The sequence below is a fragment of the Streptomyces sp. NPDC043908 genome, assembly GCF_056435525.1.
This window is the reverse complement of the sequence record NZ_JBWKEI010000013.1, coordinates 92,807-150,477: the sequence shown is the minus strand read 5'-3', so window position 1 is coordinate 150,477 and position 57,671 is coordinate 92,807. Positions and strand designations below refer to the sequence as shown.

General features: G+C 73.8%; 39 protein-coding genes and 2 pseudogenes (2 of these 41 running past the window's edge). 27 read left to right on the top strand and 14 right to left on the bottom strand.

Annotation, left to right across the window (positions count from 1 at the left end):
* Together guaB and AC069K_RS26815 are read left to right on the top strand one after the other, a co-directional pair.
* Window positions 1-1,034 carry the 3' portion of an IMP dehydrogenase gene (guaB, locus tag AC069K_RS26820; RefSeq protein ID WP_358833559.1) on the top strand. Its footprint begins 472 nt before the window's first position, so the window shows 1,034 of its 1,506 coding nt (coding positions 473-1,506); its start codon lies beyond the left edge, outside the window; it ends in the stop codon at window positions 1,032-1,034.
* A gap of 132 nt (window positions 1,035-1,166) precedes the next feature.
* Window positions 1,167-2,291, top strand: coding sequence for a GuaB3 family IMP dehydrogenase-related protein (locus AC069K_RS26815; protein ID WP_358833560.1), 1,125 nt, complete (start codon window positions 1,167-1,169; stop codon window positions 2,289-2,291).
* Between the two features lie 99 nt (window positions 2,292-2,390).
* On the opposite strand, the gene AC069K_RS26810 is transcribed toward AC069K_RS26815, so the two are convergent.
* Both AC069K_RS26810 and AC069K_RS26805 read right to left on the bottom strand, forming a co-directional pair.
* Entirely contained in the window at window positions 2,391-2,882 is a 492-nt protein-coding gene (locus tag AC069K_RS26810) for a hypothetical protein (protein ID WP_478620664.1), read from the bottom strand.
* A 108-nt stretch (window positions 2,883-2,990) separates the two neighbouring features.
* The gene (locus AC069K_RS26805; protein WP_478620661.1) at window positions 2,991-4,235 is read right to left on the bottom strand and encodes a nucleotide sugar dehydrogenase; all 1,245 of its coding nucleotides are present in this window, start codon (window positions 4,233-4,235) and stop codon (window positions 2,991-2,993) included.
* A gap of 220 nt (window positions 4,236-4,455) precedes the next feature.
* Here AC069K_RS26805 and AC069K_RS26800 point away from each other — a divergent pair, with 220 nt between their 5' ends.
* A complete protein-coding gene (locus tag AC069K_RS26800) occupies window positions 4,456-6,162 on the top strand; it encodes a glycerol-3-phosphate dehydrogenase/oxidase (RefSeq protein WP_358833562.1) in 1,707 nt (568 codons plus the stop codon).
* Here AC069K_RS26800 and AC069K_RS26795 read toward each other — a convergent pair.
* On the bottom strand, window positions 6,159-7,220 hold the full coding sequence (locus tag AC069K_RS26795; RefSeq protein WP_478620658.1) for a serine hydrolase domain-containing protein: 1,062 nt from the start codon (window positions 7,218-7,220) through the stop codon (window positions 6,159-6,161). The two genes, AC069K_RS26800 and AC069K_RS26795, sit on opposite strands and share 4 nt — an antisense overlap.
* Before the next feature lie 248 nt (window positions 7,221-7,468).
* Between AC069K_RS26795 and AC069K_RS26790 the strand changes: the two genes are divergently transcribed.
* The 6 genes from AC069K_RS26790 (at window position 7,469) to AC069K_RS26765 (ending at window position 19,944) form a co-directional block, all read left to right on the top strand.
* A complete protein-coding gene (locus AC069K_RS26790) occupies window positions 7,469-9,463 on the top strand; it encodes a serine/threonine-protein kinase (protein ID WP_478620655.1) in 1,995 nt (664 codons plus the stop codon).
* Window positions 9,464-9,569: 106 nt separating this feature from the next.
* Window positions 9,570-12,770, top strand: coding sequence for a protein kinase (locus AC069K_RS26785; protein ID WP_478620652.1), 3,201 nt, complete (start codon window positions 9,570-9,572; stop codon window positions 12,768-12,770).
* Between the two features lie 178 nt (window positions 12,771-12,948).
* Entirely contained in the window at window positions 12,949-14,532 is a 1,584-nt protein-coding gene (locus AC069K_RS26780; RefSeq protein WP_358835331.1) for a serine/threonine-protein kinase, read from the top strand.
* A gap of 145 nt (window positions 14,533-14,677) precedes the next feature.
* A complete protein-coding gene (locus tag AC069K_RS26775; RefSeq protein ID WP_478620650.1) occupies window positions 14,678-16,252 on the top strand; it encodes a serine/threonine-protein kinase in 1,575 nt (524 codons plus the stop codon).
* 185 nt (window positions 16,253-16,437) lie between these two features.
* Window positions 16,438-18,054 (top strand): succinic semialdehyde dehydrogenase, encoded by a 1,617-nt coding sequence (locus tag AC069K_RS26770; RefSeq protein ID WP_365105599.1) that lies wholly within the window; start codon window positions 16,438-16,440, stop codon window positions 18,052-18,054.
* A gap of 45 nt (window positions 18,055-18,099) precedes the next feature.
* Window positions 18,100-19,944, top strand: a complete 1,845-nt coding sequence (locus AC069K_RS26765; protein ID WP_478620646.1) for a GMC oxidoreductase — start codon at window positions 18,100-18,102, stop codon at window positions 19,942-19,944.
* An 802-nt stretch (window positions 19,945-20,746) separates the two neighbouring features.
* Here the strand turns inward: AC069K_RS26765 and AC069K_RS26760 are convergent.
* On the bottom strand, window positions 20,747-21,034 hold the full coding sequence (locus AC069K_RS26760) for a chorismate mutase (RefSeq protein ID WP_358835326.1): 288 nt from the start codon (window positions 21,032-21,034) through the stop codon (window positions 20,747-20,749).
* A gap of 313 nt (window positions 21,035-21,347) precedes the next feature.
* Between AC069K_RS26760 and guaA the strand changes: the two genes are divergently transcribed.
* From guaA to AC069K_RS26740, 4 genes are all read left to right on the top strand, one after another.
* Window positions 21,348-22,946, top strand: a complete 1,599-nt coding sequence (gene guaA / locus AC069K_RS26755; RefSeq protein WP_358835325.1) for a glutamine-hydrolyzing GMP synthase — start codon at window positions 21,348-21,350, stop codon at window positions 22,944-22,946.
* Window positions 22,947-23,063: 117 nt separating this feature from the next.
* Window positions 23,064-23,867 carry a class II aldolase/adducin family protein gene (locus AC069K_RS26750; protein WP_365103737.1) on the top strand — a complete coding sequence of 268 codons (804 nt, stop codon included), beginning with the start codon at window positions 23,064-23,066 and terminating at the stop codon, window positions 23,865-23,867.
* A 120-nt stretch (window positions 23,868-23,987) separates the two neighbouring features.
* Entirely contained in the window at window positions 23,988-25,232 is a 1,245-nt protein-coding gene (locus AC069K_RS26745; protein ID WP_478620643.1) for a hypothetical protein, read from the top strand.
* A gap of 107 nt (window positions 25,233-25,339) precedes the next feature.
* Window positions 25,340-25,870 carry a DoxX family protein gene (locus tag AC069K_RS26740; protein WP_478620640.1) on the top strand — a complete coding sequence of 177 codons (531 nt, stop codon included), beginning with the start codon at window positions 25,340-25,342 and terminating at the stop codon, window positions 25,868-25,870.
* Here AC069K_RS26740 and AC069K_RS26735 read toward each other — a convergent pair.
* Together AC069K_RS26735 and AC069K_RS26730 are read right to left on the bottom strand one after the other, a co-directional pair.
* Window positions 25,774-26,040, bottom strand: coding sequence for a hypothetical protein (locus AC069K_RS26735; RefSeq protein ID WP_478620637.1), 267 nt, complete (start codon window positions 26,038-26,040; stop codon window positions 25,774-25,776). The genes AC069K_RS26740 and AC069K_RS26735 overlap by 97 nt on opposite strands.
* Complete coding sequence (locus tag AC069K_RS26730) at window positions 26,027-27,382, bottom strand: PspC domain-containing protein (RefSeq protein WP_478620635.1); 1,356 nt, start codon at window positions 27,380-27,382, stop codon at window positions 26,027-26,029. Before AC069K_RS26730 ends, AC069K_RS26735 begins: the two co-directional genes overlap by 14 nt.
* A gap of 287 nt (window positions 27,383-27,669) precedes the next feature.
* On the opposite strand from AC069K_RS26730, the gene AC069K_RS26725 reads away from it, so the two are divergent.
* The 3 genes from AC069K_RS26725 (at window position 27,670) to AC069K_RS26715 (ending at window position 30,969) form a co-directional block, all read left to right on the top strand.
* Complete coding sequence (locus AC069K_RS26725; protein WP_358833024.1) at window positions 27,670-28,950, top strand: PspC domain-containing protein; 1,281 nt, start codon at window positions 27,670-27,672, stop codon at window positions 28,948-28,950.
* Window positions 28,947-29,648 (top strand): response regulator transcription factor, encoded by a 702-nt coding sequence (locus AC069K_RS26720; RefSeq protein WP_365103751.1) that lies wholly within the window; start codon window positions 28,947-28,949, stop codon window positions 29,646-29,648. The genes AC069K_RS26725 and AC069K_RS26720 overlap by 4 nt, the downstream gene beginning before the upstream one ends.
* A 184-nt stretch (window positions 29,649-29,832) precedes the next feature.
* Complete coding sequence (locus AC069K_RS26715) at window positions 29,833-30,969, top strand: alpha/beta hydrolase (RefSeq protein WP_365103753.1); 1,137 nt, start codon at window positions 29,833-29,835, stop codon at window positions 30,967-30,969.
* Here the strand turns inward: AC069K_RS26715 and AC069K_RS26710 are convergent.
* Complete coding sequence (locus AC069K_RS26710; RefSeq protein ID WP_478620630.1) at window positions 30,933-32,012, bottom strand: C40 family peptidase; 1,080 nt, start codon at window positions 32,010-32,012, stop codon at window positions 30,933-30,935. The two genes, AC069K_RS26715 and AC069K_RS26710, sit on opposite strands and share 37 nt — an antisense overlap.
* A gap of 326 nt (window positions 32,013-32,338) precedes the next feature.
* Here AC069K_RS26710 and AC069K_RS26705 point away from each other — a divergent pair, with 326 nt between their 5' ends.
* Complete coding sequence (locus tag AC069K_RS26705) at window positions 32,339-32,692, top strand: hypothetical protein (protein WP_365103759.1); 354 nt, start codon at window positions 32,339-32,341, stop codon at window positions 32,690-32,692.
* A gap of 37 nt (window positions 32,693-32,729) precedes the next feature.
* Here AC069K_RS26705 and AC069K_RS26700 read toward each other — a convergent pair whose 3' ends face one another.
* Window positions 32,730-33,893 (bottom strand): C40 family peptidase, encoded by a 1,164-nt coding sequence (locus AC069K_RS26700; protein WP_478620628.1) that lies wholly within the window; start codon window positions 33,891-33,893, stop codon window positions 32,730-32,732.
* A gap of 219 nt (window positions 33,894-34,112) precedes the next feature.
* On the opposite strand from AC069K_RS26700, the gene pcrA reads away from it, so the two are divergent.
* Complete coding sequence (pcrA, locus tag AC069K_RS26695) at window positions 34,113-36,578, top strand: DNA helicase PcrA (RefSeq protein ID WP_478620625.1); 2,466 nt, start codon at window positions 34,113-34,115, stop codon at window positions 36,576-36,578.
* A gap of 99 nt (window positions 36,579-36,677) precedes the next feature.
* Here the strand turns inward: pcrA and AC069K_RS26690 are convergent, their stop codons facing one another.
* Window positions 36,678-38,138, bottom strand: a complete 1,461-nt coding sequence (locus tag AC069K_RS26690) for a M23 family metallopeptidase (protein ID WP_478620622.1) — start codon at window positions 38,136-38,138, stop codon at window positions 36,678-36,680.
* A 253-nt stretch (window positions 38,139-38,391) separates the two neighbouring features.
* A complete protein-coding gene (locus AC069K_RS26685) occupies window positions 38,392-39,255 on the bottom strand; it encodes an esterase/lipase family protein (RefSeq protein ID WP_478620619.1) in 864 nt (287 codons plus the stop codon).
* 353 nt (window positions 39,256-39,608) lie between these two features.
* Here AC069K_RS26685 and AC069K_RS26680 point away from each other — a divergent pair, with 353 nt between their 5' ends.
* A complete protein-coding gene (locus tag AC069K_RS26680; protein WP_365103770.1) occupies window positions 39,609-40,022 on the top strand; it encodes a coenzyme B12-dependent isobutyryl CoA mutase small subunit in 414 nt (137 codons plus the stop codon).
* A 522-nt stretch (window positions 40,023-40,544) separates the two neighbouring features.
* Here AC069K_RS26680 and AC069K_RS26675 read toward each other — a convergent pair.
* Together AC069K_RS26675 and AC069K_RS26670 are read right to left on the bottom strand one after the other, a co-directional pair.
* Window positions 40,545-42,140 (bottom strand): DUF5691 domain-containing protein, encoded by a 1,596-nt coding sequence (locus AC069K_RS26675; RefSeq protein WP_478620751.1) that lies wholly within the window; start codon window positions 42,138-42,140, stop codon window positions 40,545-40,547.
* A 1,200-nt stretch (window positions 42,141-43,340) separates the two neighbouring features.
* Window positions 43,341-43,595, bottom strand: a pseudogene (locus tag AC069K_RS26670) (SWIM zinc finger family protein); the annotation flags it as partial.
* A 151-nt stretch (window positions 43,596-43,746) separates the two neighbouring features.
* Between AC069K_RS26670 and AC069K_RS26665 the strand changes: the two are divergent.
* The 5 genes from AC069K_RS26665 to sucD all read left to right on the top strand — a co-directional run bounded on the left by AC069K_RS26665 (window position 43,747) and on the right by sucD (window position 50,917).
* Window positions 43,747-44,883, top strand: a complete 1,137-nt coding sequence (locus AC069K_RS26665; protein WP_478620615.1) for an ATP-binding protein — start codon at window positions 43,747-43,749, stop codon at window positions 44,881-44,883.
* Window positions 44,880-47,414, top strand: a complete 2,535-nt coding sequence (locus tag AC069K_RS26660) for a DUF5682 family protein (protein WP_478620612.1) — start codon at window positions 44,880-44,882, stop codon at window positions 47,412-47,414. The genes AC069K_RS26665 and AC069K_RS26660 overlap by 4 nt, the downstream gene beginning before the upstream one ends.
* A gap of 71 nt (window positions 47,415-47,485) precedes the next feature.
* Window positions 47,486-48,601 (top strand): vWA domain-containing protein, encoded by a 1,116-nt coding sequence (locus tag AC069K_RS26655; protein WP_478620749.1) that lies wholly within the window; start codon window positions 47,486-47,488, stop codon window positions 48,599-48,601.
* A 205-nt stretch (window positions 48,602-48,806) separates the two neighbouring features.
* Window positions 48,807-49,985, top strand: a complete 1,179-nt coding sequence (gene sucC / locus AC069K_RS26650; protein WP_365103784.1) for an ADP-forming succinate--CoA ligase subunit beta — start codon at window positions 48,807-48,809, stop codon at window positions 49,983-49,985.
* A 47-nt stretch (window positions 49,986-50,032) separates the two neighbouring features.
* On the top strand, window positions 50,033-50,917 hold the full coding sequence (gene sucD / locus AC069K_RS26645) for a succinate--CoA ligase subunit alpha (protein ID WP_365103786.1): 885 nt from the start codon (window positions 50,033-50,035) through the stop codon (window positions 50,915-50,917).
* Between the two features lie 141 nt (window positions 50,918-51,058).
* Here sucD and AC069K_RS26640 read toward each other — a convergent pair whose 3' ends face one another.
* Entirely contained in the window at window positions 51,059-52,429 is a 1,371-nt protein-coding gene (locus tag AC069K_RS26640) for a SigE family RNA polymerase sigma factor (RefSeq protein ID WP_478620609.1), read from the bottom strand.
* Window positions 52,430-52,830: 401 nt separating this feature from the next.
* Between AC069K_RS26640 and AC069K_RS26635 the strand changes: the two genes are divergently transcribed.
* Window positions 52,831-54,585: a cell division protein PerM gene (locus AC069K_RS26635; RefSeq protein ID WP_478620606.1), complete on the top strand. Its 1,755-nt coding sequence runs from the start codon at window positions 52,831-52,833 to the stop codon at window positions 54,583-54,585.
* An 883-nt stretch (window positions 54,586-55,468) separates the two neighbouring features.
* On the opposite strand, the pseudogene AC069K_RS26630 reads toward AC069K_RS26635, so the two are convergent.
* Window positions 55,469-56,179, bottom strand: a pseudogene (locus AC069K_RS26630) (hypothetical protein); the annotation flags it as partial.
* 779 nt (window positions 56,180-56,958) lie between these two features.
* Here AC069K_RS26630 and purN point away from each other — a divergent pair.
* Window positions 56,959-57,594 (top strand): phosphoribosylglycinamide formyltransferase, encoded by a 636-nt coding sequence (gene purN, locus AC069K_RS26625; RefSeq protein ID WP_478620603.1) that lies wholly within the window; start codon window positions 56,959-56,961, stop codon window positions 57,592-57,594.
* Window positions 57,591-57,671, top strand: the 5' end (the start) of a protein-coding gene (gene purH, locus AC069K_RS26620; RefSeq protein WP_358833043.1) for a bifunctional phosphoribosylaminoimidazolecarboxamide formyltransferase/IMP cyclohydrolase. 1,476 nt of this gene lie beyond the right edge of the window; only the first 81 of its 1,557 coding nucleotides appear in the window; it begins with the start codon at window positions 57,591-57,593; its stop codon lies off the right edge, out of view. Before purN ends, purH begins: the two co-directional genes overlap by 4 nt.

Below are 57,671 nucleotides of genomic sequence, written 5' to 3'. Positions count from 1 at the left end.
GCGAGGTCATGACCCCGATGCCGCTGGTCACCGGCAAGGTCGGCATCTCCGGCGTGGACGCGATGGAGCTGCTGCGCCGCCACAAGATCGAGAAGCTGCCGCTGGTCGACGACGCGGGCATCCTCAAGGGCCTGATCACGGTCAAGGACTTCGTGAAGGCCGAGAAGTACCCGAACGCGGCCAAGGACAAGGACGGCCGGCTGATCGTCGGCGCCGCCGTCGGCGTGGCGGGCGACGCCTACGAGCGCGCCCAGGCGCTGATCGAGGTGGGCGTCGACTTCATCGTCGTCGACACCGCCCACGGCCACTCCCGGCTGGTCGGCGACATGGTCGCCAAGATCAAGTCGAACGCGGGGGGCGCCGACGTCATCGGCGGCAACATCGCCACCCGCGACGGCGCCCAGGCGCTGATCGACGCGGGCGTCGACGGCATCAAGGTCGGCGTCGGCCCCGGCTCCATCTGCACCACCCGCGTCGTCGCCGGTATCGGCGTCCCGCAGGTCACCGCGATCTACGAGGCCTCCCTCGCCGCCAAGGCCGCGGGCGTCCCGGTCATCGGCGACGGCGGCCTGCAGTACTCGGGCGACATCGCCAAGGCCCTGGTCGCGGGCGCCGACACGGTGATGCTCGGCTCGCTCCTCGCGGGCTGCGAGGAGTCCCCGGGCGAGCTGCTGTTCATCAACGGCAAGCAGTTCAAGTCGTACCGCGGCATGGGTTCGCTCGGCGCGATGCAGTCCCGCGGCGACCGCAAGTCCTTCTCCAAGGACCGCTACTTCCAGGAGGGCGTCGCCTCCGACGAGAAGCTGGTCCCCGAGGGCATCGAGGGCCAGGTGCCCTACCGCGGCCCGCTCTCCGCGGTCGTCCACCAGCTGGTCGGCGGCCTGCGCCAGTCGATGTTCTACGTCGGCGGCCGGACCGTCCCGGAGCTCCAGGCGAACGGCCGGTTCGTCCGGATCACCTCGGCGGGCCTCAAGGAGAGCCACCCGCACGACATCCAGATGACGGTCGAGGCACCGAACTACACCAAGCGCTGACCACGCCCACGCGCGCGTGGACCGAGTGAGGGGCGGACCCGGATTTCCCGGGTCCGCCCCTCGCCCGTATGTCGGTGACACACATGTCGGGGATACTGGTCCGGCAGACGTAGAGGGAAAGGCCCACACAACGTGACTGAGATCGAGATCGGGCGCGGCAAGCGCGGCCGCAGGGCGTACGCGTTCGACGACATCGCCATCGTCCCGAGCCGGCGCACCCGGGACCCGAAGGAGGTCTCGATCGCCTGGCAGATCGACGCCTACCGGTTCGAGCTGCCCTTCCTGGCCGCCCCGATGGACTCCGTCGTGTCGCCGCAGACCGCGATCCGCATCGGTGAGCTCGGCGGACTGGGCGTGCTGAACCTCGAAGGCCTGTGGACCCGGTACGAGGACCCGCAGCCGCTGCTCGACGAGATCGACCAGATGGACGAGGACGCGGCCACCCGCCGCCTCCAGGAGATCTACGCGGCCCCGATCAAGGAAGAGCTGATCGGGCAGCGCATCAAGGAGGTGCGCGACTCCGGTGTGGTCACCGCGGCCGCGCTCTCGCCGCAGCGCACCGCCCAGTTCTCCAAGGCCGTGGTGGACGCGGGTGTCGACATCTTCGTCATCCGCGGCACGACCGTCTCGGCGGAGCACGTCTCGGGCGCGGCCGAGCCGCTCAACCTCAAGCAGTTCATCTACGAGCTGGACGTCCCGGTGATCGTCGGCGGCTGCGCCACGTACACCGCGGCCCTGCACCTGATGCGCACCGGCGCGGCCGGCGTCCTGGTGGGCTTCGGCGGCGGCGCCGCGCACACCACGCGCAACGTGCTGGGCATCCAGGTCCCGATGGCCACCGCCGTCGCCGACGTGGCCGCGGCCCGCCGCGACTACATGGACGAGTCCGGCGGCCGGTACGTGCACGTGATCGCGGACGGCGGTGTCGGCTGGTCCGGCGACCTGCCCAAGGCGATCGCCTGCGGCGCCGACGCGGTGATGATCGGCTCCCCGCTGGCCCGTGCCACGGACGCGCCCGGCAGGGGCCACCACTGGGGCATGGAGGCCGTCCACGAGGACGTGCCGCGCGGCAAGCTGGTCGACCTGGGCATCGTGGGCACCACCGAGGAGATCCTCACCGGTCCCTCGCACATCCCGGACGGCTCGATGAACTTCTTCGGCGCCCTGCGCCGCTCGATGGCCACCACCGGCTACAGCGAGCTCAAGGAGTTCCAGCGCGTCGAGGTGACGGTGGCGGACGCGCAGCACAAGCGCTGACGACCCGTACGCGCGCGTGGGCCCCGGTCCGCGTGCGTCCTACGGACGCGTGAGGGCCCGGACCGTTCGACGGTCCGGGCCCTCACGCGTGTACGGGGGTCAGGCGCCGGCCTTCTTGGAGCCGGAGAACGCGGCGACGGCGGCGATCGCGAAGAACAGGAACGTCATCGGGTCGGCGTCGGCCTTCCAGGCGTCGTTCACCAGGCCGAGGTGCTGGAACAGCAGCTCCGAGGCGCTGACGGGCAGCTGCTTGGCGCCGAGTACGGCCTCGCCGACCAGCTGGCCCGCGTAGACCGCGCCGAGGGCGAGGACCGCGCTGAGCACCGGCAGGGCGGGGTTGCGTCCGCCGACCTTGCCCGAGGCCCAGCCGATCAGGAAACCGACACCTACGGCCGCGTAGCCGATCTCGTGCTCGGTGGCGCCGACCAGCGCGCCGTAGGCACCCGCGGCGACGACGGCGACGACGACCGCCGTCACCAGCCCCCCGGCGAAGTTGTCACGGACCGGCGCGGGCGGCGGCGCCGGGACGAAGCCCGGAAACTCCTGCTGGGGCTGCTGGGGCTGCTGGGGCGGTGGAACGGACTGACTCATCTTCGGATCCCCCCGAGGTAAGTGAAAGCACGAGCCCGTGAATGCGCACGGCTGTGCGATCGGGCGACCCGAAGAGTAGCAACCGCCCAGGGCCCGGGGGATCACGTTTCAGAGTCGGTGGGCGGCGCCCCCGGGGGTGACCCCGCGCGTGTCGAGCAGCAGTTGCGCCTTGACCGAGAGCCCTTGCAGGTCGTACGTGCGGTGCTGCTGGAGCAGCACGGTGAGGTCGGCGTGGGCGGCCGCCTCGTAGAGGGAGTCGGCGCGCGGCACGGGCTGGTCGCGCACGCGCCAGTCCGGGACGTACGGGTCGTGGTAGCTCACCGCCGCGCCGAGGTCGATGAGCCGCCCCGCGATCTCGGCGGCGGGGGAGCCCTCCAGATCGGCGAGGTCGGGCTTGTACGTGACGCCGAGCAGCAGGACGCGCGCGCCCCGGGCGGACTTGCCGTGCTCGTTCAGGAGCGTGGTGGAGCGCTGGATGACGTACTGCGGCATCCGGGCGTTGATCTCCCGGGCCAGGCCCACCATCCGCAGTCCCGTGTAGGGCAGCGGGGTCGGGTCGAGCGGCACGCCGTGGCCGCCGACGCCGGGGCCGGGGCGGAAGGGCTGGAAGCCGAACGGCTTGGTCTCGGCGCACCGGATCACGTCCCACAGGTCCACGCCCATGTCGTGGCAGAGCACCGCCATCTCGTTGACGAGCGCGATGTTGACCTGGCGGTAGTTGGTCTCCAGGAGCTTGGCCATCTCGGCCTCGCGGGTGCCGCGCGCCCGTACCACCTTGTCGGTGAGCCGGCTGTAGAACGCGGCGGCGGACTCGGTGCACGCGGGGGTGAGACCGCCGATGACCTTGGGGGTGGTGGTGAAGGTGTGGGTGCGGTTGCCGGGGTCGAGGCGGCTGGGCGAGTAGGCGAGGTGGAAGTCGCGCCCGGCCCGCAGCCCCGAGCCCGCTTCGAGCAGCGGGCGCAGGAAGTCCTCGGTGGTGCCGGGATAGGCGGCGGACTCCAGGATCACCGTGGTGTGCGGGCGCAGCCGGGCCGCCAGGGTGCGGGCCGCGTCGGCGACGGCGGTGAGGTCGGGGGTGCGGTCGGCGCCGGGCGGGGTGGGGGCGCAGATCACCGCGGTACGGACCCGGCCGAGCTCGGCCGGGTCGGCGGAGGCACGGAAGCCCCCCGAGAGCATCCGGCGCAGCTCGGCGGCGGTCAGGGAGCCGTCGACCGGGGCGCGCCCGGCGCGCAGCTCGGCGAGCACATGGGGGTCGGTGTCATGGCCGACGGTCTCGATGCCCGCGGCGGCGGCGGCCTGTGCGAGGGGCAGGCCGAGGTGGCCGAGTCCGATGACAGCGAGGTCTGCGGGCATGCCGGTGACCGTCCTTCCCATAACCGGAGGGGACATGGCGCGCAAGCCCTGTGGACAGAATGAGCGTTACGCAATGTCAGACTAAGAGTAAATATGACCGTTATGCCGTATTGCCGGGCCCGGGTTGTCCGAGTGTTGTCCACAGGCGGTGGCCGATGTCGGTGGTCGCGTCCAGAATCGGGTGTGTGAGCCAGACCACCCCGATCAACGGGAGGCACCCGTGAGGACAGCGACACTGGGACCGGTGCAGCGCGCCGAAGCGCTCGCCGCCATGGCCGAGCGCGAGCTCGACGTGCTGGTCGTCGGCGGCGGGGTGGTCGGCGCGGGCACCGCGCTGGACGCCGTGACCCGAGGGCTCTCGACCGGCCTCGTCGAGGCGCGGGACTGGGCCTCGGGCACCTCCAGCCGGTCGAGCAAGCTGATCCACGGCGGGCTGCGCTATCTGGAGATGCTGGACTTCACTCTGGTGCGCGAGGCCCTGAAGGAGCGCGGGCTGCTCCTGGAGCGCCTCGCCCCGCACCTGGTCAAACCGGTGCCGTTCCTCTACCCGCTCCAGCACAAGGGCTGGGAGCGGTGGTACGCGGGCTCGGGCGTGGCGTTGTACGACGCGATGTCGGTGTCGTCCGGCCACGGCCGGGGCCTGCCGGTCCACCGCCACCTCTCCCGCCGCAGCGCCCTGCGGGTCGCGCCCTGCCTGAAGCGGGAAGCGCTGGTCGGGGCCCTTCAGTACTACGACGCCCAGATGGACGACGCGCGCTTCGTGGCGACACTGGTGCGCACCGCGGCGAGTTACGGGGCGCACACCGCCAACCGGGCCCGGGTGACCGGCTTCCTGCGCGAGGGCGAGCGCGTGGTCGGGGCGCGGGTGCGCGACGTGGAGGGCGGCGGGGAGTACGAGGTCCGCGCCAAACAGATCGTGAACGCGACGGGGGTGTGGACGGACGACACCCAGGCGATGGTCGGCGAGCGCGGGCAGTTCCACGTCCGGGCCTCCAAGGGCATCCATCTGGTGGTGCCCAAGGACCGCATCCACTCCACCAGCGGCCTCATCCTGCGCACCGAGAAGTCGGTGCTCTTCGTGATCCCCTGGGGGCGCCACTGGATCGTCGGCACCACCGACACCGACTGGGACCTGGACAAGGCCCACCCCGCGGCCTCCAGCGCGGACATCGACTACCTCCTGGAACACGTCAACTCCGTCCTCGCGGTCCCCCTGACCCGGGACGACGTCCAGGGGGTCTACGCGGGCCTGCGCCCCCTGCTCGCCGGGGAGTCGGACGCCACCAGCAAGCTCTCCCGCGAGCACACGGTGGCGCACCCGGTGCCGGGTCTCGTGGTCATCGCCGGCGGCAAGTACACGACGTACCGGGTCATGGCGAAGGACGCGGTGGACGAGGCGGTGCACGGCCTGGACCAGCGGGTCGCGGCCTGCGTCACCGAGGACGTGCCCCTGCTGGGCGCGGAGGGCTACCGCGCGCTGTGGAACGCCCGCGCGAGGACCGCCGCGCGCACCGGTCTGCACGTGGTCCGGGTGGAGCACCTGCTGAACCGGTACGGATCACTGGCCGAGGACCTCATCGAGCTGATCGTGGCCGACCCGTCGCTGGGCGAGCCGCTCGGCGCGGCGGAGGACTATCTGCGCGCCGAGATCGTCTACGCCGCGTCCCACGAGGGCGCCCGCCATCTCGACGACGTCCTGACGCGGCGCACCCGGATCTCCATCGAGACCTTCGACCGGGGTACGAGGTCGGCCCGGGAGTGCGCGGAGCTGATGGCGCCGGTCCTCGGCTGGGACGCCAAGCAGATCGAGAAGGAGGTGGAGCACTACGAGAAGCGGGTGGAGGCGGAGCGCGAGTCGCAGCGCCAGCCGGACGACCTGACGGCCGACGCGGCGCGGCTGGGCGCGCCGGACATCGTGCCGCTCTAGGGCCGGCCCGCCGGGCAGAACTCGGAGTCGAGGAGCGACAGTTCGAGGGAGGGGTTGAGAGTGATGTCCGTGTTGATGCGGAATACAGTGGTGTGGCGGCCGTCGGCGGTGACCGCCGCGCGGACCGAACTGCCGGATATACGCCCGTTGTGGCCCCAGACGGTGAGGCCGCAGGAGAGCCGCTCGGGGTAGACGCCGAGGCCGTAGACGCCGTGGGTGGCGGCGGTGTCGAGCAGTTCGCGCCGCTGGGGCGCGGGCAGCAGGACGCCGCCGAGCAGGGCCGCGTAGAAGCGGCTCAGATCGGCGAGCGTCGATATGAGTTCACCGGCGGCCCCGGCCGGGCGCGGGTCGAGGTCGGTGACGTCGTGGCCGCCGGGGGAGTAGGCGCGGCTGTGCGGGGAGGGGAGCGTGGTGCGGGCGCCCGGGAACGAGGTGCCGGTGAGATGGAGGGGGGCGATGATGCGGCGCTCGGCCTCGGCGGCGTAGGTATGACCGGTGACCTGCTGAACGACCATGCCGAGAACGACGTAGTTGGTGTTGGAGTAGGCGTAAATGCCCAGCGGCCCGGGGAAGTGCGTGAGCGCGGTGTGAACGGCTTGTGAGGGGGTGAGGGGAACCGGAGCGGCACCGTCGGCCGTGTAGGGGAACAGACCGCTGGTATGGGAGAGCAAGGAGCGCAGGGTGAGGTGGCGGCCGTTGTTTCCATGGCCGCGTATCAGGCCCGGCAGATGCTGTTCCACCGTGTCGTCGAGGTGCAGCCTGCCCTCGGCGGCCAGCTGGAGTACCACCGTGGCGACGAAGGACTTGGTCACGCTGCCCGCCCGGAAACGGTCGTCGCGGCCGAGCCCGGACCCGGCCGTGCCGAAGCGGGAGTGCTCGCCGTCGTCGGTGAGGAGGGCCGCCGCGGGGGTACCCGTATCGGTGACCAGCCGTGCCAGCGCCGTGGCCTGCGGGTCTTTCAGACCGGTTCGGTCCGGTTCGGTCGGTGGGTCGGTCATGCCCAGGCCGCAGAGCACCAGGGCCAGTGGCATGGCGAGCAGCGCCCGGAGTCTTGGCACGGTGGTGGTCCCCCTTCCCCGGACATCTTGGCGGACGGCGGACCCGGGACAATCATTGGTCCCGACGTGAGAGACAATGGACGCTCTGCCAGGGCGGGTGCCGCTCCCCCGGGGGCCAACCCCCGGACCCCCGGCAGCAGAAGCAGGTCGGAGCGGTGAACCGGGCCGCCTCACGAGGCAAGTTGCGGGGAGCCGTCGGCCGGGACGCGGTCGGTGCGGGCGCGGATCAGGGATCGCAGAGGGGACGCATGTCGGAGGCGGAGCAGTCGCGGGAGCCCCAGCGGGACGAGCGGAAGGAGTCCGGCGCCAAAGCCGAGGGCCGACTCCTGGCCGAGCGGTACCGGCTCGGGGATGTGCTCGGCCGTGGTGGCATGGGCACGGTCTGGCGGGCCGTCGACGAGACGCTCGGCCGTACCGTCGCCGTCAAGGAGCTGCGCTTCCCCAGCAGCATCGACGAGGAGGAGAAGCGCCGGCTGATCACGCGCACCCTGCGTGAGGCCAAGGCGATCGCCCGGATCCGCAACACCAGCGCGGTGACGGTCTACGACGTCGTGGACGAGGACGACCGGCCGTGGATCGTCATGGAGCTGGTCGAGGGCAAGTCGCTCGCCGAAGCGGTGCGCGAGGACGGGGTGCTGACGCCCCGCCGGGCCGCCGAGGTCGGGCTCGCCATCCTCGACGTGCTGCGCTCCGCGCACCGGCAGGGCATCCTGCACCGGGACGTGAAGCCGTCGAACGTGCTGATCGCCGAGGACGGCCGGGTCGTGCTCACCGACTTCGGCATCGCCCAGGTCGAGGGCGACCCGTCCATCACCTCGACGGGCATGCTCGTCGGCGCGCCCTCGTACATCTCGCCGGAGCGCGCCCGCGGCCACAAGCCCGGCCCGGCCGCCGACCTGTGGTCGCTGGGCGGCCTGCTCTACGCGTGCGTGGAGGGCGTCCCGCCGTACGACAAGGGCTCCGCCATCGCCACGCTGACCGCGGTGATGACCGAGCCGGTGGACCCGCCGGCGAACGCGGGTCCGCTCCTGGAGAAGGTCATCTACGGCCTGCTCGCCAAGGACCCCGAGCAGCGGCTCGACAACGAGGCGGCGCGCGCGCTGCTCACCGAGGTGCTGCACGCGCCCGAGCAGGCCGTGCGGGCGCCGGAGCCGGTCTCGTCCGAGGTGACCCGGGTCGTCGCGCTGCCGCCCGTGCCCGGCGAGCCCAAGGGCGACGCGGGCGCCAAGGCGAAGGAGGTGGCCGACGCGGCCGCCGACCGGATGCGCGGCGCCTTCAAGTCCGTACGGAACGCGGCGGTGGCGGCGCAGACCACGGCCAAGGAGAAGGCCAAGGACAGAACGGCGGGCAGGCCGGCCGCCCAGCCGGTCGCCGCCGGGTCGGTGCCCGTGGCGCCGTCGGCGCCGCCCGGGCCGCCCGCGCCGGTGCGGGCCCCGCTCACCGACGTCGTCCCGCGCCGCACCCTGGTGATCATCGCGGTGGTCGCGGCGCTGGCCGTGCTCGGGACGGTGCTCGCGGTCGCGTTCAGCGGCGGCGGTGACGACAAGGACAAGGGCAAGAGCGGCAGCAAGGCCTCCAGCGGCGCCACCGCGGGAAGCACGAGCGGCGGCAAGACCGGCGGCGCCCAGGGCACGGGTCAGGGCAACGGTCAGCAGCAGGGCCAGGGCCAGACCCAGACGCAGGGCCAGACGCAGGGACAGGGTCAGGGCCAGAGCGGCGGCAAGTCGCCCGCGGCGTCCACGTCCCCGGGGTCCGGGGGCAGCGGCGGCGGCGCGTCCGCCGGGCTGCCCAGCGGCTACACCATGGTCACCGACGGCGACTTCCACTTCTCCATGGCCATGCCCTCGGGCTTCCACCGCGTCGGCATAGCCGGGGACAACTCCGGCGGGATATACGCGGCGGGCGGCGGCTTCCCCCGCGTCCAGGTCGACTTCAACGCCAAGCCGACCGACGACGCCCGCCGGGCCTGGCTGGAGCTGGCCGGCGCGGTCGCCGGGAGCAGCAGCAACTACCACCTGCTCGGCATCCAGAAGGTCGACTACAAGGGATACCCGACGGTCGCCGACTGGCAGTTCGAGCGGGACCAGGGCGGCGAGCGGGTCCGGATACTCAACCGCGGCTTCAAGGTCGACGGCTCGCACGGCTACGCGATCATGGTGACCTGCAAGACGGCCGAGTGGGACGGCGACGCGTGCGTGACGCTGCGCAAGACGGCGTTCGACACGTTCAGCCCCAAGGACTGAGCAGGCCACGTATCGTGAGAGCCCGCGAACCGTACGCAGCCACAATGGGCCGGTAAACGACCGGAATTGACGGGTTCCGGGGAGCAGCACGCTGTGGGGAGGCGATGTGGACGACTACGCGGGTCGGGTGCTCGCCGACCGCTATCGGCTGCCGCTGCCCTCCTCCGACGAGTACGAGCCGTTGGAGACCCGGGCTTTTGACACCTATAGCGGGCAGGACGTGCTGGTGCGGCAGGTGCCGTTGCCGGAGGTCGTGGACGCCGAGGTGCAGGGCGCGGACGGGCGGTACGGGGACGGGCGGTACGGCGCCGGAGCGGCGCGACGGCCTGCCAACCCCGCGCTGCGGCGGGCGATCGAGGCGGCCCAGGCGGCCGCGCAGATCCCCGATCACCCCCGGCTCGACCAGGTCTTCGACGTCTTCGCGGAGGACGGCTCGCTGTGGATCGTCAGCGAGTTCGTCATGGCCCGGCCGCTGGCCGCGCTCCTCGCCGAGCAGCCGATGGCGCCGTACCGGGCGGCGGAGGTCGCCTCCGACGTGCTGACGGCGCTGCGCGTGCTGCACGCGCACGGCTGGACGCACCGCAACATCACCGAGCGCACCGTGCTGATATGCGACGACGGCCGCGTGATGCTGACCGGACTGGCGGTCGGCGCGGCGGAGGAGGCGCTGTGCGGCTATGTGGTGGTGCCGCCGCCGCTCGGTGAGCAGAGCGACGACTTCGGCGCGCCGGGGGCGTCGTCCGACTCCGCGGGTGCCGCGTGGGGGGACGCGCGGGACTCCCGGGACGACGGGGGCGACCCGGACGACGCGGACGCCCCGCACCGGCCGTACCTGGCGGGCACCCCGGACGCGCCGAACCCGCCGTACTCCGCGGGAGCCGACTACTCCCCGTACTCCGCGACCGGCCCGGACGACGGCGGTCCCGACACGTCCGGCGAGCCCGACCCCTACAGCGACACCCGCGGCGATGCCTACGACGATCCTTACAGCGGCGCTCACGGCGACCCCCACCGCGACGCCTACGGCGATCCTTACAGCGACACCCACGGTGACCCCCACAGCGACCTCTACGGGGATCCGTACGACGACCAGGCCCCCGAGGCCCCCCGGCCTCCCCACCCCGCCTCCCTGCCCTCCACCAGGGCCCCCGCGCTTCCCGCCGGGTGGTCCCCGGCGGGGTCCGGCGCGGACGAGGGCGGCGGGAGCCAGGGCGGGCGGCCGGGACCGGAGGACGGGCCCGCGGCCCGTTCCGGCGGGGCCTCCGGGAGTGGGCGGGCCGGGGCCGTCGCGGCGTACCGGGCCGGGACGCGGGCCACCGCGCGCGTGGGCGACGACGGGGCCGCGCTGCCCGTGCCGCGCTCCGAGCTCACCCAGCCCGAGCTCACCCGCGCCGAGCTCTCCCGCGCCGAGTCGGCCGGGTCGTGGCATGACCTCGCAGACCAGGGTGTGTACGACCCGGTGAGCGGGACGCGGGTGCCGCGTACGCCCGTGGCGGGCGCGTCCTCGGCGGCCAGCCCGTACGCCGTGGAGGAGGGCCCGGACTCGGGTCGCACCCGGCGGGCGTACGACCCGGTGACCGGGCGCTGGGTCCCGCGCCCCGCGCAGCCCGGCACGGCGGACGCGCCCCCCGAGACGGCCGGGCGCCCCACGCCGCGCGACCCCGCCCACCCCGCGGGCCCGCACACCGGGACCCCGCACCCCCAGCTCCCGCGCCTGGAAGTGCCGCACGCGCAGACCGGCGAGCCCCAGCGGCCCGACCGCACGCCCGCGCCCCGGACCGGTGCCCGGGCCCGGCCCCCCGCCACCACCGGCCCCCGGCCCTCCACCGGCCCCCGCCCCGCGCTTCCGCACGCCGTCGGCGCCGGGGCCGAGGCGCTGCGGGCCGACGCCCAGCGGCAGACGCACGTCACCGCGCCCGTGCCCGCCCGGGAGGGCGGCTGGGAGGCGGCCGTCCCGCAGCGCCACGGCGCGGGCTACCGGGGCCCCGCCACCCGGCTCGACGGCGAGCGGGCGCGCCAGACGCGGATCGCCCTCGTCGGGGCCGTCACCGAGCGGTGGGCGCCCGAGCAGGCCGGGCCGGTGCACGAGAACTGGCGCCTCGCGCCGCCGATCGGTCCCGCCACCGACCTGTGGGCGCTGGGCGCGCTGCTCTTCCGGGCCGTGCAGGGGCACGCGCCGTATCCGGAGGAGAGCGCCGTCGAGCTGGTGCAGATGGTGTGCGGCGAGCCGCCCGCGTTCGCGGAGGAGTGCGGTCCGCTGCGGCCGGTCGTGGAGTCGCTGCTGCGCCAGGACCCCACCGAGCGGCCCGACTTCGAGGAGCTGCGCGGCTGGCTGCGCTCGATCGTGCGCTCCGCGCCCGAGCCGGACGCGGGCACCCAGGTCGTCCCGCTGCCCCCGGCCGACGCGACCCGGCTGCCGATCGTGCGCCGCCGCGGCGAGCTCGTCCGGCGCCGCAGGGGCGCCTTCGGCGAGCACGGCCGCCATCGCCAGCAGCGCCGCGCGCAACCTCGCAGGGCCGAGCGGCGCCCCGCCGCGGAGGTCCTGGAGGAGCCGCGCCGGCCCCGGTCCCGTCCGCCCAAGTCGTCCCCGGCCGCGACCCGTACGCGCGGGCCCCGGTCGCTCGGCCGGATCCTCGTGCTGCTCATCCTGTTGTTCCTGGCGGCGGCCCTCGCGTACGCCGTGTTCTTCATGCCGGAGTCCGGGGCGAAGGGCGAGAAGGACAACACCGGCGCCCCGCCCGCCGGTACGGCCACGAGCGCGCCCCCGAGCACCCCCGCGCCCAGCGACCCGCCCCGCAGCGGCACGCCCTCCACGCCGAGGACGCAGACCACCGAGCCCGGCGCGCGTCCGCCCGCCAAGGGCTATGTGCTGCGCACCGACCCCGAGGGGTTCCGGACCGCGGTCGATCCCTCCTTCCAGCGGCGGCCCATCAACGACGCCGGACAAGTCCGTTATGTCGGCGGTGACTTCACGCTGCTCGTGGTGCCCGGCCGGGACGCGGTCAAGGACGCGGGCGCGGACCCGCTGGCGTACCAGCGCGACAAGGAGCGCGAACTCCAGCCGTTCCGGGACTCGGCCTGGGCCACCGCCACGGGGCTGCGCCGCGTCGACATCGGCCAGAAGGTCACCGCCGAGGGGCAGTTCACCTGGCGCGACAGCACGGGCCGCACGGTTTACGTCCGCAACCAGGTAATGATCATCAATGGCCGATACCACCTGGTCGTGGTCATCGGTCCGGAACCGCAGCGGGACAAGGTGAGCGAGATCTATACGCAGGCCACGGCCGCCTACAGCGCCACTCGTTGAGGCTTCACCAGTTGCCTCAGACACATACCTCTTGGTAGGTGGCTCACAAGGTGCCCCCGAGGTTCCCTGGCCGGAATCCGCTCCGTAACCTTGCCCCTTAAGAACCGGCCGGGCGGGGGACGTGGAACAGAACCAGAGCAAGAGCGGCAAGGGCGCGGAAGCGGTGGCGAAAGGGCTGCTGCTGGCCGGGCGCTACCGCCTGGGCGACACCATCGGCCGCGGCGGCATGGGCAAGGTCTGGCGCGCCCACGACGAGGTCCTGCACCGCACGGTCGCCGTCAAGGAGCTGACCGCCGCGCTGTACGTGGCGGAGGCCGACCGGGTCGTGCTGCACGCGCGGACGCAGAAGGAGGCGCGGGCCGCCGCCCGCATCACCCACCCCGGCGTGGTCACCGTCCACGACGTGCTCGACCACGACAACCGCCCCTGGATCGTGATGCAGTACGTCGACGGGCCCTCGCTCGCCGACGCGGTGAAGGCCTCCGAGACCGGGCGGATCGACGCGCGCGAGGCCGCCCGCATCGGACTGCACGTCCTGGGCGCCCTGCGCGCCGCGCACGCCGCGGGCGTGCTCCACCGCGACGTCAAGCCCGGCAACGTCCTGCTCGCCCGCGACTCGCGCGTCCTGCTCACCGACTTCGGGATCGCCGCCATCGAGGGCGACTCCACGATCACCCGGACCGGTGAACTGGTCGGTTCCATCGACTATCTGGCGCCCGAGCGGGTACGAGGAGGGCAGCCCGGTCCCGCCTCCGACCTGTGGTCCCTCGGCGCCACGCTCTACACGGCGGTCCAGGGCGGATCGCCCTTCCGCCGCTCCTCGCCCATCTCCACCATGCAGGCGGTGGTGAACGAGGAGCCGGAGCCCGCCACCCACGCCGGCGCGCTCGCACCGGTGATCACCGCCCTGCTGCGCAAGGACCCCGACGACCGCCCCTCGGCCGAGGAGGCCGAGCGGATGTTCCTGGAGGCGATGGAGGGGCGCGAGCCCAAGGCCGCGCACGAGTACGTGCCGACCCGTCAGGTCTCCGAGTCGGAGCTGCGGGCCGCCACCGCCCCGCCGGGCACCTCCGGCACGGTCCGCGCGCCCGTCCCCGAGGCGATCGCGCCCCTGCCCGCGCCCGCCCGCCCCGTCCGCAGGCGCGGGCGGACGGTCGCCCTGGTGGTCGCGCTCGCGGCCGTCCTCGGCGGCGCGGCCGGGCTCGCCGCCCTGAAGTACCGCGACAGCGGCGACGACTCGGCGGCGACGACCACCGAGCCGACCGGCACCGGGACGGGCAAGTCCGGCAAGGCCGACGCCTCCGTGCCGCAGGGCTGGAAGCGGGTGAAGGACCCGGCCGGCTTCGCCCTGTTCGTGCCCGAGGGCTGGCGGCGCCGGATGGACGGCAAGGAGGTCGACTACACGCCGGACAACGGCCGTCACTACATACGTGTCAGCGTCGGCAAGCCCGACTTCGAGAACCCGTACATGCACCAGCTGAACCTGGAGAAGGCGCTGGAGAAGCGGCTGCCCAAGTACCAGCGGGTGACCCTGCACTCCAACACCTTCCGGGACCAGGTGAACTCCTCGCTCTGGGAGTTCACCTACGTGGAGAAGAAGGGCTTCCCGGGCAAGCGGCACGCCATCGACCAGATGTACTTCGCCGACGGCGGCGCCGCCGAGTACGCGATCTACATGTCGGGCCCGGAGTCCGACTGGCCGACCACCCGCGAGCAGTTCGACACGGTGCTGCGCGGCTGGCAGCCGCCGCCGCTGAACTGAGCGCCCTAGGCGCCGCGCGCCCCTCGCGCGCGCCCCCGCAGGTCCCGTGTGCCGCCCGGTCGATTCCGTCTCGTGACCTCACGCCCCGCCCGGGCGCGCCCCCGTGCGGCATGATGGCCACAGGACCAGGGAACGAGGGGAAGCGGTGCCCGCAGCAGCCAGTGAACCGCGTGGCGGCGCGGCCGGTGACCGTCTCATCGCCGGACGCTACCGGCCGGCGGCCCGGCTCGGCCGGGGCGGCATGGGCACCGTGTGGCGCGCCACCGACGAACTCCTGGGCCGCCAGGTCGCCGTCAAGGAACTGCACCCCGACGGCGGCGCCCCCGCCACCGCCGCGCTCCGCGAGGCGCGCGCCGTGGCGCAGTTCAAGCACCCGCACGTCATCGGCGTCCACGACGTCGTCGAGCAGGACGGCCGCTCGTACATCGTGATGGAGCTGGTCGAGGGCGGCTCGCTCGCCGACCGGCTGCGCGGCAGCGGCCCCGTGGACGCCCCCGAGGCGGCCCGGATCGGCATCGCGCTGCTCGGCGCGCTGAGCGCCGCGCACCGCCAGGGCGTGCTCCACCGCGACCTCAAGCCCGCCAACGTCCTGCTGGAGGAGGGCACCGGCCGGGTCGTGCTCACCGACTTCGGTATCGCGCAGCTGCCGGGGTCCACCACGATCAGCGAGGACGGCGCCTTCGTCGGCTCGCCCGAGTACACCTCTCCGGAGCGGATGCAGGGCGCCGCCGCCGGGCCCGAGTCCGACCTGTGGTCGCTGGGCGCGCTGCTGTGCGCCGCCCTGAGCGGCGAGTCCCCCTTCCACCGCGACTCCCTGGGCGGGGTACTGCACGCGGTGGTCACCGACGAGATCCGTCCGCCCCTGGCCGCCGCCCCGCTGCTGCCGGTCGTCCGCGGGCTCCTGGAGCGCGACCCGGCGCGCAGGCTCACCGCGGACGAGGCGCACGAGATGCTGCGCGCGTACGTGTCGAGCGGCGCCACCCCCGTCGCGCCCCGGCAGTACACGCCGACCGAGCGGGTCGCCGTGGTCGAGCCGGCCCGCCGGTCCAGGACCCGGGCCGCGCTGATCGCGGCCGCCGCGGTCGTGGTGCTCGGCGGTGCCGGCGCGGGCGCGGCGGCCCTGCTGAGCGGCGGCGACGAGGGCGGTGGGCAGGCCAGGGCGGCGGCGGGCGGAACGGCGACGGTCACCGGGCACGCGTCCGCCGCGGCCGAGCCGGGCCCGCCCGGCCCCACGGTGACGGTCACCCGCGCCGGCGAGCCGTCCCCGCTCGGGACCGCGCCCGCCGGGTACCGCCACGTCCGCGACCCGGACGGCTTCGGCCTGACGGTCCCGGCGGGGTACGTCCGTACCACCGACGACCGGCGCGTCTTCTACGTGTCGCCGGACGGGGCCTTCCGGCTGGGCATCCGCCTCCAGCAGTCCGTCTCCGGCGGCCCGCTCGGCGTGATGCGCCACTCGCACGCCAACGGGCCCGACACCAACCCCGGTTACCGGGGCGGCAAGGTCGTCTCCACCACCCACCAGGGCCACGACGCGGCGCTGTGGGAGTTCAGCTGGAACGGCTTCAGCGCGGCCGAGGGGCCCCGGCACACCTACGACGAGTGCTGGGACGAGAACGGGACGATGTACGACGTGTGGGTCTCGGCCCCCGTCAGCCGCCTCGACGAGGCCAAGCGGCACTTCGACACCGCGCTCGACTCCTTCACGCCCTCGGCCTGACCGCCCACCCGCCGGGCCGCCCACCCGGAAGCCGCCCCGGGCTCCTCGGCGTTCGGGGCCGGCTCCGCAGGTACAACGCGCTGATCAGCGCATATGTCGCCAGTGGTCGCTGGCGCGGTGGTGAGGGTTCCGAAATCTGTTACCGGCGGGTACCCAAACCGCCGTGCCCGGCATACGCTCCCCCCATGACGGACTCGCAGGCCACGCCCACCCGCACCCGTACGAACCCGGTCGCCGCCGCCCCGGCGGGCGCCCGCACCGCCGCCGACGTGGTCACCCCGGAGGTGGTCGCCAAGCTCGTCCGGGGAGTGGCGGGCTCCGGCCGGACGGCCAATCACACACCGTTCACCGGCGAGAAGCTGGCGGACCTGCCCGAGTCCACGCCCGACGACGTCGCCGGAGCCTTCGCGCGCGCCCGCGCCGCCCAGCCCGCCTGGGCGGCGACCCCGGCCCGCGAGCGTGCCGCCGTGCTGCTGCGCTTCCACGACCTGGTCCTCGCCCGGCAGGCCGAGGTCCTCGACCTCATCCAGCTGGAGACCGGCAAGGCCCGTCTGCACGCGCACGAGGAGGTGCAGGCCGTCGCCGTGGCCGCGCGCCACTACGGCCGCAAGGCGCCCGCGTATCTGCGCCCCAGGCGCCACACCGGTGTGGTCCCGACGCTCACCAAGGTCACCGAACTGCGCCAGCCGCGCGGGGTGGTGGGGCAGATCGCGCCCTGGAACTACCCGTTCGAGCTGTCCGTCGGCGACGCGCTGCCCGCCTTCGTCTCCGGCAACGCCGTGGTGATGAAGCCCGACACCGAGACCGCGCTCACCGCCCTGTGGGCCCGTGACCTGCTGATCGAGGCGGGGCTTCCCGCCGAGGTGTTCCAGGTGGTCCTCGGCGAGGGCCCGGTCGTCGGCCCCGAGGTCGTCCGCCACGCCGACTACGTCTCCTTCACCGGCTCCACCCGCACCGGCCGCGAGGTCGCCCAGGGCGCCGCGGCCCGGCTGGTCGGCGTCTCGCTGGAGCTGGGCGGCAAGAACGCGATGCTGGTGCTGCGAGACGCCGACGTGGAGAAGGCCGCCGCGGGCGCCGTCCGCGCCTGCTTCTCCTCGGCGGGCCAGCTCTGCATCTCCATCGAGCGACTGTACGTCCACGAGTCGGTCGCGGACGCCTTCGTCGAGCGGTTCGCCGCCCGGACGAAGGCGATGCGGCTCGGCAACTCCCTCGCGTACGGCGCCGACATGGGCTCCCTGGTCGGCGAGCGCCAGCTGGAGACCGTGACCCGGCACGTCGAGGAGGCCGTCGCCAAGGGCGCGAGGCTCGTCGCGGGCGGCGTCGCCCGCCCCGACATCGGCCCGCTCTTCTACGAGCCGACCATCCTCGAAGGCGTCGAGGCCCCGATGGCCGTCTGCACCGAGGAGACCTTCGGCCCGGTCGTCTCCGTCTACCGGTTCACCGACGAGGACGAGGTGATCGAGACCGCGAACGCCACCCCGTACGGCCTCAACTCCTCCGTCTGGACGAAGGACTCCAGGCGCGGCCACGAGGTCGCCGCACGGCTGCGCACCGGCACGGTCAACATCAACGAGGGGTACGCCCCGGCCTACGGCAGCGTCCAGTCCCCGATGGGCGGCATGAAGGACTCCGGTCTCGGGCGGCGCCACGGCTCCGAGGGCATCCTCAAGTACACCGAGGCCCAGACCGTCGCCCAGCAGCGCCTCCTGCCGCTCGCGCCCTCCTTCGGGATGGACGACGAGAAGTACGCCGCGTTCATGACGCGCAGCCTGAAGGCGATGAAGGCCCTGCGCCTGCGCTGACCCCCGTCCCGCCCCCGCCCTTTCTGTTTCGTACGAGGAGAGCCGATGCCCCAGGAGACGCGCGCCCGGAACCAGGAACTCCAGCCGGAGGAGGAGGGGGCGTACGACTACGACGTCCTGGTCGTCGGCTCCGGCTTCGGCGGCTCGGTGACGGCCCTGCGGCTGACCGAGAAGGGCTACCGGGTCGGCGTCCTGGAGGCGGGCCGGCGCTTCACGCCCGGCACGCTGCCGAAGAACTCCTGGGACATCAAGAACTACCTGTGGGCGCCGAAGCTGGGGATGTACGGCATCCAGCGCATCCATCTGCTCGGCAACGTGATGGTGCTGGCCGGCGCGGGCGTCGGGGGCGGCTCGCTCAACTACGCCAACACCCTCTACGTACCGCCGAAGCAGTTCTTCGAGGACCCGCAGTGGAAGGACATCACCGACTGGCAGGAGGAGCTGACCCCGTACTACGAGCAGGCCAAGCGCATGCTCGGGGTCCGGCTCAACCCGACGATGACCCCCTCCGACGTCCACCTCAAGGCGGCGGCGCAGCGGATGGGCGTGGGCGACACCTTCCACATGGCGCCGGTCGGGGTCTTCTTCGGCGACGGACAGGACGCGGACGGCGCCGCCAAGGCGCGGCCGGGGGAGCAGGTCGCCGACCCGTACTTCGGCGGGGCGGGCCCGGCGCGCAAGGCCTGCGTCGAGTGCGGCGAGTGCATGACGGGCTGCCGCCACGGCGCCAAGAACACCCTCAACGAGAACTACCTCCACCTCGCCGAGAAGGCGGGCGCGGTCGTCCACCCCATGACGACGGTCGTCTCGGTCACCGACGACTCGCAGGGCGGCTACGCGGTCGCCACGCTCCCCACGGACAACCGCAGGAAGGGCACGGGCCGCCTCTTCACGGCCCGCCGGGTGGTGATCGCGGCGGGCACCTACGGCACCCAGACCCTGCTGCACCGCATGCGCGCGGGCGGCCAGCTGCCGTACCTCTCGCGGCGGCTCGGCGAGCTGACCCGCACCAACTCCGAGGCGCTGGTCGGGGCGCAGACCGACAACCGCCGCTACCGCAAGGCGCACGGCGCCGCGCGGGCCGACTTCACCCGCGGCGTCGCCATCACCTCCTCGGTCCACCCCGACGAGAACACCCACATCGAGCCGGTCCGCTACGGCCGGGGCTCCAACGCGATGGGCGGGCTGTCCATCCTCCAGGTGCCGTACGCGGAGGGCTCCTCGCGCGCGCTGGGCTGGCTGGCCAACGCGGTGAAGCACCCCACGCTCCTCGCCCGCTCGCTGAGCAACCGCCGCTGGTCGGAGCGGACCATCATCGGCCTCGTGATGCAGTCCCTGGACAACTCGCTCACCACGTATCTGAAGCCGGACGGCGTCGGCAAGGGCCTGCTCACGGCCCGCCAGGGGCACGGCGCGCCGAACCCGAAGCAGATCAGGGCGGCCTCCGAGGCGGCCACCGCGATCGCCGCCGAGATCAACGGCTTCGCCGGCTCGAACGTCGGGGAGCTGATGGGCACCCCGCTGACCGCGCACTTCCTGGGCGGCTGCCCGATCGGGGCGTCGGCCGAGGAGGGCGTGATCGACCCGTACCACCGGCTCTACGGGCACCCGGGCATCTCGGTGGTCGACGGCGCCGCGGTCTCGGCGAACCTGGGCGTCAACCCGTCCCTGACGATCACGGCCCAGGCCGAGCGGGCGATGTCGCTGTGGCCGAACAAGGGCGAGGCCGATCCGCGCCCGGCGCAGGGGCGGCCGTACGTACGGGTCGCGGCGGTGGCGCCGAAGGCCCCGGCGGTCCCGCAGGACGCGTTCGGAGCGCTGCGGCTGCCGTTCCTGGGGATGCCGACGGTACCGGCGAAGGCGGAGTCCGCGGCGGACAGCGGGGCCTGAGCAGCGGCGGGAGGCGGTCCCGTGAAAAAACGAGGAGCGCTGCACCCCCCTCCGAGTGCAGCGCTCCCCGCTCGTCCGTGGGCCGCTCGCCGAGCAGGCGGGGCCGTTGGTTCCGCATAAATGACCCGCCAATCCTGTCAATGGTTGTCCCAGGACTCACAGAATTCTTATGTGCTCCCTGTCACACCGCCGTCACAGGCGTCGCAGTCGTCCGCCCGGCCGCCGGAAGGGCGGGGCGCCGGGCAGCCGGGCCCGCCGTGCAGCCGGGCAGAGCGAAGGGCCCCGCATCGGGCCATCCGTCCTGGGGATGGCTCCGCGGGGCCCTCGGCCGTCAGCACCGGCGTCAGGGCGGCGTCGGTGCCGGGGGGACGGCGCCGGGGGGCAGCGCCGCTGGGGGACGTGATCTGGGGAGAGCGTGCGGGAGGGGCTGCGGGCCGCCGCAGCCGTTCGGACCGGATGCGGCCGACCCCGGGCGTCCCCGGGGCCGACCGCTTCTTGAAGGGGTGACCGGGCTGCTGTCCCCTGCCGACCGGTCACGCGCGCTGGGGCGAGGTCCCACGACGTGCCGACGGCACGTCACACGCCCCAGCGGAGCCACGCGTGGATTCTTCGGGCCCGCCCCTGGCTGGCACGGACACCCTGACCAACGAAGCCGGGCACCGGCCGGTCACGGCGCCGGACGGGTGAGCTGCGCCGGACCCGGACCCGGACCCGTACAGACAGACCGGCGGAGAGACAGACAGACGGACAGACAGACGGACAGGCAGATGGACAGCGGGCCGGGCCCGGACACGTACCGGCCTCAGATGCGGCCCCGGCACAGCTCCAGCATCGTCATCGCCAGCGCCGTGCCCGGCTTGCCCAGGGCGTCGCGGTAGTGGGCGAGGACCTCCATCTCGCGGTTCAGGTTCACCCGGCGACCGCCCGAGGCGATCCGGGACTCCTGGATGACGGCCGAGACCGCCATGCGTTCCTGGATCAGGCCGATGATGCGGTCGTCGAGCGCGTCGATGCGCTCACGGGCGCCGGTGATCACGGTGGCGGCCTCGTCGGTGCGGGCGCCGGTCTTCTCGGCGGGGGTGACGGACATGGGGGCTCCTCGGGGTTCCGGTGCCCCGGGGCGACACGGTCCGCGAACGCCAGAGCGCCCCGGGCCTTGTCGGCCCGGGGCGCTCTGGGAAGTGTCTGGTCGGTTGCTCAAGCAGCAGAGCCGACGAACCCACAGCAGCCGGACGGGCCGGTGCCATAGGTAAAGACGAAGGTCTGGTGCTCGCGCATGGCGACAGTATGGACCGACGGCCCCGGGCCGGGCCAATCCCGGTTCGGATGGTGAGACGAAAGGTCCCGCGCCGCTGCCCGGTAGAATCGAATACAGACCCCCTCCCACCGCCGGAAGGCCGCCAGTGTCATCAGCGTCCCCAGCTGCCGCGCCCGCATCCAACCCGGACGTAGTCCTCGTTGTCGACTTCGGCGCCCAGTACGCCCAGCTCATCGCCCGCCGCGTCCGTGAGGCCCGGGTCTACAGCGAGATCGTGCCCAGCACGATGCCCGTCGCCGAGATGCTGGCCAAGAACCCGAAGGCGATCATCCTCTCGGGCGGCCCGTCCTCCGTCTACGCGGAAGGCGCCCCCGTCCTGGAGCGCGAGATCTTCGAGGCCGGCGTCCCGGTCTTCGGCATGTGCTACGGCTTCCAGCTGATGGCGACGACGCTCGGCGGCACGGTCGACGACAACGGCGCGCGCGAGTACGGCCGCACGCCCCTGCACGTCACCCAGGCCGGTTCCACGCTCTTCGAGGGCACGCCCACCGAGCAGCCGGTGTGGATGTCGCACGGCGACGCCTGCTCGGCCGCGCCCGAGGGCTTCACCGTCACCGCGTCCACGGACGTCGTGCCGGTCGCCGCCTTCGAGAACGACGAGAAGAAGCTGTACGGCGTGCAGTACCACCCCGAGGTGATGCACTCCACCTACGGCCAGCAGGTCCTGGAGCACTTCCTCTACCGGGGCGCGGGCATCGAGCCCACCTGGACCACGCACAACGTCGTGGAGGAGCAGGTCGCCCTCATCCGCGAGCAGGTCGGCACCAAGCGCGCCATCTGCGGCCTGTCCGGCGGCGTGGACTCCGCGGTCGCCGCGGCCCTCGTCCAGAAGGCCATCGGCTCCCAGCTGACCTGCGTGTACGTCGACCACGGTCTGATGCGCAAGGGCGAGACCGAGCAGGTCGAGAAGGACTTCGTGGCCGCCACCGGCGTCCAGCTGAAGGTCGTCGACGCGCAGGAGCGGTTCCTCACCGCGCTGGCGGGCGTCTCCGACCCGGAGACCAAGCGGAAGATCATCGGCCGCGAGTTCATCCGCGTCTTCGAGCAGGCCCAGGCCGAGATCGTGGCCGAGGGCGCGGCGGACGGCGAAGAGGTCGCCTTCCTCGTCCAGGGCACCCTGTACCCGGACGTGGTCGAGTCCGGCGGCGGCACCGGCACCGCCAACATCAAGTCGCACCACAACGTGGGCGGGCTCCCGGAGGACCTGGAGTTCCAGCTCGTCGAGCCGCTGCGCAAGCTGTTCAAGGACGAGGTCCGGATGGTCGGCCAGGAGCTCGGCCTGCCGGAGGAGATCGTCCAGCGCCAGCCGTTCCCCGGCCCCGGCCTCGGTATCCGCATCGTCGGCGAGGTCACCAAGGACCGTCTGGACCTGCTGCGCGAGGCCGACGCCATCGCCCGCGAGGAGCTGACGGCGGCGGGTCTCGACCGCGAGATCTGGCAGTGCCCGGTCGTGCTGCTCGCGGACGTCCGCAGCGTCGGCGTCCAGGGCGACGGCCGCACCTACGGCCACCCGATCGTGCTGCGCCCGGTCTCCTCCGAGGACGCCATGACCGCGGACTGGACGCGGATGCCGTACGACGTGCTGGCGAGGATCTCGACGCGTATCACCAACGAGGTGGCCGACGTCAACCGCGTCGTCCTCGACGTGACGAGCAAGCCGCCGGGCACGATCGAGTGGGAGTAGCACTCCCGAGTGACGGAGAAGCGGCGCCGCCGTCCCGGATCCCGGGGCGGCGGCGCCGTCGTATCCGCTCCCGCACGACTCTGTTCACCTGCGAGAACGCGCGGTAACTTCCCCGCCATGACCGACTTCCCGCAGCGGCCCGCCCCCGCCCCCGTGCCCGTGGACCGGCTCCACTTCACCCTGCCGTCCGTCCACCCCACCGCCGCCGAGGAGCGCCGGCACCGCCGGGAGCGGCTGGCCGGGGCCCTGCGGCTGCTGGCGCGGGCCGGCTGCGAGGAGGGGGTCTCGGGGCACATATCGGCGCGCGACCCGGAGTTCGAGGACTGCTACTGGGTGAACCCGTTCGGGGTGCCGTTCGCCCGGGTCACCGCGGGCGAGCTGGTGATGGTCAACGGGGAGGGCCAGGTCGTCGAGGGACGCCACCACGTCAACCAGGCGGCGTTCGCGGTCCACGCCCAGGTGCACCGGGCCCGGCCCGATGTGGTGGCGGTGGCCCACACCCATTCGGTGCACGGGCGCGCGCTGGCGGCGCTGGGCGAGCTGATCGAGCCGTACACCCAGGAGGCGTGCGCCTTCTTCGAGGACCACGCCCTCTTCGACGCCTATACGGGAGTGGTCGTCGACGCCGAGGAGGGGCGCCGGATCGCGGCCGCGCTCGGCGCGTACAAGGCGGTGATCCTGCGCAACCACGGGCTGCTGACCGTGGGCGATTCGGTGGACGCGGCGGCCTGGTGGTTCCTTTCGATGGAGCGCTGCGCCGAGGTGCAGCTGCTGGCGCGGGCCGCCGGCAAGCCCGTGCCCATCGCCCGCCGGGACGCCGTCGCCACCCGCGACCAGCTGGGCAGCGACCTCGTCGCATGGATCAACTACCAGCCGCTGTGGCGGCAGATCAGCGAGTCGGAGCCCGAACTGCTGTCGTAGTCCGTCAATTTGATGGTGCGTCAATCACCCTCCGCGCGTGCCTCTGTCGTCCGGGGGATGGTTTTCGTACGGCACAATTCCCTGACAGTCGGCAGGACTTGAGGGAAGGGCGAGATTTCCGTGGCGGTGCAGGAGGCTCGGCAATGCGGTGGTGACTGCGGTCCCGGAGCGCGGGACGGTCACCGGCGCGCGGTGGCGGCGTTCCTGGCCAAGCGCGACGGTCTCGCCGCCGGGGAGGGGTTGCCCGCCGCCGTGGCGCACTCCGCCGGGGCGTCCCGCCAGTGGGTGTCGGACGAGCTCACCCAGTCCGCCCGGGCGCTCGCCGAACGGGGCCGCGAGGCGGGGCAGGCCTGGCCCGCGGCGGTCTGGCGGGCCACCCTGGCGGTGGTGTGGGCGGGCGTCGCGGTGCTGGCCCTGGTGGAGTCGTCCACCGCGATCGGCGCGGGCTGGAACCGGGCCAGGACCGCCGGTCTGGTCGCCGCCCTGGTGGCGGCGGTCGTCCTGAGCGGCGCGGGGTGGCTGCACCGGGCGCGCGGCGGAGTCCTCGCGCCGGTCGTCGGCGAGGACAACCGGCTGTCCACCTCGCGCGCCGTGGCCGCCGCCTGGATGCTGCTCGTGGCCTTCGCGGTGCTGCTCCTGGCCGTACGGCTGGCGGGGGCCTCGGGCGCGAAGGAGCGCGACGCGCTGATCCACGGCCTCGGACTCTCCCGTGGCGCGGGGCTGCTGGCGGTGGTCGCGCTGGTCAGCGCGGTGACCGTGGTGGTACGCCGGGTGGTGGCCGTCCGCATCGCGGGGCAGCGGCTCCAGAAGGTGCGCGCGGAGCGGCCGCGCGCCGCCGATCTGCTCACCGACGACGCCGGGCGCGGCAGCTTCGCGGACGTCCAGTACGTCCTGGTCTGCGCCGTCGCTCTGCTCTTCGCCGCCGTACGCCTGGCCCGGCGGCCCGACCGGCTGCCCGATCTGCCGTGGGCGCTGGCCTTCCTGGTGGCCGTGTCCGCGCTGACGTACTTCGCGGGGAAGTACGCCGAAGGCGGTCGTCCCGTCGTGCTCTCGGTGGTCCGGGCGCGCGAGGCGGGCGATCTGGACGCGCCGATCCGTACCGGAGACGACATCGAGATCCGCGGCGTCGGATTCGTGCCGCCCGGAGCGGGCACCCCCGACCGCCTCGCCCGGATGGTCGTGCGGATCGGCGCCGTCCATGTCCACGTGCCGCTGGTCCCGGTCGCCGGCGGCTTCGCCAACCCCAGCGACACCGTGCTGACCGTGCCGGTCCCGGTGGACGTCGAGCCGGGGCGGGTGGAGGTGCGGGTGATCACGGCGGCGGGCCTGGAGACGAACCGGGTGACGATCGACGTCACCGACTGAACCGGCGCCGCCACCGGGGAAACCGGTTGAGCGGTGAACCGGTTGAGCCCGCCACGGCTTCCGTACGTATGGTCTGGTGACAGGGGTTACGGAAGGCGGGAACGGCGATGGCACACGGAAATCACCCCCGGACGCGGGGCGGGACGGCCACCGGCGGGGGCCTGCGGGGGCTGAAGGAGACGGCCGGAAGATACGCGCTGCTGCCGCTGCGCGTCTTCCTCGGCGTCACGTTCGTCTACGCCGGGCTCGACAAGATGACCGGCGGCACCCCCAGCCTCAAGGCGAGCGGCAGCGGCTCGCTCGGGGAGCTGATGCACTCGGTGCGCGACAGCTCCGCGATCCCCGCCCTCGTCGACCTCGCCCTCAAGAGCCCGGTCGGCTTCGGATACGCCATCGCCATCGGCGAGGTGGCCGTGGGGGCGGGCATCCTGATCGGCCTGTTCGGCCGGCTCGCGGCGCTCGGCGGCGCGCTGATCTCGCTCAGCCTGTGGCTGACCGTGAGCTGGGCGACCACGCCCTACTACTACGGCAACGACCTGGCCTATCTGATGGCCTGGCTGCCGCTGGTGCTCGCCGGGACGCCGCTGCTGTCCGCCGACGCCTGGCTGGCGTCGCGCCGCCGTCTGCGCACCGCGTAACCCGCCCAGCTGGCGAGGCCGGCGGCGCTGAGCCCGCCGCAGACCAGCGGGATCACCTCGTACCAGGGCGTCTGCCACGCGCCGGCCGCGTCGCCCCCGAACAGGGCGGCGGTGGCCAGCATGACCACGCCCGCCAGCAGCCGGCCCGGCCGGAACTCATGACGCGGCACGGTCCACCTCCGCCTGTCCGATGGAGACGTGCAGATCGAGCTCCAGGGTCCCGGCCGGCTTCGCCCCGGCGGGCGGCGCCAGGGTCACGGTCTTCTTCTGGTTGGGCTGGATGTCGACGTCCTCCGGCTTCTCGGTGGGCAGTTGGACATCGCCGATGCCCACCACGATGTGCGCCTTCACGGTCGCGCCCAGGGGCACGAGGACCTTGAGCCGCCCGGCGCCGACCTCCGCGCGCGTCCGCACGCTCTGCCCCGACGGCACCACGACCCTGCTCAGGTCGAGGGTGCCCTCGCCCGATCCCAGCGCGTACGACGGCTGGACGTCGGCGGCCGCGGCCGGGGCCCAGTCGGTCCTGGTCCACTCGGTGGTGATGGTCTTGGGCAGCGCCGAGGCCCCGGCCAGCAGGGCGGCCGTGAGGACCGCCATGAAGAGCGTGCCGAACCCGGTGCGCCCCGCGAACGCGCTGACCACCAGGCCGAGACCGAAGACGACGAGGGCCGCGGCGAGGCCGATCTGGAGGGCGGTGCCCAGCGGCTGGTGGCTCCAGGCGCCCGCGGTTCCGGCGCCCGCGGCGAGCAGGGCGAGCAGGAAGACGAACCCGCCGATGGCCCGCGGACCCCGGGTGGCCCGGTCGGCCGCCTTCCCGGCCCGGTCCGTCTTCCCGGCACGCGCCCCGGCGGGTCCGAGGCCGACGGCCGGGTCGGCGTCGTCGGCGCCCCACAGATAGCCGGTGCCGACCGGGCCCGTGGTGCCGTCCTTGACGATCGGGTCGCGCCACCACGAGGGCGAGGCGGGGGTGGGCGGCGCCTTGGTCTCGGGCGGGGCCGCGCCGGGGCCGAAGGCGGGGGAGACGGTCCCGGGTGCGGCCGGGGCGCCCACCGCGTCCGGCGGGGCGTCCGCGGGCGTGAGCGAGCGCCGCTGGGACCAGACGCCGACGCCCGCGACGGCCAGCGTCAGCAGCCACGCGAAGCTCATCACCGAGCCGTTGCTCAGCATGGACAGGAAGATCCCGCAGCCCGCCAGCGCCATCAGCACGGCGGCCAGCGCCGGACCCTCCACCCGGCCGGACAGCAGCCGGCGCGCCTCGTTCTCCTCCTCGCCGTCCTGCGGGAGCAGCAGCCAGCCGAACCCGTAGAAGAGCAGGCCGAGGCCGCCGGTGACGGTCAGCACGCCCAGCGCGACCCGGAAGATCACCGGGTCGATGTCGCAGTACCGCCCGAGACCGCCGCAGACGCCGCCGATCACCTTGTTGTGTCCGCTGCGGCGCAGCTGCGGCGCGGCGGGCGCCGGACCCGGGTCCGGGTCCGGCGGCGCGACGGGGGTCTCGGTCGGCGGTGTCATGACTCCATGGTGACGGGCCGTCGGCGGGTCCGGCACCCGCCTCGACCCTGGCCTCTCCCTGAGATTGCCCCTGATGCGGAGCCGGGGCCTCCCCCCGGCGGGGGAGAACGGATCCCCCGGGAGGGGATCCCCGCTCCCCCGGGCGGGGGCGTCCCGTTCCCCCGGACCGGGGGCCCCGTTTCCCCCGCGTGGGGATCGCCCCTCCCTCCCGCGGGGACCGCGGATCAGGGGCGTTCTGGGGGCCAACCCTGATGCCCGCGGCCGCCCGGACGTGTGACGATCGGTCCATGCCAGTCGCCGCTCCCCGAACCGCGCCCCCCGAGGCCGACGAACCCCCCGTGCGCAAGCTCTACCGCTCGGCCGAGGGCCGGATGCTCGGTGGGGTGGCGCGGGGCCTCGCCGGGCACCTGGGGCTGCCGGTCGTCTGGGTGCGGATCGTCTTCCTCGGCCTGTTCATGATCGACGGCCTGGGGGCGCTGCTGTACGCGGTGTTCTGGTTCGTGGTGCCCCTGGGCCTGGGCGGGACGGCGGCCGAGCCGCGCTCGGCGTTCGAGGTCAGCCCCGACGGCCGCCGGCGGCTGCGCAAGCCCGACAAGGGCCAGATCGTCGCCCTGATCGCGCTCTGCGTCGGCGCGGCGATCTTCGTGGGCAATGTGAACGTGGGCGGCTGGGCCAGCCCCTACATCTGGCCCACGCTCCTGGTCGGCGCCGGGGTGATCCTGGTGTGGCGCCAGGCGGACAACGCCCGCCGGGCCCGCTGGACCGAGGGCGCCCGGCGCAGCCGGCTGCTGCCGCTGGCCCGGGGGCTGGCCGGGGTCGCGCTGGTCGGCGCGGGCTTCACCGGGTTCGTGGTGGTGCGCGGCTCGGCCGCCCAGCTCGGCAACGTCCTGACGGCCGCGCTCGCCGTCCTCGCGGGCATAGCCCTGCTGGCCGGGCCCTATCTCGTCCGGATGACCCAGGACCTCTCCGAGGAGCGCCTGATGCGCATCCGCGCCCAGGAGCGCGCCGAAGTCGCCGCCCATGTGCACGACTCGGTGCTCCACACCCTCACCCTGATCCAGCGCAACGCGGAGAACGTGGGGGAGGTGCGGCGCCTGGCCCGCGCCCAGGAGCGGGAGCTGCGGGCCTGGCTCTACAAACCGGAGGGCACCGGCAAGGACGAGTCGGAGGAGCCGGAGACCCTGGCCGAGGCGGTGAAGAAGGCCGCGGCCGAGGTCGAGGACAAGCACGGGGTTCCGCTGGAGGTCGTGGTCGTGGGCGACTGCCCGCTCGACGAACGGCTGTCGGCGCAGATGCAGGCCGCGCGCGAGGCGATGGTCAACGCCGCCAAGTACGGTGGCGAGGGCGGCGCCGTCCAGGTCTTCGCGGAGGTCGAGGGCCGTACCGTCTTCGTGTCCGTACGGGACCGGGGCCCCGGCTTCGACCTGGACGCGGTCCCCGGCGACCGCATGGGCGTACGAGAATCGATCATCGGCCGGATGCAGCGCAACGGCGGAACGGCACGGCTGCGGGCGGTGCCCGGCGGGGGTACCGAGGTCGAGCTGGAGATGGAGAGGGCGGACGGATGACGACGGAGCAGTCCCAGCAGGGCCAGGGCGGTGCCGAGCGGCGGGTGCGGGTCGTCCTGGTCGACGACCACCGGATGTTCCGCACGGGCGTCCAGGCCGAGATCGGCCGGACCGAGGAGACGGGTGTCGAGGTCGTCGGGGAGGCGGCCGACGTGGACCAGGCGGTCACCGTGATCACGGCGACCCGGCCGGAGGTCGTCCTCCTCGACGTGCACCTGCCGGGCGGCGGCGGCGTGGAAGTCCTGCGCCGTTCCGCCCCGTTGATGGCGGATCCGGAGAACCCGGTGCGCTTCCTGGCGCTGTCCGTCTCGGACGCGGCGGAGGACGTGATCGGGGTGATCCGGGGCGGCGCCCGCGGCTACGTCACCAAGACGATCACGGGGACGGACCTGATCGACTCGATCTTCCGGGTCCAGGAGGGCGACGCGGTGTTCTCGCCGCGTCTGGCGGGCTTCGTCCTGGACGCCTTCGCCTCGACGGACGCGCCGCCGGTCGACGAGGACCTGGACCGGCTCACCCAGCGCGAGCGGGAGGTGCTCCGGCTGATCGCCCGCGGCTACGCGTACAAGGAGATCGCCAAGCAGCTGTTCATCTCGGTGAAGACGGTCGAGTCCCACGTCTCGGCGGTCCTGCGCAAGCTCCAGCTGTCCAACCGGCACGAGCTGACGCGCTGGGCCACGGCCCGGCGGCTGGTCTGAGGGGCCGGGCTGGGGGCGGGCCGTGCGCTGGCAGGGCTGACCCGGCGGGGCGGGGGCGGCGGGCCGGGGGCCGGCCCGGCGGGGGCGTCGCTGGACCGGTGGCCCCGGGGGCGGCCGCCGCGAGAGTAAAGGACTCGCAAAGCGGGGCAACTCCCGCCAGGTCAAGCGGCTCTTCCCGTCCGTGATGAGCCTGACCGGTACCCCCTTCCTGCTGACCGCCGTCCTCGTGGCGGTGGCGGCCCTGCTGCTGCCCCTGTTCCTGTGGAGCAGGATCGGCGGCCCGGCCGTGGTGCGCGGGGCCTCCCGGCTGCTCATGCTGCTGTTCGCCCAGTTCACCGCCGTCCTCGTGGTCTTCGTGCTGGTCAACAACGCCAACGGGCTCTACGACACCTGGGACGACCTGCTCGGCACCGGCAACCACGTCAACGCCGCCCCCGACCTCGGCCCCGACGGCACCGGCGGCCGCGAGCCCGCGTCCGCGCCCAAGGTGAAGCAGGTCTTCAAGGAGTACAAGGGCAAGGTCGGCGACGGCGTCATGAAGACCACGCTCAAGGGCGCGATCTCCGGAGTCGAGGGCGACGTCGCGGTCTGGCTGCCGCCGCAGTACAACGACCCCGCCTACAAGGACAAGACGTTCCCCGTGGTCGAGCTGCTGCCCGGCTACCCGGGCTCCATCGGCGCCTGGTTCGGCTCGCTGCACACCCAGCGCCAGCTCACCCCGATGATGCGGCGCGGCGAGGTCGCGCCGTTCATCCTCGTCTCGCCGCGCACCACGCTCCTGGACGGCCGCGACACCGGCTGCGCCAACGTGCCCGGCACCGTCAACGCCGACACCTGGATCAGCGTGGACGTACGGAAGATGGTCACCGACAACTTCCGGGCCGCCACCGGCCCCGAGAGCTGGGCCGTCGCCGGGTACTCGGCGGGCGGCCACTGCGCCGCCAGGCTCGCGATCGCGCACCCGGACCGCTACCGCGCCGGCGTCGACCTCTCCGGCTACAACGACCCGGCCGCCGAGGGCGCGTCGATCACCGCGCACGACCCGAAGCTGCGCCGCGAGTCCAACCCGCTGTGGATCCTCAAGAACGCCAAGACCCCGCCGCACACCTCGCTGTTCGTCTCCGGTGACCTCGGCGACGGCTACAACGACGGGCTGGCCCTGAAGAAGGCCGCCAAGGCGCCGACGACCGTCCACGTCGTCCGGCTCAACGGCGGCGGCCACCGCAGCAGCGTGTGGGAGCGCCAGGTGCCCGACGTCTTCCGCTGGCTCACCCGGGAGCTCGGTCAGGCCGGCCGGGTCGCCCCCGCGAACGGCATCTGATCGATCGGCGCGATCCGCACCGGCGCCCCCGGGTGCGGCGCGTGGATCATCTGGCCGCCGCCGACGTAGAGCCCGACGTGGCTGATGCCCGAGTAGAAGAAGACCAGGTCACCGGGGGCGAGGCCGGAACGGGACACCCGGGCGCCGGAGTTGATCTGCGTGTACGTGGTCCGGGGCAGCGAGACGCCCGCCGCGCCCCAGGCCGCCTGGGTCAGCCCCGAGCAGTCGAACGCGGACGGCCCGGTCGCGCCCCACACGTACGGCTTTCCGAGCGCGCCGTAGGCGTACGCGACGGCCGCCGCCGCCCGGCCGCTGGGCGCGGGAAGCCCGGCGGGGGCCGAGACGGGCGCGCCGGAGGCCGAGGAGCGGCTCGCGCGGCCGGGGGTGCCCGCGCCGGTCCGGGCGCCGTCCTCGCTCTCGTACGCCTGGCGCTCCTCGGCGGTCAGCCGCGCGAGCAGCGCCCGCGCCGACTCGATCTTCGAGGTGACGGTCTCCTTCTGGCGCTTCAGCTCGGCCTGCCGGGCGCGCAGCTCCGCGAGGCGGCCGTCGGCGGCGGTGTGCAGCCGCTTCAGCTCGGCGAGCTGCCTGCGGACCCCGGCGACGGCGCTCGCCGTCCGGTCCCCGGCCCGCTCCTGGAAGGCCGCGTCGTCCAGGTACCGACGCGGGTCGGACGAGAGCATCAGCTGGAGCGCGGGGGCGACCCCGCCGGTGCGGTACTGGGCGGTGGCGATGGAGCCCAGCGCGTTGCGCGCGCTGCCCAGCCTGTCGGCCTTGCGCGCGGCCTCGTCCTGGAGCGCGGTGACGGCCTGCTGGGCGTCGTCCGCCTTCTCCTTGGCGCCGTTGTACGCCTCGGTGGCGACCTCGGCCTCCTGGTAGAGCTTGTCCACCTTGGCCTTGACCTGGGCCGGGGTCAGGCGGGGCTCGGCGTGTCCGGAGCCCTCGAAAGCGGTGGCGGTGGCGGCCCCGGCCAGGGCGAGGGTGGCCGCGGTGCGGGCGGCGGGGCCGGTGAGCGGGTGCTGCCTGGGCTTTCGATGTGCAGCCACTAGGTGCCTTCACGTCCTTCCGTGCGCACCCGGCGACGGACCGCACAGGGGGAACGGCCCGCCGCCGGATCTCTCGGCCGGCGACCGTCTGCCGCCCCCCGAGGGAGCGGCGATGGGGAGTCGGTCGCCTGGGGGAGGACGCTAAACCTGGGCCACACGGGGGAGTGACGCGAAGCGGTGAAGTGTTCTGTTCCGGTGCCTACATGACCGAATGTGACCGCTCCGCTATCGGGTGGGCCCGTTTCCCGATGCCGCTGTGACCGGGGAGCCGGACGGGGCCCACCTGCCCGAAGCGCCGTGCTACGCGGTGGCTAGGCTCGCGAACCATGGACGTACTCATCAATGTCTTCGTCGCCCTGCACATCATCGGCATCGCCTCCCTGCTGGGCGGCTTCCTGACCCAGATGAAGGCGATGGGTGCCGGGACCGCGCGCTTCGTGCCCGCGATGCTGCACGGCGCGCTGACGATGCTGGTCACGGGCGTGGCCCTGGTGGGCCTGAACCAGGCCGACGACAACGCGGTGAACACCGCCAAGATCGGCCTGAAGCTCGCGGTCCTGGTGGTGATCCTCGGCCTGGTCTATGTGAAGCGCGACGACGAGAAGGTGGAGAAGGCCCTGTTCGGCGCGGTGGGCGGGCTGACCGTGGCCAACATCTTCATCGCGACGCTCTGGACGTAAGCGCGGGCGCGCGCAAGGGCGCGCACACCACCGCCCCCTACGCGGGGCGCACGCTCCCGTAGATCGGCATGTAGTAGATCGACTCCTCGCGGACGTACGCCCCCGGCTTCGGCGCGTGGATCATCATCCCGTTGCCGATGTACATCCCGACGTGGCTGATGTCGTCGTAGAAGAAGACCAGGTCACCGGGGCGCAGATCGTCCGTGGCCACCCGGGTGCCGGTCTTGACCTGGTCCCAGGTGGTGCGCGGCAGATCGACCCCGGCGGCCTTCCAGGCGGCCTGGGTGAGCCCGGAGCAGTCGTACGAGGACGGCCCGGTCGCACCCCACACGTACGGCTTGCCGATCTGGTCGCGGGCGAACGCGAGGGCCTGGGCGGCCTTGGTGCTCGTGGTGGGGGAGGACGGAGCGCCCGACCCCGACCCCGCCCCTGTGCCCGTACCCGGCGCCTTCGGGGGCTTCTTCGCCGCCTCGGCCGCCTCCGCGGCCTCCGCCGCCTTCCTGGCCGCCGCCTGGTGCGCGGCGAGCTCCGCCGCCTTCTTCCGCGCCTCCTCCCGCTTCTCGGCCTCCAGCGCCGCGAGCCGCGCCTTCTCCCGCGCGGTCAGCGTCCCCAGCAGCGTGCGCGCGGCGGCCAGCTTGGACTGCACGTCCTTCTTGCCGGCCCGCAGCGCCTCCTGCGAGGCGGTCAGCCGCTCCAGGCCCCGGGCCGCCTCCGCGCGCCGGGTCGCGACGCCCGCCCGCTGGGTCTCGAAGTCCCGCAGCGCCCGCTCCTCGCGGCCGGTCAGCTGCTTCATCAGGTGGTCGCGGTCGAAGAAGGCCCGCGGGTCGTCCGCGAGCATCAGGGTCGCGGTCGAGGCCATGCCGCCCGTGCGGTACTGCTCGGCGGCGTAGGAGCCCAGCACCCGGCGGGTGTCGTTCAGCCGGGCGGTGCCCCGGGCGACCTGGTCGAGCATGCCGTCGACCTTGGCGCGCTGGACCTCGGTGGCCTCCTTGGCCCGGTTGTACGTCTCCGTGGCCGTGCCCGCCTGCCGGTAGAGGTCGTCGACCTTGCGCTGGACCTCCTCGACCGTCGGCTCCGGGCTGCCGGGCGACGCGCCCGCGCTCTGGGCCAGCAGGCCCACCGAGGCGAGCGCGGCCGTGGTGATGCCGACGGCGGGAGCGGCCGGACGTATGCGGGTGCGCGGCTTGCGGTGGGAGGGCAAGGCCGACACCTCCTTACGGATCGTGCCGAGCGGGTGCGGTCCCCGGACGGGGGCGTTCCCGGTTGAGGCGGCACGCTAGCCAACTCGTGCGGTCACTGGGAAGGTTGATGTCCGACAGGCCCGATACATTCCCGTGACCTTTACCCTCCGTAGTCGTTGGTTCGTCTCCCGCGAAGGCGGGAGCGGGCTGTCGGACCGGGGTCCTAGACTCGGGAGACGATGAGCAGCCTCTTTGACGACAGCTTCCTGGCGGACCTCCACCCCTCGGAGGAGGAGCACCCGCCCCCGCCCGAGGACGGCCCGGTCCGCGAGGAGGTGCCGGACGACCTCTTCCAGGGCCGTTTCGACGCACCCCCGAGCCACGACGCGTACTACCGGGACGGCGCCCCGCGCCCGGTGGTCGACTCGGCGACCCTCCTGGAGGGGCTGAACGAGAACCAGCGCGCGGCCGTGGTCCACGCGGGCTCCCCCCTGCTCATCGTGGCCGGCGCGGGCTCCGGCAAGACCCGCGTGCTCACCCACCGCATCGCCCACCTGCTGGCCACCCGCGGGGTCCACCCCGGCCAGATCCTCGCGATCACCTTCACCAACAAGGCCGCGGGCGAGATGAAGGAGCGCGTCGAGCAGCTCGTCGGCCCGCGCGCGCACGCGATGTGGGTGATGACCTTCCACAGCGCCTGTGTGCGCATCCTGCGCCGCGAGTCCAAGAAGCTCGGCTTCACCTCGTCGTTCTCGATCTACGACGCGGCCGACTCCAAGCGGCTGATGGCGCTGGTCTGCCGCGACCTGGACCTCGACCCCAAGAAGTTCCCGCCGAAGTCCTTCAGCGCCAAGATCTCGAACCTGAAGAACGAGCTGATCGACGAGGAGACCTTCGCCGGGCAGGCCGTCGACGGCTTCGAGAAGACCCTGGCGCAGGCGTACGCGATGTACCAGGCGCGGCTGCGCGAGGCCAACGCGCTGGACTTCGACGACATCATCATGACGACGGTCCACCTGCTCCAGGCGTTCCCGGACGTCGCCGAGCACTACCGCCGCCGCTTCCGCCACGTGATGGTCGACGAGTACCAGGACACCAACCACGCGCAGTACACCCTGGTGCGCGAGCTGGTCGGCCCGGCCGGGAAGGACGAGGCGCCCGCCGAGCTGTGCGTGGTCGGCGACGCCGACCAGTCCATCTACGCCTTCCGCGGCGCCACGATCCGCAACATCCTCCAGTTCGAGGAGGACTATCCGGACGCCACGACGATCATGTTGGAGCAGAACTACCGCTCCACGCAGACGATCCTCTCCGCCGCCAACGCGGTCATCGAGCGCAACGAGAGCCGCCGCCCCAAGAACCTGTGGACGGACGCGGGCGCGGGCGCCCGCATCACCGGCTACGTGGCGGACACCGAGCACGACGAGGCGCAGTTCGTCGCCGACGAGATCGACCGGCTCACCGACGCGGGCGACGCCAAGGCCGGTGACGTGGCGATCTTCTACCGGACCAACGCCCAGTCCCGTGTCTTCGAGGAGATCTTCATCCGCGTCGGCCTGCCGTACAAGGTCGTCGGCGGAGTGCGCTTCTACGAGCGCAAGGAGGTCCGCGACGTCCTCGCCTATCTGCGCGTCCTCGCCAACCCGGAGGACGCGGTCCCGCTGCGCCGCATCCTGAACGTGCCCAAGCGCGGCATCGGGGACCGCGCCGAGGCCATGATCGACGCGCTCTCGCTGCGGGAGAAGATCACCTTCCCGCAGGCGCTGCGCCGCGTCGACGAGGCGTACGGCATGGCGGCCCGCTCCGCCAACGCCGTCAAGCGCTTCAACCAGCTCATGGACGACCTGCGCACGATCGTCGACTCGGGCGCGGGCCCGGCCGTCGTACTGGAGGCGGTCCTGGAGCAGACCGGCTATCTGGCCGAGCTCCAGGCCTCCACCGACCCGCAGGACGAGACCCGGATCGAGAACCTCCAGGAACTCGCCGCCGTGGCCCTGGAGTTCGAGCAGGCGCGCGGCGAGGCGGAGGGGACCGACGGCGCCGAGGCGCCCACTCCCACCCTCGCCGAGTTCCTGGAGCAGGTCGCCCTCGTCGCCGACTCCGACCAGATCCCCGACGAGGACGAGGAGGGCTCCGGCGTCATCACGCTGATGACCCTCCACACCGCCAAGGGCCTGGAGTTCCCGGTGGTGTTCCTGACCGGCATGGAGGACGGCGTCTTCCCGCACATGCGCGCGCTGGGCCAGGTCAAGGAGCTGGAGGAGGAGCGCCGCCTGGCGTACGTGGGCATCACCCGCGCCCGCGAGCGGCTGTATCTGACGCGCTCCTCGATGCGCAGCGCCTGGGGCCAGCCCTCGTACAACCCGCCGTCCCGGTTCCTGGAGGAGATCCCCGGCCAGCACCTGGAGTGGAAGCGCACCGGACCGATGGCCGCCCCGGCCGGGCCGGTCTCGGGCAAGGGCCTGGGCGGGGGAGTCTCCTCCTCGCGGGCGCGGTCGGGTCCGTCGGGCTTCGCGACCCGGCGCACCAGCGACAAGCCGGTGATCGCGCTGACCATCGGCGACCGCGTCACCCACGACCAGTTCGGTCTGGGCACGGTGGTGTCGGTGACCGGCTCCGGTTCGGACGCGCAGGCCACGATCGACTTCGGCGACGAGCGCCCCAAGAAGCTGCTGCTGCGCTACGCGCCGGTGGAGAAGCTGTAGAGCGCTGCCGTTCCCGCGCCCGCGCCCGCTCCCGCGCCCGCTCCCGCGCCCGCTTCCGCGTCCGTGCGGAGCGGGCGGGTTCGGCTCCTCGGCCCCGGCCTAGGTGGGGTCGAGTCCGTGGCCGCGCAGCCACGGCAGGGGGTCTATCGGCGACCCGCCGCCGGGACGCACCTCGAAGTGCAGGTGCGGACCGGTGGAGTTGCCCGAGTTGCCCGAGTACGCGATGACGTCACCGGCCTTGACCGGCCCCGACCGCAGCTTGGTGCTGGAGAGGTGGCAGTACCAGGTCTCGGTGCCGTCGGGCGCGGTCACTATGGCCATGTTGCCGTAGGCGCTGTTCCACTGCGTACGGATGGTGCCGTCCGTCGCGGACATCACCGGCGTGCCGTACGAGACGGGGAAGTCGATGCCGGTGTGGACCGACATCCAGTTGACGCCAGCCTGGCCGTAATAGGCACTCAGGCCCCGCTGATCGACCGGCAGCAGGAACTTGGGGCGCGCGGCTTCCTTGCGGGCGGCGGCCTCGGCCTTGCGCTGCTTCTCGGCGGCCTGGCGGGCCTTGAGGTCGAGACGTTCCTGCGTGCGGCTGGCGCGGTCGGCGAAGTCGCCCGCCTCCGCGCTGAGGTTGGCGAGCTGGGTGTCCAGCCTGCTGTTGGCGGCGACCGGCTTGACCGAGGCCGGGTCGGAGGCCATGACCGCCGTGTTCGCGTCCTTGGTCTCACCGCCGAGCCCGCTCACCGAGGCGGCAGCGACCCCGGCGGCCCCCAGCACGCACACGGACGGCACCGCGACGGTCAGCAGCGCGGACCGCTTGGCCGGGCTGCGCCGGCGGCTGCGGTTGCCCGCGGGGCGGCGGCCGGGGCCGGGCGCGGCGACCGCGACGAGCGGCTCGGCCGTGTCCTCGGCGTCCTCGGCGCCCGCGGAGTCCAACTCCCCCTCGGCGGACGGTGTTTCGGGAAGGCCGGCGTCCAGGTCGAGCGCGGGGAACTGCGCGGTGCTCTCGGCCCGCGTCTCGTCCCGCTCGCCCTCGTAACCGCTGTCGTACCCGTTCGCGGACCCGTGCTCGTACGCCTGCTCATGCCCACCGTCGGCCTGCGCGGGCGGCGTGCCGTGCCCGCCCATGCTCTCGACGCCGACGTTCCAGGCGGCCGTGTTGTACGTCCCGGTCTCGTCGTACGCACCCGCCGCGTAGCCCGCGCCGGGCACGGTCCACTGCCCGGTCGTGTCGTAGGCGGCGCCGTACGCGAACGCGGTGGTCTCGAACTGCCCGGTCTGCTGCGCCTCGTTCCAGGCGCCGGCGTCCCACTGCCCCGTGACGTCGGGCCCGGCCGCCTGCGCCGGGATCGTCCACTGGCCGGTGGTGTCGTACGAAGTCTGCTGCTGGTACTGCTGCGCGCCGTAGGCGTTCCACTGGCCCGTGTCGTACGTGCCGGTATGACCTGTGTCGTAACCGCCGGGGAGAGCACCGAAGAGCGGGTCGGTGTCGAGGGCGCCGGTGGCGTCCGCCGTGGAATGGCCGTCGTATCCGGCGTACCCGGCGTGGGCGTGCTGGTCAGTCACCAACTTCTCTCTCGCCTCGGCAACAGGACCTGGGTCCGAGGGCCCTGGGGAGGGGCTCCCGGTGGGGGAAGCAGTGGCGCGACTGTACCCGGCGGTACGCGACAGCGACAATCTTCCGCAGGTTTTATTGGATGAGGAAACGGGCAATCGACGCCTTTCGGCGGACCGTGGGCAGAGGCTTGGTCTTGCGTTCGAGGCTTGTTCGAGAATGTGAGGGCGCGGCGGGGGTACAGGACGCCGCCTCCCGCTCGCGTCAGGCGACGGAGAAAACGCCTCGCGCGTCACCGGAGTTCTCCGTCTGAAGGGCCTCCCGTATCCCGGTCGCGACGGCCGGGTGGACCGGCAGCGCCAGATGCCCGATGCCCGACACCCGTACGTTCTGAACGATCAGATCGGGGTGGTCGATACGGGCGGTCTCCACCGGGACCATCAGCGTGTCGAGGTCGCTCCAGAAGCTCACGAACCGCGTCCGGCAGCCGGGCGCGGGCCCGCGCAACTCCTCGATCACGTCTGAACCGGGGCACATCTGGCGGACGATCGGGTGCGCGCTGACGATCTGCGCGGAGCGGGTGCCCGCGTGCGGGGTACCCAGCGTGACGAGCGTACGGACGTGCGCGTCGCCGCCGAGGCGCTGGACGTAGTAGCGGGCGATCAGACCGCCGAGGCTGTGCCCGACGATGTCCACCTCGGTGTGCCCGGTGCGGGCGCGGATCTCCTCGACATGGCGGCCGAGCAGCTCGGCGGCGGTGCGGATGTCGCAGGTCAACGGGGAGTAGTTGAGGGATTCGAGGTGGCGCCAGCCGTGCCGGGACAGCGAGCGGCGCAGCAGGACGAAGACCGAGCGGTTGTCGATGAAGCCGTGCAGCAGCACGACGGGCGGCCGGGCGCGCCCGGCGGTGGGCAGCCGGGGGGCGCCGTCCGGGACCCCTTCCCGTCGCTCCGCCGCCATCCCGGAGGGATAGAGGACGAGATGGCCGGCGAGAACGGCGAGGTCGAGAGCGGCGGCGCGCAGCATCGCGGCGGAGACCCAGGCGCGGCGCAGGCGGGCGGGGAGAAGACTGGCGGGAAGGAGACTGAAGGGAAGGAGACTGAAGGGAAGGGGCGGAAACAACGGCACGGACGGCCTCCCGAACGGCACGCCGGGAGGAGCGCCGTCCCCCCGTGTGCCCTCATGGGGCGCCGTCGCGAAAACGCGCTCGTCCAGAACGCCATGGGCCGGACCACCGTGCTGCGCGGCTGACGGCACGGCGGTCCGGCTTCTTCGGAGCGGCTCCCCTTGCGCCGTCCCCGTCCGGTCGCGCCGACAGGCGGCGGACCACCGGGTGCGGGGTGCGGCGACCAAAACGAACAAGTCCCACCGTGTGATTTCCCCCTCCCCGGCGTCCGCGAAACTGCGGGGTGCGCGATGCTGTAGATAACGTTCGTTCACTTCAGGTTGTTTCAGGTTGTTCACCTCGTGTGGAGGCAGTGATGGGTGTAACCGGTCCGATCCGCGTGGTGGTGGCCAAGCCGGGGCTCGACGGGCATGACCGGGGCGCCAAGGTCATCGCGCGGGCGCTGCGCGACGCGGGTATGGAGGTCATCTACACCGGTCTGCACCAGACGCCCGAGCAGATCGTCGACACGGCGATCCAGGAGGACGCCGACGCGATCGGGCTCTCCATCCTCTCCGGCGCCCACAACACCCTGTTCGCCAAGGTCATCGAACTCCTGAAGGAGCGCGAGGCGGAGGACATCAAGGTCTTCGGCGGGGGGATCATCCCGGAGGCGGACATCGCCCCGCTGAAGTCCCTCGGCGTGGCCGAGATCTTCACGCCCGGGGCGACGACTACGTCGATCGTGGAGTGGGTGCGGGGGAATGTGCGGGCGGGGACCGGGGCGTAGACCGCCCCGCCCAACCCACGGGGCCGCCCCGCCGCCCCGCCGCCGCCTGCGGTCCGGCAGGCGACGGACCCGCGCAGTGCCCCGCGCCCCTTTCCGGCCGGGGGTTCGGCTGCGGGTCGGTGGCGGGCTGGTCGCGCAGTTCCCCGCGCCCCTTCGGGGGCCCGGACTTCGGCTGCGGGTCGGTGGTGGGCTGGTCGCGCAGTTCCCCGCGCCCCTTCGGGGCTCGGATTTCGGCTGCGGGTCGGTGGTGGGCTGGTCGCGCAGTTCCCCGCGCCCCTTGAGGGGCCGGTGGTCGTCTGCGGGTTGTGTGTGGCTGGTCGGGCGGTTCCTCGCGGTCCTGAAGGTCTGTGGCTGAGGCGGCTGTTCCGGGTGCGGGGGGTTTCCTCAGGGGCGCGGGGAACTGCGCGGGCAACCCAGCACGGTCCGCAGACGAGAGAGGGATTCCCGGGCGGAGCCCGGTGGGACGTTACCTTCGGCCCCCTCACCCCCCGGAGGGTTACGGGAAGGGGCGGGGTGGGGAAATCAACCCCCCAACTCCCCCAGCATCACCCCCCGCAACCCCAACGTCCCCACCAACCGCTGAAACGCCTCAGCCCAATACCCCCCCGCCCCCGGCGAAGCCCCCTCCTCCTCCACCGGCACAGCCGTCAACCCCTCCAGCCTCCCCGCCTCCGCGGGATCGAGGCACCGCTCCGCCAGCCCCATCACCCCACTGAAGCTCCACGGATAGCTGCCGGCGTCCCGCGCGATCTCCAAGGCGTCCACCACGGCCCGCCCCAGCCCCGCCGACCACGGCACCAGGCACACCCCCAGCAACTGGAACGCCTCCGACAACCCGTGCGCGGCGATGAACGCGGCGACCCACTCCGCCCGTTCCTCCTCCGGCAGCGTCGACAGCAGCTTGGCCCGCTCGGCCAGCGACACCGTCCCCGCATTGCCGCCCGGCGGCGAGGACGGGGTGCCCAGGAGCGCCCGCGCCCACTCCGCGTCACCCTGCCGCACCGCCGCCCGGCACCACGCCGCGTGCAGCTCGTCCCCCCAGTCGTCGGCGACCGGCAGCGCCACGATCTCGCGCGCCGAACGCCCCCCGAGCCGCCCGACCCAGCCCCCCAGCGGGGCCGCCTCCACCAACTGGCCAAGCCACCACGACCGTTCCCCCCGCCCGGTCGGCGGCTTGGGCGCCACCCCGTCCCGCTGCATCGCCGCGTCGCACTCGTGCGGTGCCTCCACCGCTATCCGCGCCCCGCCCCCGTCCCCCGAGCGGTCGAGCGCGACGCACGACGCCGCCCGCGCCGCCATCCGCCCGGCCAGCGCGGAGGCGGGCAGCGCCGACAGCAGTTCGGCGGCCGTGGCCCGGACGTTGCGGCTGCGGTCGGCGAGGGCCTGCTCCAGGAACGGCTCGTCCTCCCCGGACAGCCCCGTCCGCAGCGAGTCGAGGAACATCAGCCGGTCCTCCGCCCGCTCGGCCGCCCAGGTCCCGGCGAGCAACTCCCGCGCGGCCCCCGGCTCGTACGCCCGTACCGCCGCCAGCAGCGCCACCCGCTCGGCGAACAGCCCCTCCTCCCACAGCCGCCGCACCGCCTCGGGGTCCGAGACGTCGGGCAGGGCCGCGCTCCCCGGCCCGCCGCGCAGCGCGAACCGCCACTCCGGGTTCAGCCGGGCCAGCCACATCCCGCGCGGCCCGGCGAACGCGAGCGCCTGCGGCCGCAGGTCCGTACGCGCCCGGGCCGCGTCGAGCAGCGCGGGCAGCAGCTCCGCAGGCGCCCGGAACCCCCGCTCGGAGGCCGCGCTCAGCCACTGCGGCAGCAGCTCCGCCAGATCCGGCGCGGCCCCGCGCCGCCCCCCGGAGTGCGCCGACGCCGAACGGTCCGCCAGCAGTTGTCCCAGCCTTCGCCGCGCGGCCTCCGGCAGGGGCGGCCGGCCGTCCTCCGGCGCCCTCTCCGGCCGTACGGACGCGGGCGCGGGCAGCAGGCCCGCCCGGCGGCGGACGGTCTGCCGCGCCGCCTCGTCAAGGAGCGCGGCCGGCTCCCCGGCGGCGGGCCGCCGCTCGGTGCCGAGCAGCGCGGTGGTGACCAGCTCCTCCCAGGAACCGTCCCGCTCCCCGGCCGCAGCGGCCATGGCGGCCTCCCCTCCGTACCTCGGCGCCATCTGCGCGCCCTCCCCTCCCCGTATGTGTTCCCGCACCTGCGCGTGCCCCCGAGCGGCGCTCACCTCAGCCCGCACCGCCTCCGCCTCGCCCGGCGCCCACCCCGCCAGGGGCGCGAACCCCCGGTGGCCGCACTCGCCGAACACCGTCACCGGGCCGCCGCCCGACAGCGCGACGAGCTTCCACAGCCCCGCCCGGTCGGCGGCCGCCTGGGCCACCGGCAGCGCCGACTCGCCCTCGCTGTCGGCCAGTTGCCACGTCTCCGCGCCGCCCTCGACGGGCGGCACCGGTATCACCGCGCCCAGCGTCACCGGCCACGCGTCCAGCCACGGGTCGTCCCGCAGTGCCCGTCCGTACCGCTCCATCGCCTCGGCCGTGGTGGCGCCCGGCGGTGGCCCGTCCGCCGCGAGCGGCGCCCCGAACCGCTCGCCCAGCGCGGCGCGCACCTGGCCGCCACCCGGGTACGGCGTGAGCTCGGCGTCGATCGCCAGACCGACCGGCAGGGCGAGCTCGGGGGCCCGGCCCGCCGCGCCGAAGTCGAGCACCATCGCCGTGCGGTCCGACTCCCGCCCGTGCAGCCAGATCCGGCGCGTGGTCAGCTTGGTGTCGGCCGTGTCGTACTGCGCCAGGACCTGCCACAGGTCCCGCACCGGCGGCCCCTGCGGCGGCGTGGGCACCCCGATCCGCGCCCGGACCGTGGCGGCCAGCGGCTCGGGCAGCGCCTCGCGGGCAAGCCAGGCCCGGTCGAGCAGATGCAGCAGTGCGCACTCCTCCAGGAGCCGCACCGGCCAGCCCGGACCGGAGCCGGGTATCGCCCCCAACTCCCGGACCCGCGCGGCCAGTCCCGGCGCCTGCGCGTCGACCATGCGGGCGGCCGTCTCCTCCCACAGTCCGTACCCCGGCCGCTCGGCCGCCGCCAGGCCGCCGCGCAGCAGGTCCTCAAGGCGCTGTTCCAGCTCGCCCGCCCCGGCCGTGACCCGCTCGGCGCGCTTCTCCGCGCGGCGCCTGGCCGCCTCGGGATCGGCCGTCCGCGCCTCGGCCGGCCCCGCCGCCCCGCTCTCCTTCTTCTCCGTCCGCGCCCGCCGCCCGCGCAGCCACTCCTCGGCCCAGCCGGGCACCTCCCCGTCCGCGACGGCCGGCACCGCCTGCTCGTCCGCGGCCCAGAGCAGCAGCAGCCCCAGCGCGTGCTTGCACGGGAACTTGCGGCTCGGGCAACTGCACGTGTATCCCAGCCCGCCCGTGTCGACCACCGTCTGGTACGGCCTGCTGCCGCTGCCCTTGCACCGGCCCCACACGCTCACGTCGTCGCAGCCGCTCTCCGACCACGGTCCGGCCGTGCCCAGCCTGCTCCCCGCCTTGCGTGACGCGGCGTCAGGAGCCAGGGCCAGCACCTGATCCGCCGTCCAGCGCACCCCCTGCTGATTCATGGTTGTGAAGGTAGCCGCCCCCACTGACAATCACCCCGGCCCGTGTGCTCACCCGGGCGTTGACCTGCGCTTTCGTTCGCGCCGAGGCCGATTGTCAGTGCCGTGGTGCACGGTGGAGGCACATCGGGTCGACTGATCTGGAGGGGGATCCATGACCGTGTCCGCAACCCATTCCGCAGGCGCCGCGAGCGGTGTCGAGGCGGCCGCCGCCGAGGCCCTGCGTCCGCACGCCGAGCAGGCGTTCGCGCATGAGCTCAGGGCGCTTGCAGCCGCCGACGACCGGCCGAGGCCCGCCCGATGGCAGCTCTCGCCGTGGGCGGTCGCCACCTATCTGCTCGGCGGCACGCTGCCGGACGGCACGGTGATCACGCCGAAGTACGTGGGCCCGCGCCGCATCGTCGAGGTCGCCGTCACCACCCTCGCCACCGACCGGGCGCTGCTGCTGCTCGGCGTCCCCGGCACCGCCAAGACGTGGGTGTCGGAACATCTCGCCGCCGCCGTCAGCGGCGACTCCACGCTGCTGGTGCAGGGCACGGCCGGCACGTCCGAGGAGGCGATCCGGTACGGGTGGAACTACGCGCAACTGCTCGCGCACGGCCCGAGCCGGGACGCCCTGGTGCCCAGCCCGGTCATGCGCGCCATGGCCGAGGGGATGACGGCCCGGGTCGAGGAGCTGACCCGTATCCCCGCCGACGTGCAGGACAGTCTGATCACGATCCTGTCGGAGAAGACCCTGCCCATCCCCGAGTTGGGCCAGGAGACCCAGGCGGTGCGCGGCTTCAACCTCATCGCCACGGCCAACGACCGCGACCGGGGGGTCAACGAGCTGTCGAGCGCGCTGCGCCGCCGCTTCAACACGGTGGTGCTGCCGCTTCCGGCGACCGCCGACGAGGAGGTCGACATCGTCTCCCGCCGGGTCGACCAGCTCGGCCGCTCGCTCGACCTGCCCGCCGCGCCCGAGGGCATGGACGAGATCCGCCGTGTCGTCACCGTCTTCCGAGAGCTGCGCGCCGGGGTGACGGGCGACGGCCGCACCAAGCTCAAGTCGCCCTCGGGGACGCTCTCCACGGCCGAGGCGATCTCGGTGGTGACCGGCGGTCTGGCGCTGGCCGCGCACTTCGGCGACGGTGTGCTGCGCTCCGGCGACGTGGCGGCGGGCATCCTCGGCGCGGTCGTCCGCGACCCGGCGGCGGACCGCGTCATCTGGCAGGAGTACCTGGAAACGGTGGTGCGCGAGCGCGACGGCTGGAAGGACTTCTACCGCGCCTGCCGAGAGGTGTCGGCATGACCGGCCTGTCGCCGGGGACGCCCGGCGCGCCGCCGCCACCGGGCCCCTGGCTGCTCGGAGTGCGCCACCACGGCCCCGGTTCGGCGCGTGCCGTCCGGGCCGCGCTGGAGGCGGCGAGGCCCCGGGCGGTGCTGATCGAGGGCCCGCCCGAGGCCGACGGGCTCCTCGCGCTCGCCGCCGACCCGGACATGCGGCCACCGGTCGCCCTGCTCGCCCATGTGGTGGACGACCCGCGCCGCGCCGCCTTCTGGCCGATGGCGGCGTTCTCGCCGGAGTGGGTGGCCCTGCGCTGGGCCCTGGAGGAGGGCGCCGAGGTCCGCTTCATCGACCTCCCGGCGTCCCACTCCCTGGCGCTGGGCGAGAGCGCCCCGGACACCGAACCGCTCAGCGCGACGGACAACGGCCCGGACGGAGGCCCTGGCAACGGCCCTGGCAACGGCCCGGACGACGGCCCTGGCAACGGCCCTGGCAACGGCCCGGACGACGGCCGGGACAACGGCCCCGCGTGCGAGGGGAATGGCGAGGCGCATCCGGAAGGCGCCCCCGTCGAGCCCGCCCTGCGCGTCGACCCGATCGGCGTGCTCGCCCAGACCGCCGGATACGACGACCCGGAGGCCTGGTGGGAGGACGTCGTGGAGCACCGCGACGGCGCCCCGGGAGCCGACCCATTCGGCCCGTTCGCCGTCCTGGGCGAGGCGATGACGGCGCTGCGCGAGGCGTACGGGGACGGCGGCCACACGCGCGACCTGGTGCGCGAGGCGTACATGCGCCGGCAACTGCGGGGCGCGCGGCGCGAGTTCGGGGACGAGGTCGCGGTGGTGTGCGGCGCCTGGCACGTGCCCGCGCTCGCCGCCCGCACCACCGTGGCCGCCGACCGGGCGCTGCTCAAGGGCCTGCCCAAGGTGAAGGCCGAGCTGACCTGGGTGCCCTGGACCCACCGCCGCCTCGCCCGGCACAGCGGTTATGGCGCGGGCATCGACTCGCCCGGGTGGTACGGACATCTGTTCTCCGCCCCCGACCGGCCCGTCGAACGGTGGATGACCAAGGTCGCCGGACTGCTGCGCGCGGAGGACCGGCAGGTCTCGTCCGCGCACGTCATCGAGGCGGTAAGGCTTGCCGGGACCCTCGCCGCGATGCGCGGGCGCCCGCTGCCGGGCCTGGCCGAGACGACCGACGCGGTGCGGGCGGTGATGTGCGAGGGCTCCGACGTGCCGCTCGCCCTCGTCCAGGACCGCCTCGTCGTCGGCGATGTGCTGGGCGAGGTCCCGGAGGCCGCCCCGGCCGTCCCGCTCCAGCGCGATCTCACCCGCGCCCAGCGCACCCTGCGGCTCAAGCCGGAGGCGCTGGAGCGGGAGCTGGAGCTCGATCTGCGCAAGGAGACCGACGCCGCGCGCAGCCGGCTGCTGCACCGGCTGAGCCTCCTCGGCATCGGGTGGGGCGAGCAGTCGGTGTCCCGGGGCAGCACCGGCACGTTCCGGGAGAGCTGGCGGCTGCGCTGGGAGCCCGAGCTGTCGGTGCGGGTGGCCGAGGCCGGGGTCTGGGGGACCACGGTCCTGGCCGCCGCCACCGCCCGGGCCGAGGCGGAAGCCGTGGGGGCGACGGTCCTGGGGGAGATCACCGCGCTGGCCGAGCGCTGTCTGCTGGCGGGACTCTCCGACGCGCTTCCCGTGGTGATGCGCGCGCTCGCCGACCGGGCCGCGCTCGACACCGACGTCGCCCACCTCGCCCAGGCGCTGCCCGCCCTGGCCCGCACGCTGCGGTACGGAGACGTGCGGGGCACGGAGACCGCCGCGCTCGGGGAGGTCGCGGCCGGGCTCGCCGAGCGGATCTGCGTCGGCCTGCCGCCCGCCTGCACGGGCCTGGACGCGGACGGCGCCACCGAGATGCGCCGCCGCGTCGACGACGTCCACGCCGCCATGGCCCTCCTCCCGCAGGCACCCGACGGGCCGCTCACGCTGCGGGACCGCTGGGCGTCGGTCCTGGCCAGGCTGGCCGGGCGCGACTCGGTGGCGGGGGAGATCCGGGGCCGCGCCGTCCGGCTGCTCCTGGACGACGGACGGCTGGAGGACACCGAGGTGGAGCGCCACATGGGCCTGGCGCTCTCCGTCGGGACACCGCCCGGGGAGGCCGCCGCCTGGATCGAGGGGTTCGTCGGGGGCGCGTCGGGCGGCGGCATGCTGCTCGTCCACGACGAGCGGCTGCTGGCCCTGGTCGACACCTGGCTGACCGGCGTCCCGGCCGACGCCTTCACGGACGTACTGCCGCTGCTGCGCCGCACCTTCTCGGCGTACGAACCGGGAGTGCGCCGCACCCTCGGCGAGCTCGTCCGGCGCGGCCCCGGCACACCCGGTCCGGCCGCCGCCCTCGCCTCGGCCCCCGGATTCGCGGCCGGGCTGGACCAGGAGCGGGCCGACGCCATGGAGCCGCTGCTGCGGCTGCTCCTCGGCGGTGCCCACGGGCCGGGCGCCCAGGGCCCCGGCGCGCACCCGCAGCAGTCCGACCAGGACCAGATGGCAGGAGCGGTGAAGTGAGCACAGGTCAGCCGACGACAGGCACCGGACACCGCGACGCGGCCTCCGGCGAGCGGCTGCGCCGCTGGCGGATGGTGCTCGGCGGGGAGCAGGGCGCCGAGGGGACGGGCCACCCGCTCACCGGGCGCGACGCCGCGATGGACGGCGCGCTCTCCGCGCTCTACGGCGGCTCCGGCGGCCGGGGAACGTCCAAGGACCGGGGCGCCGGGCTCGGCGCCTCCGCCCCGGCCGTGGCCCGCTGGCTGGGCGACATCCGTACGTACTTCCCCAGCTCCGTCGTCCAGGTCATGCAGCGCGACGCCATCGACCGGCTCGGGCTCTCCGCGCTGCTCCTGGAGCCCGAGATGCTTCAGGCCGTCGAGGCGGACGTGCACCTGGTGGGCACGCTGCTCTCGCTCAACAAGGCGATGCCGGAGACCACCAAGGAGACGGCCCGCACGGTCGTCCGCAAGGTCGTCGAGGACCTGGAGAAGCGGCTCGCGACCCGGACGAGGGCGACGCTGACGGGCGCCCTGGACCGTTCGGCGCGGATCAGCCGCCCCCGCCACCGGGACATCGACTGGGACCGCACCATCCGGGCGAACCTGAAGAACTACCTGCCCGAGCACGGCACGGTCGTCCCGGACCGCCTCATCGGCTACGGACGGGCCGCCCGGTCCGTCAAGAAGGACGTCGTCCTCTGCATCGACCAGTCCGGCTCGATGGCCGCCTCCGTCGTCTACGCGTCGGTCTTCGGCGCCGTCCTCGCCTCCATGCGCTCGATCGCCACCCGCCTCGTCGTCTTCGACACGGCCGTCGTCGACCTCACCGACCAGCTCGACGATCCGGTGGACGTGCTGTTCGGCACCCAGCTGGGCGGCGGCACCGACATCAACCGGGCCCTCGCCTACTGCCAGTCGCAGATCACCCGTCCTGCCGACACCGTCGTCGTACTGATCAGCGACCTCTACGAGGGAGGGATCCGTCACGAGATGCTCAAGCGGGTGGCGGCGATGAAGGCCTCCGGGGTGCAGTTCGTGGCCCTGCTCGCCCTCTCCGACGAGGGCGCCCCGGCCTACGACCACGAGCACGCGGCGGCCCTGTCCGCGCTGGGCGCGCCCGCCTTCGCCTGCACCCCCGACCTCTTCCCGGAGATCATGGCGGCGGCCGTCGAGAAGCGGGCTCTGCCGATACCTGACACGCTGTGAACAGGTGATCTGTGACAGGTATCACCGCTCCGGTGTGATCTGCGATTTAGGGAGCTCGCTCTGGCGGGGATAACCTGCGAGACGGACATGCCGCGTACCCGGCCACCGTGTACGCCTCCCTCAGTGACAGCGCCGTCACGTTGCCCTTCGCGGCACGCCCACGCAGAAAACGAACCGCGAGACCACTGAAAAGGGACGGACGCGCGTGGACCTGTTCGAGTACCAGGCGAGGGACCTCTTCGCCAAGCACGGTGTACCGGTGCTGGCCGGTGAAGTGATCGACACGCCTGAGGCAGCCCGCGAGGCGACCGAGCGGCTGGGCGGCAAGTCCGTCGTCAAGGCGCAGGTGAAGGTAGGCGGCCGCGGCAAGGCCGGCGGCGTGAAGCTGGCCGCGAACCCGGACGAGGCCGTCGCCCGGGCGACGGACATCCTCGGCATGGACATCAAGGGCCACACGGTCCACAAGGTGATGATCGCCGAGCTGTCCCCCGAGATCGAGGCGGAGTACTACGTCTCGTACCTCCTCGACCGCACCAACCGCACCTTCCTCGCCATGGCGTCGGTGCAGGGCGGCATGGACATCGAGGAGGTCGCGGAGAAGACCCCCGAGGCCCTCGCGAAGGTCCCGGTCAACGCCGTCGAGGGCGTGACCATCGAGAAGGCCCGCGAGATCGTGGCCCAGGCGAAGTTCCCGGCCGAGGTGGCCGAGGGCGTCGCCGAGGCGATGGTGACCCTGTGGGAGACCTTCGTCGCCGAGGACGCGCTCCTTGTCGAGGTCAACCCGCTGGTGAAGACCAAGGACGGGCGCATCCTGGCCCTGGACGGCAAGGTCTCGCTCGACGAGAACGCCGACTTCCGCCAGCCCGGCCACGAGGCGCTCGAGGACAAGGACGCGGCCAACCCGCTCGAGGCCGCCGCCAAGGCCAAGGGCCTCAACTACGTCAAGCTCGACGGCGAGGTCGGCATCATCGGCAACGGCGCGGGGCTCGTCATGAGCACCCTCGACGTCGTCGCGTACGCCGGTGAGAACCACGGCGGCGTGAAGCCGGCCAACTTCCTCGACATCGGTGGCGGCGCGTCCGCCCAGGTGATGGCGAACGGCCTGGAGATCATCCTCGGCGACACGGACGTCAAGTCCGTGTTCGTCAACGTCTTCGGTGGCATCACCGCCTGCGACGAGGTCGCCAACGGCATCGTCCAGGCGCTGAAGCTCCTCGCCGACAAGGGCGAAGAGGTCACCAAGCCGCTGGTCGTGCGCCTCGACGGCAACAACGCGGAGCTGGGTCGCAAGATCCTGTCGGACGCGAACCACCCGCTGGTCCAGCGTGTGGACACCATGGACGGCGCGGCCGACAAGGCCGCCGAGCTCGCGGCAGCGCGCTGACCTTCGCCCGTCTCCGACACGACTAAGGGACTCAGGAAACCAGAGCCATGGCTATCTTCCTCAACAAGGACAGCAAGGTCATCGTCCAGGGCATGACCGGTGCCACGGGCATGAAGCACACCAAGCTCATGCTCGCGGACGGCACCAACATCGTCGGCGGTGTGAACCCGCGCAAGGCCGGTACGTCCGTCGACATCGACGGCAACGACATCCCGGTCTTCGGCACGGTCGCCGAGGCGATGGAGAAGACCGGCGCCAACGTGTCCGTCCTCTTCGTGCCGCCGGCGTTCGCCAAGGCCGCCGTGGTCGAGGCGATCGACGCCGAGATCCCGCTCGCCGTGGTGATCACCGAGGGCATCGCGGTCCACGACTCCGCCGCCTTCTGGGCGTACGCGAAGGCCAAGGGCAACAAGACCCGCATCATCGGCCCGAACTGCCCCGGCCTGATCACGCCGGGCCAGTCCAACGCCGGCATCATCCCGGGCGACATCACCAAGCCGGGCCGTATCGGCTTGGTGTCGAAGTCCGGCACGCTGACGTACCAGATGATGTACGAGCTCCGTGACATCGGCTTCTCGTCCGCCGTCGGCATCGGTGGCGACCCCATCATCGGTACGACGCACATCGACGCGCTCGCCGCGTTCGAGGCCGACCCCGACACCGACCTCATCGTCATGATCGGTGAGATCGGCGGCGACGCCGAGGAGCGCGCGGCCGACTTCATCAAGGCCAACGTGACCAAGCCGGTCGTCGGCTACGTCGCGGGCTTCACCGCGCCCGAGGGCAAGACCATGGGCCACGCCGGCGCCATCGTCTCCGGCTCCTCCGGCACGGCCGCCGCCAAGAAGGAGGCCCTGGAGGCCGCGGGCGTCAAGGTCGGCAAGACGCCGACCGAGACGGCCAAGCTGGCGCGCGAGATCCTCGCCGGCTGACCTCCCGGTCACCCGTACGGCTGGTCCGTACGTCTGGACGTCCGTACGTCCGCACGCGCGTGGGCCCGCACCCCCTCGGACATCACCGAGAGGGGGTGCGGGCCCACGCGCGTTCGCGTGCGCGCGGGGCGTGCGCGCCGGTCAGCGGAACTCCGGGACCAGCCGTTCGGGCCCGTGCACGGGCTCTTCGAGCAGCTTGCGGTGGAGCTCCACGTCCACCTCGCCCTGCCGCTGCGGACCGCTGTTGAGCGGGACGTTGCCGATGCGCTGGCCCGGGGAGACGGGCGGGATGTAGCGGGTGGGCGCGGTGGAGAGCGTGAACGCGGTCGCGCCCACGATGACGGCGGTCAGGCTGACGGCGGCGCGCGTCCAGACCCGGATGCGGCGCTCGCCGCCGGTCCGCACGCGCCGGGGGCCGGGCAGCTTGACGACGCCCTCCGGCTGGGCGAGCACCAGGTCACCGAGGCGCCGGCGCAGCAGCTCGGACAGCGCCTCCGGGGTGGCCGCCGCGGCGAGTTCCGGTACGCGGAAGGCGACGGCCTCGCGGGCGTGCAGCACCCGGTTCGCGGTGGCGGGGGTGCTGGCCTGGGTCTCGGCGGCGGTCTCGGGCAGGTCGAGGCCGAGGCCGTCGTAGAGCAGGAGCGTACGGCGGTAGGCGGGCGGCAGTTCGAGGAGCGAGCGCAGCAGCCTCCGGAGCCCGCGGTCGGCCGGGGGCCGGTCGGGGCGGCGGTGCGCGGGGCGGAACCGGTGCCAGGGGGAGAGGGCGTACTCGTGCGCCGCGGCCCGCACCCACCCGGCCGGATCCGGGTCGGTGGCGACCTCGGGCCAGTGCTGCCAGGCGAGGTGGAAGGCGCGCTCGACGGCCTCCTTGGCCAGCCGCCGCCGCCCGGTGAGCAGGTACGCCTGGTGGGCGAGGGGGGTGGAGAGGGCGGCGTAGAGGGCGTCGAAGGCTTCGCCCGCGGTGTCGAAGAGGGGGTGGGGGTGGCCGGTGGACCCGGGGTCGGCCTCGGCCTCGGCCTCGTCGCCGGGGACGGTCCCGGTCTCTGTCTCGGCCTCGGCGCCGGTCTGGGTCTCGGTCTCTGTCTCGGCCTCGGCGGCGGGCTCGGTGTCGGGGTCCGTGCCGCTGCCTGATCCGACGTCCTTGCCGGGATCCGTGCCGGCTTCCGCGCTCGAACGGGCCGGGTGGTCTCCGCCGGCCGGGGCTTCCTTGAGCGGGCCCTGGGGGGCCGGACCCTCCACGAGCGCGCCCGGCAGCGTGGCGCCCGGAGGCGTACCGCCCGCCCGTTCGGCGCGGAGCGTGGCCTCACCGGCCGGCGAGGGGAACGGCGCCGGGGCGGGGCCGTGGGCGTGGGCGGGTCCGTGGGCGTGGGCCGGGTCGTGGACCTGGGCGGGGTCGTGGACGTGGCCCAGGTCATGGGCCGGGTCGTGGCGGACCGGGGCCGAGGCCGGGGGCTTGGCGGCGCGCTTCGCGGCGGAACGGGGGCGGCGGGTGCTGTGGCGCTTGAGGGACACGCCGGGTTTCACCCGGACGGTGGGGGCGCCCGGCCCCGACCCCGTTCCCGGCTCCGTTCCAGTTCCCGACCCCGACCCCGTATCCGCTCCGGCGTCGGCGCCGCCGTTCGCGCGCCCGCTCCCCGGGGAGGCGTCGGCGTGCGGCGCCGGGGGCGGGGCCCCGCCGGAGCCCGTGACGGACCGTTCCTCCGGGGACGGCAGGGGCGGCGACGACATGGCGGCACCGGTGTCGGACGTGCGCTCTGTCATGAAGGGCTCCCTGGACTCCCCGCGAAGGCCGAGACGGCCGTACCGCCCGCAGCCTTACCCCGAGCGGAAAAGTACATAAACGTATATTGGGCGACACGGCGGGCATTTTCCCGTTACGCGGATAAGGCGCGTGTCGTTGGCAGCATGGCGGCGTGACACAAGTGACCGATCGCGGCCTGATGGTGCCGACGGCCCAGGGCCGCTCGTCCGTGCTGGCCACCTGCGTGCTGCGCGGGGTGATGGCGGCGGGGCTCGGCCTGGGCGCGCTCGCCGTGCTGGTGACGGTGGTGTGGATCAGCTCGCCGTACCCCGACAGCGGGCCCGGCGGCGCTCTGCGCGCGGCGGCCTCGCTGTGGCTGCTCGCCCATGGGGCGCACCTGGTCAGACCGGACACGCTCAGCGGGGTGCCCGCGCCCGTGGGCGTGGTGCCGCTGCTGCTGGTCGGGCTGCCGGTGTGGCTGGCGCACCGGGCGGCGCGGGACGTACCGGCGTACGGGGACGGACAGGAATACGGGGACGGAGGCGAGGGCGGGGAGGGGGACGGGGCCGAGGAGGACGACGACGAGTCGGTGGTGCTGCCGCCGCCCTGGACCGCCTTCGCGGCCGTGACCGGCGGATACCTCGCCGTGGGCGCGGCGGCGGTGCTGTACGCGTCCGACGGCCCGCTGCCCGCCGCGCCGCTCAGCGCCGCACTGCATCTGCTGCTGGTCGCGTCGGGGGCGGTGGCGGCCGGGCTCTGGACCGCGTACGGCCGTCCGGACGCCGCGCTGCCGCGCTGGGTGCCCGGCGCGGTGGGGCGGGTGCTGGTGGGTCGTCATGTTCATACGGCTGTACGAGCCGGGTCGGCCGGGACCGCTGTGCTACTGGCGGGCGGGGCGCTGCTCGCGGGGACGGCGCTGATGTGGCACATCGGTACGGCCCAGGACACGTTCCTGCGACTGGCGGAGGACTGGCCTGGGCGGCTCGCGGTGGTGCTGCTGGCACTGGCGCTGGTGCCGAACGCGGCGGTGTGGGCGGCGGCGTACGGGCTGGGGCCGGGGTTCCTGCTCGGGGCGGGTGCGGTGGCGACGCCGCTCGGGGTGACGGGGACGCCGGCGGTGCCGCACTTTCCGCTGTTGAGCGCCCTGCCCGAGGAGCCGCGCGGCAACTGGGCGACCTGGTCGGTGGCGGTGCTGCCGGTGGCGGCCGGGGTGGCCGTCGGCTGGTGGACGGCGCGGCGGGCGAGGGACGGGGAGGAGGCGTGGCGGCCCGGGGAGACGGCGCTGGCGGCGCTGTACGGGGCGGTGGTGTGCGGGGCGGCGCTCGCGCTCCTGTCCGCGCTCTCGGGCGGCCCGCTCGGCACGGCGCGGCTGGCGGTGCTGGGGCCGGTGTGGTGGCGTACGGGGGCGGCGGCACTCGGGTGGACGGCGGGGGTCGGGGTGCCGGCGGCGCTGGTGCTGCGGTGGTGGTGGGGACGGGTGCCGGCGGAGCCGGAGGTGCCGGAAATGCCGTCCGCCGTTCCGGATGGGCTGCCCGTGCGGGCGGCGGTGTTGGAGGGGCGGGAGCCGGTGGGGCATGGGCGGTCGTGGTCGCGGGTCGTCCGGTGGCGGCGGTCCACGGATGGGGTGCGGTGGTGGGCGCGGCCGGCGTGGTGGCGGCGGCCTGCGGGTGGTGCGCGCGGGTGGGCGCGGCTCGCGTGGTGGCGGCGGCGTCCGGGCGGCGGGGGAAAGGTGGTGGAGCGGGGCGCGTACGAGCCGTACGACTTCCTGCCGACGGGGGCGGGGGCGTGGCACGACAGCGGGGCGCGGGAGGCGCGGTGGGCCGCGTTGCGGGAGGCGTCCGGGGGGTTGATGCCGGAGATCGCGCCGGGGGCGGGGGGTGCGGGGGAGCGGGATGCGGGGGAGGACGCGGGGGCGGGGCCGCACTAGCCACCCCGGCCCACCCGCCCGCCCGCCCGTTCGGCGGGGTTGGAGGGCCCGGGCCTCTGGAGGTGGCTAGCCGGGGGACGGTGCCTGCGGGCCGGTGGTGGTCACCCTGTCCCACCCGCCCGCCCGTTCGACGGGGTTGGTGCGCCCGGGTCCCTCGTGGTGGCCTTGCCGTCGTCGGCGTCTGCCGGCTGGTGGTCGCCTTGTCCCACCCGCCCGCCCGTTCGGCCGGGTTGGGATGGCCCGGGCTTTTGGAGGTGGCTTGCCGGGCATCGGCGCCTGCGGGCCGGTGGTAATCGCCCTGTCCCACCCGCCCGCCCGTGCAGCCGGGTTGGGATGGCCCGGGCCTCTCGTGGTGGGTTGCCCCCGGTTGGCGGCTGTCGGCCGGTGGTCGCGACGCCCGCCTGCGGCGGGCTGCGTCCCACCCGCCCGCCCGTGCAGCGGGGCTGGAACGCCCGGGCCTCTGGAGGTGGCTTGCCGGGGTCGGCGCCTGCGGGCCGGTGGTCGCCTTGTCCCACCCGGCCGCCCGTGCAGCCGGGTTGGGATGGCCCGGGCTTTTGGAGGTGGCTTGCCGGGGGACGGTGCCTGCGGGGCGGTGGTGGTCGGCCTGTCCCACCCGGCCGCCCGTGCAGCCGGGTTGGTGCGCCCCGGGCCTCTCGTGGTCGGCTTGCCGTCGTCGGCGTCTGCCGGCCAGGGGCGCCCTATCCGGCCCGCCCGCCCCTCCACCGGAGCCCGGCCAGGGAGCAAACCCCGGCCCGCCCCCTCACCCCCCAGGGGAGCAAACCCCGGCCCGCCCCCTCACCCCCCAGGGGAGCAAACCCCGGCCCGCCCCCTCACCCCCCCAGGGGAGCAAACCCCGGGCCGCCCCCTCACCCCCCAGCCACTCCTACTCCTCCACCCCGAACACCGGCCGCAGCGGCTTCGGCAGCATGTCATTGCACGACAGGGAGCCCGTCTTCGTCAGGGCGTCGTCCACGCACGTGTAGTAGTCGCGGTACACGATCTGCATCGTGAACGTCGCCGCCACGATCGACAGGGACAGGATCGCCGTCACCAGGCCCGTCACCGCCGCCGTCGTCTGCGGCCTCGCGGGAGGCGCGGGCGGGGTCGGCGTAGGGGCCGGGGCCTCGGGGGGCTTCGGCTTGGCGCGCAGGGAGCTGATCGCCCAGTACAGCGCCAGTGAGCCCAGCAGCAGCGCGATCTCCGGCATGTCGAACAGGGCGAAGAAGAACGCCCACATGCCCGACAGCAGGGCGTAGCGCGCACGGCGCTGGGCCGGGTCCGTGGGGTCCCAGCGCAGGGCGGGGCCCGGCGGCGGGTTCTGGCCGGGGTTGGGGCCCGAGCCGCGCTCCGGGTCCTCCGGGCGGTTGCCGAAACCGCCCTGGCCCCGGCCGGGCTGGCGGCTGCTCCACTGGCTGCCCCAGGGCGAGCCGCCGTCCGCCGGGCGGCGCGGCCGCCACGGCTGGTCGGGGCGGCCCTCCGGCGGCGGTGCGAACGGGTTGTCGTCGGACGGCTTCCGGTCCCGGCCGCCGTCCTCCGACGCCCCCGGCCCCGACCCGGCACCCGACCCGGCACCCGACCCGGCACCCGACCCGGTACCTGTGCCAGCGTCCGTACCCGTGCCCGCACCAGTACCCGTACCAGCGTCCCTACCTGTGCCCGTGCCAGTGCCAGTGCCCGCACCCGTACCCGTGCCCGCACCCGGGCCGTCCCCGGTCCCCGCGCCGGCCCCCGGACCCGTCCCGGGTCCCCCGGCTCCCTCTCCCCGCGACCGCGGTGTGGAATCCGTCGATCCCGGCGAATCCGGCGATCCCGTCGATCCCGGCGAATCCGTCGGCCCCGACGAATCCGTCGTCGCGGGGGACTGGCGTTCTGCGAACGGCTGGTCGCGTCGGTCCGGCATCTGGTGAACGTCTTCCCCTCGGACCCCTCGCCAAGGGGGTCGCATTCGTCGGGCATTCAGGTGGAGTCGCCTCGCGCGTCCCGCCGGGCCGCCCGCACGGGCGGGGACCGGACGGACACGCGACGCGACTCCGGCCCGTGCCCTTGTCCGTGCTCTTGTCGGTGCTCTTGTCGTCATCGTGGCGCCGTCCGCGGACCGCGCCTCCCCAGACGCTACCTGCCGGGCCTGCCCCCGTCCCGTGGGGGCGGTTCGGTGTGCCGGTATCGTTGCTGACGGTCGGCGCATTCGTAGGGTTCCCCGTATCGAGGGGGACGACTCGTTCGTACGACCGTACAAAGGTGCGTCGCGGGCGGAGTCCGACCGGGCGTCCGGCCCCGCCCGGCGGGGCGGACCGCACGCACCGGCACAGACCGCTCCCGCCCCCCGCCCACCACGCCTCACCCCGCACCCCGTACGCGAGAAAGGGCCCAGCCGTGGCCTCCCCGCCCCCCTCCGCCGCGCCCGCGCGCCTCGTCGTGCTGGTCTCCGGATCCGGTACGAACCTCCAAGCGCTGCTCGACGCCATCGCCGCCGACCCCGAGGGGTACGGGGCGCGGATCGTGGCCGTCGGGGCCGACCGGGGCGGCATCGTCGGGCTGGAGCGGGCCGAGAAGGCCGGTCTGCCCACATTTGTCTGCCGGGTGAAGGACTACCCGACCCGGGAGGGCTGGGACCTGGCACTCGCCGAGGCCATCGCGGCGTACGAGCCGGACCTGGTCGTCTCCGCGGGGTTCATGAAGATCGTGGGGAAGCACTTCCTCGCCCGGTTCGGCGGGCGGACCGTCAACACGCACCCCGCCCTGCTGCCCAGTTTTCCCGGCGCCCACGGCGTCCGTGACGCCCTCGCGTACGGCGCCAAGGTCACCGGATGCACCGTCCACTTCGTCGACGACGGCGTCGACACCGGCCCGATCATCGCCCAGGGTGTGGTCGAGGTCCGGGGGGACGACACGGAGGACGCGCTCCACGAGCGCATCAAGGAAGTCGAGCGAAGGCTGCTCGTCGACGTCGTGGGGCGGCTGGCCCGCGACGGCTATCGCATTGAGGGACGAAAGGTTCTGTTGCCGTGAGTAGCAAGCGGGAGATCCGTCGCGCGCTGGTCAGCGTCTATGACAAGAGTGGGCTGGAGGAGCTGGCGCGGGGTCTG

Bases quoted from the DNA above. Each gene is read 5' to 3' on its own strand.
- AC069K_RS26810 (WP_478620664.1), bottom strand. From the start codon at position 2,882: ATGAGTCAGTCCGTTCCACCGCCCCAGCAGCCCCAGCAGCCCCAGCAG.
- AC069K_RS26805 (WP_478620661.1), bottom strand. From the start codon at position 4,235: ATGCCCGCAGACCTCGCTGTCATCGGACTCGGCCACCTCGGCCTGCCC.
- AC069K_RS26790 (WP_478620655.1), top strand. From the start codon at position 7,469: ATGTCGGAGGCGGAGCAGTCGCGGGAGCCCCAGCGGGACGAGCGGAAG.
- AC069K_RS26770 (WP_365105599.1), top strand. From the start codon at position 16,438: ATGACGGACTCGCAGGCCACGCCCACCCGCACCCGTACGAACCCGGTC.
- AC069K_RS26765 (WP_478620646.1), top strand. From the start codon at position 18,100: ATGCCCCAGGAGACGCGCGCCCGGAACCAGGAACTCCAGCCGGAGGAG.
- AC069K_RS26760 (WP_358835326.1), bottom strand. From the start codon at position 21,034: ATGTCCGTCACCCCCGCCGAGAAGACCGGCGCCCGCACCGACGAGGCC.
- AC069K_RS26750 (WP_365103737.1), top strand. From the start codon at position 23,064: ATGACCGACTTCCCGCAGCGGCCCGCCCCCGCCCCCGTGCCCGTGGAC.
- AC069K_RS26740 (WP_478620640.1), top strand. From the start codon at position 25,340: ATGGCACACGGAAATCACCCCCGGACGCGGGGCGGGACGGCCACCGGC.
- AC069K_RS26730 (WP_478620635.1), bottom strand. From the start codon at position 27,382: ATGACACCGCCGACCGAGACCCCCGTCGCGCCGCCGGACCCGGACCCG.
- AC069K_RS26725 (WP_358833024.1), top strand. From the start codon at position 27,670: ATGCCAGTCGCCGCTCCCCGAACCGCGCCCCCCGAGGCCGACGAACCC.
- AC069K_RS26720 (WP_365103751.1), top strand. From the start codon at position 28,947: ATGACGACGGAGCAGTCCCAGCAGGGCCAGGGCGGTGCCGAGCGGCGG.
- AC069K_RS26715 (WP_365103753.1), top strand. From the start codon at position 29,833: ATGAGCCTGACCGGTACCCCCTTCCTGCTGACCGCCGTCCTCGTGGCG.
- AC069K_RS26705 (WP_365103759.1), top strand. From the start codon at position 32,339: ATGGACGTACTCATCAATGTCTTCGTCGCCCTGCACATCATCGGCATC.
- pcrA (WP_478620625.1), top strand. From the start codon at position 34,113: ATGAGCAGCCTCTTTGACGACAGCTTCCTGGCGGACCTCCACCCCTCG.
- AC069K_RS26680 (WP_365103770.1), top strand. From the start codon at position 39,609: ATGGGTGTAACCGGTCCGATCCGCGTGGTGGTGGCCAAGCCGGGGCTC.
- AC069K_RS26675 (WP_478620751.1), bottom strand. From the start codon at position 42,140: ATGGCCGCTGCGGCCGGGGAGCGGGACGGTTCCTGGGAGGAGCTGGTC.
- AC069K_RS26665 (WP_478620615.1), top strand. From the start codon at position 43,747: ATGACCGTGTCCGCAACCCATTCCGCAGGCGCCGCGAGCGGTGTCGAG.
- AC069K_RS26660 (WP_478620612.1), top strand. From the start codon at position 44,880: ATGACCGGCCTGTCGCCGGGGACGCCCGGCGCGCCGCCGCCACCGGGC.
- AC069K_RS26655 (WP_478620749.1), top strand. From the start codon at position 47,486: ATGGTGCTCGGCGGGGAGCAGGGCGCCGAGGGGACGGGCCACCCGCTC.
- sucD (WP_365103786.1), top strand. From the start codon at position 50,033: ATGGCTATCTTCCTCAACAAGGACAGCAAGGTCATCGTCCAGGGCATG.